The organism is Escherichia sp. E4736, assembly GCF_005781225.1.
Lineage (GTDB): Bacteria > Pseudomonadota > Gammaproteobacteria > Enterobacterales > Enterobacteriaceae > Escherichia.
Genome location: NZ_VATT01000014.1, coordinates 115,344 through 173,014 on the forward strand (window position 1 = coordinate 115,344; position 57,671 = coordinate 173,014).

45 protein-coding genes and 1 riboswitch (2 of these 46 cut by a window edge) are annotated in these 57,671 nt (G+C 50.5%); of the genes, 23 read left to right on the forward strand and 22 right to left on the reverse strand.

Annotation, left to right across the window (positions count from 1 at the left end):
• A protein-coding gene (gene wza, locus FEK46_RS09870; protein WP_000978094.1) for a polysaccharide export protein Wza crosses the window boundary here: on the reverse strand, nt 1-1,078 show its 5' portion. The gene continues 62 nt to the left of window position 1, outside the view; the window shows 1,078 of its 1,140 coding nt (coding positions 1-1,078); the start codon lies at nt 1,076-1,078; its stop codon lies off the left edge, out of view.
• Between the two features lie 658 nt (nt 1,079-1,736).
• On the opposite strand from wza, the gene FEK46_RS09875 reads away from it, so the two are divergent.
• The 3 genes from FEK46_RS09875 to FEK46_RS09885 all read left to right on the forward strand — a co-directional run bounded on the left by FEK46_RS09875 (nt 1,737) and on the right by FEK46_RS09885 (nt 4,013).
• On the forward strand, nt 1,737-3,320 hold the full coding sequence (locus FEK46_RS09875) for a TerC family protein (RefSeq protein WP_135407276.1): 1,584 nt from the start codon (nt 1,737-1,739) through the stop codon (nt 3,318-3,320).
• Nucleotides 3,321-3,394: 74 nt separating this feature from the next.
• Nucleotides 3,395-3,733, forward strand: a complete 339-nt coding sequence (locus FEK46_RS09880) for a type II toxin-antitoxin system RelE/ParE family toxin (protein WP_131161415.1) — start codon at nt 3,395-3,397, stop codon at nt 3,731-3,733.
• A complete protein-coding gene (locus FEK46_RS09885) occupies nt 3,723-4,013 on the forward strand; it encodes a helix-turn-helix domain-containing protein (protein ID WP_000687872.1) in 291 nt (96 codons plus the stop codon). Before FEK46_RS09880 ends, FEK46_RS09885 begins: the two co-directional genes overlap by 11 nt.
• Nucleotides 4,014-4,065: 52 nt before the next feature.
• Here the strand turns inward: FEK46_RS09885 and asmA are convergent, their stop codons facing one another.
• The 3 genes from asmA to udk form a co-directional block, all read right to left on the reverse strand.
• Complete coding sequence (gene asmA / locus FEK46_RS09890) at nt 4,066-5,919, reverse strand: outer membrane assembly protein AsmA (protein WP_135559415.1); 1,854 nt, start codon at nt 5,917-5,919, stop codon at nt 4,066-4,068.
• Between the two features lie 21 nt (nt 5,920-5,940).
• Nucleotides 5,941-6,522 carry a dCTP deaminase gene (dcd, locus tag FEK46_RS09895; RefSeq protein WP_001234777.1) on the reverse strand — a complete coding sequence of 194 codons (582 nt, stop codon included), beginning with the start codon at nt 6,520-6,522 and terminating at the stop codon, nt 5,941-5,943.
• A gap of 91 nt (nt 6,523-6,613) precedes the next feature.
• Nucleotides 6,614-7,255 (reverse strand): uridine kinase, encoded by a 642-nt coding sequence (gene udk / locus FEK46_RS09900; protein WP_064529458.1) that lies wholly within the window; start codon nt 7,253-7,255, stop codon nt 6,614-6,616.
• 318 nt (nt 7,256-7,573) lie between these two features.
• On the opposite strand from udk, the gene FEK46_RS09905 reads away from it, so the two are divergent.
• Entirely contained in the window at nt 7,574-10,891 is a 3,318-nt protein-coding gene (locus FEK46_RS09905) for a diguanylate cyclase (protein WP_135559414.1), read from the forward strand.
• 96 nt (nt 10,892-10,987) lie between these two features.
• Here the strand turns inward: FEK46_RS09905 and alkA are convergent, their stop codons facing one another.
• The gene (gene alkA / locus FEK46_RS09910) at nt 10,988-11,836 is read right to left on the reverse strand and encodes a DNA-3-methyladenine glycosylase 2 (RefSeq protein WP_135407207.1); all 849 of its coding nucleotides are present in this window, start codon (nt 11,834-11,836) and stop codon (nt 10,988-10,990) included.
• A 133-nt stretch (nt 11,837-11,969) separates the two neighbouring features.
• Between alkA and yegD the strand changes: the two genes are divergently transcribed.
• Complete coding sequence (yegD, locus tag FEK46_RS09915) at nt 11,970-13,322, forward strand: molecular chaperone (protein ID WP_130221833.1); 1,353 nt, start codon at nt 11,970-11,972, stop codon at nt 13,320-13,322.
• 12 nt (nt 13,323-13,334) lie between these two features.
• Here yegD and yegI read toward each other — a convergent pair whose 3' ends face one another.
• Nucleotides 13,335-15,281, reverse strand: a complete 1,947-nt coding sequence (gene yegI, locus FEK46_RS09920) for a protein kinase YegI (protein WP_135559413.1) — start codon at nt 15,279-15,281, stop codon at nt 13,335-13,337.
• A gap of 200 nt (nt 15,282-15,481) precedes the next feature.
• Between yegI and FEK46_RS09925 the strand changes: the two genes are divergently transcribed.
• Nucleotides 15,482-15,943 carry a DUF2314 domain-containing protein gene (locus FEK46_RS09925; protein WP_130260020.1) on the forward strand — a complete coding sequence of 154 codons (462 nt, stop codon included), beginning with the start codon at nt 15,482-15,484 and terminating at the stop codon, nt 15,941-15,943.
• 64 nt (nt 15,944-16,007) lie between these two features.
• Here FEK46_RS09925 and FEK46_RS09930 read toward each other — a convergent pair whose 3' ends face one another.
• The 4 genes from FEK46_RS09930 to FEK46_RS09945 all read right to left on the reverse strand — a co-directional run bounded on the left by FEK46_RS09930 (nt 16,008) and on the right by FEK46_RS09945 (nt 18,025).
• Complete coding sequence (locus FEK46_RS09930; RefSeq protein ID WP_135559412.1) at nt 16,008-16,769, reverse strand: PP2C family serine/threonine-protein phosphatase; 762 nt, start codon at nt 16,767-16,769, stop codon at nt 16,008-16,010.
• Nucleotides 16,766-17,425: a VWA domain-containing protein gene (locus FEK46_RS09935; RefSeq protein ID WP_135559411.1), complete on the reverse strand. Its 660-nt coding sequence runs from the start codon at nt 17,423-17,425 to the stop codon at nt 16,766-16,768. Before FEK46_RS09935 ends, FEK46_RS09930 begins: the two co-directional genes overlap by 4 nt.
• Nucleotides 17,426-17,640: 215 nt before the next feature.
• Nucleotides 17,641-17,697 carry a type I toxin-antitoxin system Ibs family toxin gene (locus FEK46_RS09940; RefSeq protein ID WP_106907789.1) on the reverse strand — a complete coding sequence of 19 codons (57 nt, stop codon included), beginning with the start codon at nt 17,695-17,697 and terminating at the stop codon, nt 17,641-17,643.
• 271 nt (nt 17,698-17,968) lie between these two features.
• The gene (locus tag FEK46_RS09945; protein WP_100249771.1) at nt 17,969-18,025 is read right to left on the reverse strand and encodes a type I toxin-antitoxin system Ibs family toxin; all 57 of its coding nucleotides are present in this window, start codon (nt 18,023-18,025) and stop codon (nt 17,969-17,971) included.
• 279 nt (nt 18,026-18,304) lie between these two features.
• Here FEK46_RS09945 and mdtA point away from each other — a divergent pair, with 279 nt between their 5' ends.
• The 9 genes from mdtA (at nt 18,305) to yegS (ending at nt 32,725) form a co-directional block, all read left to right on the forward strand.
• A complete protein-coding gene (gene mdtA / locus FEK46_RS09950) occupies nt 18,305-19,552 on the forward strand; it encodes a multidrug efflux RND transporter subunit MdtA (RefSeq protein ID WP_130206958.1) in 1,248 nt (415 codons plus the stop codon).
• The gene (mdtB, locus tag FEK46_RS09955; protein ID WP_135559410.1) at nt 19,552-22,674 is read left to right on the forward strand and encodes a multidrug efflux RND transporter permease subunit MdtB; all 3,123 of its coding nucleotides are present in this window, start codon (nt 19,552-19,554) and stop codon (nt 22,672-22,674) included. The genes mdtA and mdtB overlap by 1 nt, the downstream gene beginning before the upstream one ends.
• Nucleotides 22,675-25,752: a multidrug efflux RND transporter permease subunit MdtC gene (mdtC, locus tag FEK46_RS09960; RefSeq protein WP_135559409.1), complete on the forward strand. Its 3,078-nt coding sequence runs from the start codon at nt 22,675-22,677 to the stop codon at nt 25,750-25,752.
• Nucleotides 25,753-27,168 (forward strand): MFS transporter, encoded by a 1,416-nt coding sequence (locus tag FEK46_RS09965; protein ID WP_135559408.1) that lies wholly within the window; start codon nt 25,753-25,755, stop codon nt 27,166-27,168.
• On the forward strand, nt 27,165-28,568 hold the full coding sequence (gene baeS, locus FEK46_RS09970) for a two-component system sensor histidine kinase BaeS (protein ID WP_135559407.1): 1,404 nt from the start codon (nt 27,165-27,167) through the stop codon (nt 28,566-28,568). Before FEK46_RS09965 ends, baeS begins: the two co-directional genes overlap by 4 nt.
• Nucleotides 28,565-29,287: a two-component system response regulator BaeR gene (gene baeR / locus FEK46_RS09975; RefSeq protein WP_130206968.1), complete on the forward strand. Its 723-nt coding sequence runs from the start codon at nt 28,565-28,567 to the stop codon at nt 29,285-29,287. The genes baeS and baeR overlap by 4 nt, the downstream gene beginning before the upstream one ends.
• Before the next feature lie 243 nt (nt 29,288-29,530).
• Nucleotides 29,531-29,863: a YegP family protein gene (locus FEK46_RS09980; protein WP_130206970.1), complete on the forward strand. Its 333-nt coding sequence runs from the start codon at nt 29,531-29,533 to the stop codon at nt 29,861-29,863.
• Between the two features lie 343 nt (nt 29,864-30,206).
• Nucleotides 30,207-31,568: a tRNA 5-hydroxyuridine modification protein YegQ gene (yegQ, locus tag FEK46_RS09985; RefSeq protein WP_135559406.1), complete on the forward strand. Its 1,362-nt coding sequence runs from the start codon at nt 30,207-30,209 to the stop codon at nt 31,566-31,568.
• Between the two features lie 257 nt (nt 31,569-31,825).
• Nucleotides 31,826-32,725, forward strand: coding sequence for a lipid kinase YegS (gene yegS / locus FEK46_RS09990; protein WP_130260027.1), 900 nt, complete (start codon nt 31,826-31,828; stop codon nt 32,723-32,725).
• A gap of 191 nt (nt 32,726-32,916) precedes the next feature.
• Here the strand turns inward: yegS and fbaB are convergent, their stop codons facing one another.
• Nucleotides 32,917-33,969, reverse strand: coding sequence for a class I fructose-bisphosphate aldolase (gene fbaB / locus FEK46_RS09995; RefSeq protein ID WP_135559405.1), 1,053 nt, complete (start codon nt 33,967-33,969; stop codon nt 32,917-32,919).
• Nucleotides 33,970-34,225: 256 nt separating this feature from the next.
• On the opposite strand from fbaB, the gene FEK46_RS10000 reads away from it, so the two are divergent.
• From FEK46_RS10000 to FEK46_RS10010, 3 genes are read left to right on the forward strand one after another with little or no spacing between them, the layout of a single operon-like run.
• Entirely contained in the window at nt 34,226-35,503 is a 1,278-nt protein-coding gene (locus FEK46_RS10000; RefSeq protein WP_135559404.1) for a nucleoside permease, read from the forward strand.
• Nucleotides 35,500-36,504 (forward strand): ADP-ribosylglycohydrolase family protein, encoded by a 1,005-nt coding sequence (locus tag FEK46_RS10005; protein ID WP_131161427.1) that lies wholly within the window; start codon nt 35,500-35,502, stop codon nt 36,502-36,504. The genes FEK46_RS10000 and FEK46_RS10005 overlap by 4 nt, the downstream gene beginning before the upstream one ends.
• The gene (locus tag FEK46_RS10010; RefSeq protein ID WP_130260031.1) at nt 36,501-37,466 is read left to right on the forward strand and encodes a carbohydrate kinase family protein; all 966 of its coding nucleotides are present in this window, start codon (nt 36,501-36,503) and stop codon (nt 37,464-37,466) included. Before FEK46_RS10005 ends, FEK46_RS10010 begins: the two co-directional genes overlap by 4 nt.
• Here FEK46_RS10010 and FEK46_RS10015 read toward each other — a convergent pair.
• The 5 genes from FEK46_RS10015 to rcnR form a co-directional block, all read right to left on the reverse strand.
• A complete protein-coding gene (locus tag FEK46_RS10015) occupies nt 37,440-38,186 on the reverse strand; it encodes a GntR family transcriptional regulator (RefSeq protein WP_115424782.1) in 747 nt (248 codons plus the stop codon). The two genes, FEK46_RS10010 and FEK46_RS10015, sit on opposite strands and share 27 nt — an antisense overlap.
• Before the next feature lie 51 nt (nt 38,187-38,237).
• The gene (locus FEK46_RS10020) at nt 38,238-39,056 is read right to left on the reverse strand and encodes a glycoside hydrolase family 25 protein (protein WP_130206982.1); all 819 of its coding nucleotides are present in this window, start codon (nt 39,054-39,056) and stop codon (nt 38,238-38,240) included.
• 65 nt (nt 39,057-39,121) lie between these two features.
• Nucleotides 39,122-39,922, reverse strand: coding sequence for a bifunctional hydroxymethylpyrimidine kinase/phosphomethylpyrimidine kinase (thiD, locus tag FEK46_RS10025; protein WP_130206984.1), 801 nt, complete (start codon nt 39,920-39,922; stop codon nt 39,122-39,124).
• Complete coding sequence (thiM, locus tag FEK46_RS10030; RefSeq protein ID WP_135559403.1) at nt 39,919-40,707, reverse strand: hydroxyethylthiazole kinase; 789 nt, start codon at nt 40,705-40,707, stop codon at nt 39,919-39,921. The genes thiD and thiM overlap by 4 nt, the downstream gene beginning before the upstream one ends.
• 34 nt (nt 40,708-40,741) lie before the next feature.
• Nucleotides 40,742-40,838, reverse strand: a riboswitch (TPP riboswitch).
• A gap of 91 nt (nt 40,839-40,929) precedes the next feature.
• Nucleotides 40,930-41,202 carry a Ni(II)/Co(II)-binding transcriptional repressor RcnR gene (gene rcnR / locus FEK46_RS10035; RefSeq protein WP_000019944.1) on the reverse strand — a complete coding sequence of 91 codons (273 nt, stop codon included), beginning with the start codon at nt 41,200-41,202 and terminating at the stop codon, nt 40,930-40,932.
• A gap of 120 nt (nt 41,203-41,322) precedes the next feature.
• Between rcnR and FEK46_RS10040 the strand changes: the two genes are divergently transcribed.
• Nucleotides 41,323-42,144: a nickel/cobalt efflux protein RcnA gene (locus FEK46_RS10040; protein ID WP_135559402.1), complete on the forward strand. Its 822-nt coding sequence runs from the start codon at nt 41,323-41,325 to the stop codon at nt 42,142-42,144.
• Nucleotides 42,145-42,361: 217 nt separating this feature from the next.
• Complete coding sequence (gene rcnB, locus FEK46_RS10045) at nt 42,362-42,700, forward strand: Ni(II)/Co(II) efflux transporter accessory subunit RcnB (protein ID WP_131161432.1); 339 nt, start codon at nt 42,362-42,364, stop codon at nt 42,698-42,700.
• A gap of 81 nt (nt 42,701-42,781) precedes the next feature.
• Here rcnB and FEK46_RS10050 read toward each other — a convergent pair whose 3' ends face one another.
• From FEK46_RS10050 to apbC, 6 genes are all read right to left on the reverse strand, one after another.
• A complete protein-coding gene (locus FEK46_RS10050) occupies nt 42,782-43,816 on the reverse strand; it encodes a putative fimbrial-like adhesin protein (RefSeq protein ID WP_135407320.1) in 1,035 nt (344 codons plus the stop codon).
• 15 nt (nt 43,817-43,831) lie between these two features.
• Complete coding sequence (locus tag FEK46_RS10055; protein ID WP_135559401.1) at nt 43,832-46,312, reverse strand: fimbrial biogenesis outer membrane usher protein; 2,481 nt, start codon at nt 46,310-46,312, stop codon at nt 43,832-43,834.
• A 15-nt stretch (nt 46,313-46,327) separates the two neighbouring features.
• Nucleotides 46,328-47,002 (reverse strand): fimbria/pilus periplasmic chaperone, encoded by a 675-nt coding sequence (locus FEK46_RS10060; protein ID WP_130260038.1) that lies wholly within the window; start codon nt 47,000-47,002, stop codon nt 46,328-46,330.
• Between the two features lie 87 nt (nt 47,003-47,089).
• Nucleotides 47,090-47,632 (reverse strand): fimbrial protein, encoded by a 543-nt coding sequence (locus FEK46_RS10065; protein ID WP_130206998.1) that lies wholly within the window; start codon nt 47,630-47,632, stop codon nt 47,090-47,092.
• Between the two features lie 291 nt (nt 47,633-47,923).
• Nucleotides 47,924-48,205 carry a DUF2574 family protein gene (locus FEK46_RS10070; protein WP_135559400.1) on the reverse strand — a complete coding sequence of 94 codons (282 nt, stop codon included), beginning with the start codon at nt 48,203-48,205 and terminating at the stop codon, nt 47,924-47,926.
• A gap of 259 nt (nt 48,206-48,464) precedes the next feature.
• Nucleotides 48,465-49,574 (reverse strand): iron-sulfur cluster carrier protein ApbC, encoded by a 1,110-nt coding sequence (apbC, locus tag FEK46_RS10075; RefSeq protein WP_130207002.1) that lies wholly within the window; start codon nt 49,572-49,574, stop codon nt 48,465-48,467.
• Nucleotides 49,575-49,741: 167 nt separating this feature from the next.
• Between apbC and metG the strand changes: the two genes are divergently transcribed.
• The 3 genes from metG to FEK46_RS10090 form a co-directional block, all read left to right on the forward strand.
• Nucleotides 49,742-51,775, forward strand: coding sequence for a methionine--tRNA ligase (gene metG, locus FEK46_RS10080; RefSeq protein WP_135407324.1), 2,034 nt, complete (start codon nt 49,742-49,744; stop codon nt 51,773-51,775).
• Nucleotides 51,776-51,915: 140 nt separating this feature from the next.
• Nucleotides 51,916-55,713 (forward strand): WGR and DUF4132 domain-containing protein, encoded by a 3,798-nt coding sequence (locus tag FEK46_RS10085; protein ID WP_135559399.1) that lies wholly within the window; start codon nt 51,916-51,918, stop codon nt 55,711-55,713.
• Nucleotides 55,714-55,725: 12 nt separating this feature from the next.
• Nucleotides 55,726-57,671 carry the 5' portion of a WGR and DUF4132 domain-containing protein gene (locus tag FEK46_RS10090; RefSeq protein ID WP_135559398.1) on the forward strand. It continues 1,816 nt past the right edge of the window, so only the first 1,946 of its 3,762 coding nucleotides appear in the window; it begins with the start codon at nt 55,726-55,728; its stop codon lies beyond the right edge, outside the window.

Sequence of the window (57,671 nt, forward strand, 5' to 3'; positions counted from 1 at the left end):
GCAACTGATTGATCAGACGGTTCCAGCGGGAAACCGGGGCGGTGGTGACATACACCACGTCATAAGGTTGCAGGCGGAATTCTGTCGCCATCACCAGCGACGTGGCATCGGACATATCCAGCTGGTAGATATTGGCAATCTTGCCGTTACGCCCGCCCTCGCCTTTCAGCGGACGAATGACAAAAATGCCGCTGGCGTTGGAGGTGGTCATGTCGATGCCTTCAGCATTGCCCAGGGCTTCAGTCAGGGTCATGCCGCTAAAGTCCATTTTCAGGGTGCTCTGTTTCTTCACTTCACCCATCACAAATACTTTCAGATCATCATTACGCGGCACGTAGAGAATATCGCCGGGGTAAAGCAGTCGGTTCTGATTGAGGTCGCCGTTTTGCATCAGCGCCTGCAAAGAAATGCGTTCTTCACGACCATTGTGTGTTAGCACCACGTTGCGCCAGTCAGCGGTGTCGGTCAGGCCACCAGCGGCGTTGATGGCATCGAGAATGGTCAGTGGTACGTTGGTGATCGCCTGTTGACCGGATTTATTCACCTGACCGGAGATATACGCTTTTTGCGAGCGGAAGGCGGCGATATTAACGTCCACCTGCGGGTCAGCGATGTACGTCGCTAAGCGCCCGGTAATATCACTGCGGATTTCAGCGAGCGTTTTCCCCACTACGTGAACCTTGCCGATATACGGGTAGAACATGGTTCCGTCAGGCTGTACCCAGTTGCCGGTGTCGCTGGAGCTACGATACTGACCGGCTGGCGTGGTGAGTTCCGGGTGATCCCAGACGGTGACATTAAGAACATCGCCCGGCCCGACGCGATACTGGTAATTCGCGATCTCACTTTCCAGCGTCATATTGGGGCGCGCTACATTCGGGCGTGGGCGTAATTGATCAATCAGGCGCGGGGTCAACGGATAAACATTCACCATTTTGTCGAGATCGAAATCAGCGTCCTGCTGTTTGATGACGTCTTTCCCCATCGTCGACATATTGCTGCCCGGAAGTACTGTGCAACCGCTTATCAAGGTTACTGACACCAATAATGGCATCAATTTCATTTTGGATTTCATCATTGTTTATTTATCACTTTGGCAGAGTAATTATCCTGTGCACTATTAATAGCAATGTCGCATGCACATTTACCTTGCAGTTAATTGAATAAGAATTTAACTGGCATCAGTCCTAAAAAAATTGATTTCATCCGCTGGCTATTGACAGAATAATTCAGACTGGTCTTTCAGGCATCCAGACACGCTACCGCCCCTGGCTTTTTAGCTACCAATACACTGATTTAGTTTATATTTTCCAACTCTTTCATCATGCAGTCGTTTATGAAAAAGCGTTATTCGGTGAATTAATTTTCCAGATGTAATGTGGCATTATGATATTTGAATATTGGCGCTCCAATAATGCAGGAGGAAGTGTTACAGCTAACGGAATAGCAGGCAAGGTAACAATTCGGTAATTGGCTATTTTTAAGAATTATATTAAGTGTCATTCGTGGTATTTTTTAGGAGTTTCTTTAGGTTGACAATATTTAATATAGCGTCTCTATATGCGGTATTTCTTAAATAATATTTAATCATTCCCGCTTTTAATTCAGGGATAATGCGATGTTATAATCCTCAAATAATGTGAGATAAATAGTGCCGCAACATTGCATTTTTGCCCTGATTTATCCATGATCGAATTGTGACATTTGTCATACAACGAATAGGTTTTGTACTTACTATGGAATGGATTGCCGATCCGTCTATCTGGGCCGGGTTAATCACGCTGATTGTGATCGAACTGGTCCTCGGCATTGATAACCTGGTCTTTATTGCCATCCTCGCCGAAAAACTACCGCCGAAGCAGCGTGACCGCGCACGGGTTACCGGGCTGCTGCTGGCGATGTTAATGCGCCTGTTACTGCTGGCGTCAATCTCCTGGCTGGTCACCCTGACTCAACCACTGTTCAGCTTCCGCTCGTTTACCTTTAGCGCCCGCGACTTAATCATGCTGTTTGGTGGTTTCTTCCTGTTGTTCAAAGCCACGATGGAGCTGAACGAACGGCTGGAAGGGAAAGACAGCAATAACCCCACACAACGCAAAGGTGCGAAGTTCTGGGGCGTGGTGACGCAAATTGTGGTGCTGGACGCCATCTTCTCACTCGACTCGGTGATTACCGCCGTCGGGATGGTTGATCATTTACTGGTCATGATGGCCGCCGTCGTTATCGCTATCAGCCTGATGTTGATGGCCAGCAAACCGTTAACCCAGTTCGTTAATAGCCATCCGACCATCGTCATACTCTGTTTAAGTTTCCTGTTGATGATTGGCTTTAGCCTGGTGGCGGAAGGTTTCGGATTCGCCATTCCGAAGGGCTATCTGTACGCTGCCATTGGTTTCTCGGTGATGATCGAGGCGCTCAATCAGTTGGCTATCTTTAACCGGCGACGTTTTCTCTCCGCTAACCAGACGCTGCGCCAGCGGACTACCGAAGCGGTAATGCGTCTGCTTAGCGGGCAAAAAGAAGATGCGGAACTGGATGCCGAAACTGCATCAATGCTGGTGGATCATGGCGACCAGCAAATCTTTAATCCGCAGGAACGGCGGATGATTGAGCGGGTACTTAATCTTAACCAGCGTACTGTCAGCAGTATTATGACGTCACGCCACGACATTGAGCATATTGACCTCAACGCGCCGGAAGACGAGATCCGCCAGTTGCTGGAGCGAAATCAGCACACACGCCTTGTGGTCACCGACGGTGACGATGCGGAAGATTTGCTCGGTGTCGTTCACGTTATCGACCTGCTACAACAGTCACTGCGTGGCGAACCGCTCAACCTGCGGGTACTGGTTCGCCAGCCGCTGGTGTTCCCGGAAACCTTACCGTTGTTACCGGCTCTGGAGCAGTTCCGTAATGCCCGCACGCACTTTGCTTTTGTGGTGGATGAGTTTGGTTCAGTGGAAGGGATTGTGACATTAAGTGACGTCACTGAAACCATTGCCGGTAACTTACCGAACGAAGTGGAAGAGATTGACGCCCGCCATGATATTCAGAAAAACGCCGACGGTTCCTGGACGGCGAATGGTCATATGCCGCTGGAAGATCTGGTGCAATATGTGCCGCTGCCGCTGGATGAAAAACGTGAATATCACACTATCGCCGGGCTGCTGATGGAATATTTACAGCGCATTCCAAAACCAGGTGAAGAAGTTCAGGTAGGGGATTATTTGCTTAAAACGTTGCAGGTGGAAAGCCATCGCGTGCAGAAGGTGCAAATTATTCCGCTACGTAAGGATGGCGAGATGGAGTATGAGGTGTGATAAAACATCAAATGCGCAGGTTCAAACTGCGCATTTGATTTATACAAAATTTAGTATAATCTAAGGATGGAGTAATGAGAAAAAAGCTGGCTTTTCTTGATACCAGTCTTGACGATTTACGCGCATTTCCAGAATCGTCTCGACAGGAAATTGGCTATCAACTCGACAGGATCCAACAAGGGTTAAACCCATACGACTGGAAACCTTTTTCAACTATCGGCCCTGGTGTGCGAGAGATTCGTACTCGCGATGCTGATGGGATCTATCGCGTCATGTATGTCGCAAAATTTGAAGAAGCGGTTTACGTATTGCATTGTTTTCAAAAGAAAACACAGACTACCAGTCAATCGGATATTGATTTAGCCAAACGACGCTATAAAGAACTTGCTCAGGAGCGAAAAAATGAAAATTGAAACCTTTGATAGTGTGTGGGATGCGGTGAGTGACACCCCTGAACAAGCGGAAAATATGCGGATCCGTGCCGAGCTTGTAACGATCATTAATAACTGGATTGAACAACAAGGGTTTAGCCAGGCTCAGGCAGCGTCTGCTTTAGGGGTCACTCAACCTCGCATATCTGAACTTGCCAGAGGTAAAATCCAGATCTTTAGTATCGATAAATTGATCACCATGATGGCTCATGCAGGATTGCATATTCAACGTATTGAAGTTCAATATCCACATGCTGCTTAGTGCTATAAATACAGATGGCGACAAATTGACGCCGCCATCTGCATAACTTGTCTTACATCTTCTCCAGCAACTTCTTCACATCTTTGCCATTGCGGGAATCTTTATTGCGCTCGGCCCAGTCGTTAAGACGGCGTTTGGCTTCGTCCTGTAAGTGTTTACGCAGTAACTGATCCACTTGCAGGCTGTAATTGAGTTGCTGCCAGTTGCCATAAACCCGCAGAGGAACCGGCGTTTCTTTGAGGAAATCAATCAGTTTGCTTTCCCCGTTCCAACCGCCAATCACACGAATGTCAAACTGGGTGTCGCAGGTTTGATCTGCCAGATTCAACGTGCCAGCCCCTGAAAGCGCCAGCACTGGCGATTGACCTTGCATGTCGTTTAACGTCACGACACCATCCTTCAACGTCAGATCGGTGGTAAAGCTATCAAGCCGCGTCACGTTATCGAAGTTTTCAGCGGCCTTCACATCACCGCCATTACGTTCTACCGCTTGTTGGATCATCTGCTGGAAGTTCATGCCTTCCATGCGCGTATCGGCCATTTCGACATGCGCCGTCCCCAGCCAGGTGTGGCGGAATGCGTTGGCATCAATATCAGCACCAGAGAAATCCCCCGCCAGCGACATTTTCCCCGTTAGTGAGATGGGGTAGTTGAAGGCATTCAGGATGGTGCCAATCTCGACATTTTCCAGCCGGGGATGGAAAACTATACGCGGATGTGAGGCAGTTGCATCCAGCGTACCCGGTAACGACACGACACCGTCGTTAAGTTTGCCCTGCAACTGGATAATCTCCAGCAGCCCCGCCTTGTTGGTCATTTGCGCAGTAACATCGGCAAAATCCATTCCACGCCAACGCACATTATTGGCCTGCAACAAAATATCTGCCGCAAAGCCTTTCAGCCCCTGATACGCAGGTTCATCAATGCGTGAGGAAATGACCGGACGTGGCAGCGTCGGTTGGCTTTGCCCCTGTTGAGCAACACCATTTTGCTTAGTCATCACCTCATTCATCGGCAGCAAGTTATCCAGATTTAACTGGGCAAATTGCAGTCTGAGCAGCCATTCTGGCTTCTCAAGCAGCGCTACCTGCGCCTGACCGGTCAGATTACTGTCGTTAGCGGTTAAATTGATTTGTTCAAAGGAGAGACGTTTTTGCGCTTCCTGCCACTGAGTCCTGAACTGACCATGGCCCTGAATCCCCTGCTTCGGGAGATCAGCGCCCTGCAGTTGCCAGTCAATCTGTTGAATATCTGCCGTTAAATCATGCGGGTAATCAGAAGCATCAACAGTCCCCTTGAGCGCTAACGTGAGATCGCGTTGGTCGCGATTTACCCGACCAGAGAATTCAAACGAACCGCGATGTTGTGGGTCCTGCTCCATTTGCAGGCGGATATCACGTACCGTAACCTGTTCGTCATTTTCATGCTGGAACACCAACACACTGTCACTGACTCGCAGACTGGCGATATCGAACGACCAGCCACGATCTTCCGCATCATCAGGTAATGTAGTGTCTTTCGGGGCTATTGGGGCGTCTTCACTGCGCACTGCTTCTGTTTCCGGCGTCAGTTGAATGACTGCCCCTTTGAGCATGACTTGCTTAACGCTGAGTTGATGACTCAATAAAGGCCACAAGGCCACATCAAGGCGCATATTATCGGCACGTACCAGCGGTTGGCTGGCCCCGTTGGCCGTTAATATCATGCGACCAGAGAGGATACTAAGCTGCGGCCAGACGTGCCAACGCAGTGGCCCGTCAAGCTGCAATTGATAACCGCTACGTGCAGCAACCTGCTTGACCATATAGTCACGGAAATCATTCGGATTCACCAGCAACACTAACGCAGATAACCCAGCCACCAGCACGACTAGGAGTATCATCAGCGTCGTCAGAAATCGTCTCATGGTATCCTCAATGGGCCTGAATTAGTCTTTATCGATACGGCTAGCGACTGCGCCCTGCTGGTTGCGATATTTCGCATCTTCACGGCGGTTATACGGACGCGCTGCCGGACCTGAAAGCGGCTCAAAGCTCAGCGCGCCAATCAGCATACCCGGACGCAGGGCCAGCGGCAGCTTACCGGAATTGTAGAACTCCAGCACAATACAGCCAGACCAGCCCGGATCGATACGGTGTGCAGTGACATGCACCATAAGTCCCAGACGCGCCAGTGAGGAACGGCCATCCAGCCAGCCCACCAGATCGGCTGGCAGCGTCACTGACTCCAGCGTTACCGCCAGTGCCAACTCCCCCGGATGAAGATAGAAAGCTTCGCTTTCATCAAGCACAATTTCATCGCTCATCACACGGTCAAGCGCGGCACTCACTTCGTCTTTGGGACCGCTCAGATCGATAAACGCTGCCGTGTGGCCACGGAAGGTACGAAATTTATTGCCCAGGCGTACATCCACCGTCGCGCCATTAATACGCTCCACGGGTGGACGTGGGTTGATCGACAAACGGCCTTCATCAAGCCAGGCTTCAATATCTCGGTCACACAGACGCATGGCATTTTCTCCTTTCGCGCATCACTCCCTTAACGCCAGTTACGTCAAGGGCATACCAGGTTATCACTGAACGGTACACAATTTACCAAGCTTATTCAAAGAACTGACTTATTTTCGCTTTCAATATATCGATCGCGATGCGGTTTTTACCGCCGCGCGGCACAATGATATCTGCATACTGTTTAGACGGTTCAATGAATTGCAGGAACATCGGGCGCACGGTTTTTTGATATTGCGCCATTACAGAATCCATCGAACGACCACGCTCATTAACATCGCGCTTAATGCGACGCATCAGGCAGATATCCAGTGGGGTATCCACAAAAATCGAGAAGTTCAGCTCGTCGCGCAGACGCGCATCCGTCAGCAGCAAAATGCCTTCGAGAATAATGACTTTCTTCGGTTCAACCTTCACCGTTTCTTTCATACGCGTATGTTCAACGTAGCTGTAAACCGGCAGGTCGATAGCCGAGCCACGTTTCAGCGCCTGCAAATGTTGCAGCAGCAGGCTGTGATCCATCGCGCTGGGATGGTCATAATTAGTTTTAACCCGTTCTTCCATCGACAGATGGCTTTGATCTTTGTAGTAACAGTCTTCCGGAATAACGCCGATGTGTTCATCACCGACTTGTTCACGTAATTCACGATAAAGGGTACTGGCAATGAGACTCTTGCCGGAAGCCGATGCGCCTGCAATACCGATAATGACGCACTGATGAGACTGATCAGTCATAAATTTAGCGACCTGAATAACCTGGATGTTAGGAAGGGGGCGCCGAAGCGCCAAACGCGGCAATTATAGGGATTTCATCCGCGTGATACCAGTCGAATAGCGTTGCCTTGCTCTCAGAGTTAATTGTTGACGATCAATTCCCTGATGCAAATTTAATTGCTCAGTTATGACGCAAGGTGAAAAATGTTATGCATAGTTGCGCAAATTATCCGCCATTACGTCACTTTATGAGCAATTTGCATATAAAATGTAAAACTTTTGTACTAGCATAAACACAGATACTAATACTGACGGCCTGGCCATGCGGATAGAGCGGTAATGAGTAAACCATCACAGCGTGTTTTAATTACCTTGCCTCATCCTCTGCTTCACCTCGTCAGTTTAGGTTTAGTCTCGTTTATCTTTACCCTTTTCTCGCTTGAGCTTTCGCAATTTGGCACTCAGCTTGCGCCGCTATGGTTCCCTACTTCCATTATGATGGTGGCGTTTTACCGCCATGCCGGACGCATGTGGCCTGGTATCGCGTTAGCCTGCTCACTGGGCAACATAGCCGCATCCGTGCTGCTCTTTTCCACCAGTTCGCTCAATATGACCTGGACGGCTATCAACATTATTGAAGCCGTCGTGGGCGCAATGCTGCTGCGAAAATTATTACCGTGGTATAACCCGCTACAAAATCTGGCTGACTGGCTTCGTCTTGCATTTGGCAGCGCCATCGTTCCACCTCTGTTGGGGGGCGTTCTGGTTGTCCTGCTGACGCCCGGAGACGATCCTCTCAGGGCATTTTTGATATGGGTACTTTCAGAATCCATCGGCGCCCTGGCGCTGGTACCGCTGGGCCTGTTGTTTAAACCGCATTATCTATTACGCCATCGTAACCCACGACTGTTGTTTGAAACGCTGCTGACGTTAGCGATCACATTGACATTAAGCTGGCTTTCGATGCTGTACCTGCCGTGGCCTTTTACTTTCATTATTGTGCTGCTGATGTGGAGCGCCGTGCGCCTGCCACGAATGGAAGCCTTTTTGATCTTCCTCACGACAGTGATGATGGTGTCGTTAATGATGGCTGCCGATCCCACCCTGCTTGCCACGCCGCGAGCGTACCTGATGAGCCATATGCCGTGGCTGCCATTTTTGCTGATCCTGCTACCCGCCAACATCATGACAATGGTGATGTACGCCTTCCGCGCGGAACGTAAGCATATTTCCGAAAGCGAAACACGCTTTCGGAACGCCATGGAATATTCTGCTATCGGCATGGCGTTAGTGGGTACTGAGGGACAATGGCTGCAAAGCAACAAAGCCCTGTGCCAGTTTCTCGGCTACAGCCAGGAAGAACTGCGTGCTCTCAGCTTTCAGCAGCTGACCTGGCCGGAAGACCTCAATAAAGATCTGCAACACGTTGAGAAGTTGATTAGCGGTGAAATCAATACCTACTCGATGGAGAAACGCTACTACAACCGCCACGGCGACGTAGTTTGGGCGCTGCTTGCCGTCTCACTGGTACGCCACACCGATGGCACGCCACTCTACTTCATTGCGCAGATAGAAGACATTAACGAGCTAAAACGCACCGAGCAGGTGAATAAGCAACTGATGGAACGCATCACGCTGGCTAACGAAGCGGGCGGGATTGGTATCTGGGAATGGGAGTTGAAGCCGGATATTTTCAGTTGGGATAAGCGGATGTTTGAACTTTACGAAATTTCCCCGCATATCAAACCAAACTGGCAGGTTTGGTATGACTGCGTGCTGCCGGAAGATCGAGAACACACCGAGAAAGTCATCCGCGATTCGCTGCAGGCTCGTTTGCCTTTTAAACTGGAATTTCGCATTACGGTAAAAGACGGTATTCGTCATATCCGCGCACTCGCCAATCGGGTTCTGAATAAGGAAGGTGAAGTCGAACGCCTGCTTGGCATCAATATGGATATGACTGAAGTAAAACAACTCAACGAGGCGCTGTTCCAGGAAAAAGAACGTCTGCATATCACCCTGGACTCTATCGGTGAAGCTGTGGTCTGTATTGATATGGCGATGAAAATCACCTTTATGAATCCAGTCGCGGAGAAAATGAGCGGCTGGAAGCAAGAAGAGGCGTTGGGCGTTCCGCTGCTGACGGTATTGCATCTTACAACTGGTGACACCGGGCCGTTAATTGAGAACATTTACAGTGCCGACACCTCACGTTCTGCTATTGAACAGGACGTGGTTCTCCACTGCCGTAGCGGTGGCAGCTATGACGTTCATTACAGTATTACGCCGTTAAGCACCCTGGATGGTAGTAGCATTGGTTCGGTGCTGGTGATTCAGGACGTCACCGAAGCACGCAAAATGCTACGTCAGCTTAGCTATAGCGCCTCTCACGATGCCCTGACGCATCTGGCGAACCGTGCAAGTTTTGAGAAACAACTGCGAATACTGCTGCAAACCGTTCACAGTACGCATCAGCAACATGCACTGGTATTTATCGATCTTGATCGCTTTAAAGCAGTAAATGACAGCGCCGGGCATGCGGCCGGCGATGCTTTGCTGCGCGAACTGTCTTCGTTGATGCTGAGTATGCTGCGCTCCAGCGATCTACTGGCACGACTCGGTGGTGATGAATTTGGTCTGTTACTGCCAGACTGTAATGTCGAAAGTGCTCGTTTTATCGCGACGCGCATTATCAATGCGATTAATGATTATCACTTTATGTGGGAAGGTCGGTTACATCGGGTAGGAGCAAGCGCCGGGATGACGTTAATAAACGACAGTAATCACCAGGCAGCAGAAGTTATGTCCCAGGCCGATATCGCCTGTTATGCTTCGAAAAATGGTGGTCGTGGTCAGGTCACAGTTTATGAACCACAGCAGGCAACTGCACATAATGAACGGACAGTGATGTCGCTCGATGAACAGTGGCGGATGACTAAAGAGAATCCGCTTATGATGATTGCCCACGGCATCGCTTCACCACGAATCACGGAAACGCGGAATTTGTGGTTGATTTCGCTTAAGCTCTGGAGCAGCAAAGGCGAGTTGATTGATGAACAGGCATTCCGCCGTAGCTTCAGCGATCCGGCACTCAGCCACGCGCTTGACCGCCGGGTATTACGTGAATTTTTCCAACAAACAGCAAAAGCGGTTGCCAATAAAGGTTTAAGCATCGCCCTCCCCCTTTCCGTTGCGGGGCTAGGCAGCGTCACTCTGGTAGACGAATTGCTTGAGCAACTGGAACAAAGTTCATTACCACCACGGTTGTTCCATTTGGTAATTCCGGCAGAAGCAATTTTCGACCACGGACTGGCTGTGCAAAAACTGCGGCTGGCCGGCTGCCGGATCGTACTCAGCCAGGTAGGGCGCGACCTACAAATATTCAATATGCTCAAAGCAAATATGACGGATTATCTACTGCTTGACGCCGAGTTATGCGCCAGCGTACAGGGCAATTTAATGGATGAGATGCTGATTTCGATTATTCAGGGGCATGCCCAGCGGTTGGGTGTGAAAACCATCGCTGGGCCAGTAGCGTTGCCATTGGTATTGGATACGCTTTCTGACATTGGTGTTGATCTGATTTATGGCGATGTCATTGCCGAGAGCCAGCCTCTGGATTTGCTGGTTAATAGCAGTTATTTCGCGATTAATTGAGGGAGCGTTTCCCCATCGCCTGATGCAACGCTAACGCGTTTTATCAGGCCTACAATTCGTCCGTTCCGTAGGCCGCGCCGCATCCGGCGACCAGCGTCATACTTCTTCTGGTTGCCAGCCTTCCGTATACCAGATATGCAACAGCGCATAAGAACGCCAGGGCTTCCAGCGTTCGGCATAACGGCGGATTTGTGCCGGTGTCATTCCTGGAAATCGCTGTTTAATCAAATAATCATCCGGCAGAAAAACATCTTTCGCTTGCCAGCCACGCAATGCGAAATAATTCGCCGTCCATCGCCCAACGCCAGGATATGTTTGCAGCGTTTTCATCGCTTGTTCTACGTCGTCCGGAATTGTCATCGGTAAGGTGCCATCCAGTGCTGCATTGGCTAAATGAATCAGTGCCTCTGCCCGTTTCAACGGCATACCCAACGCTTTTAATGCCTGCGGGTCGGCGGCTGCCAGCCGCTGAGGCGTGGGGAAGCAGACATAATCCGGAAAATCATCCAGCCGTTCGCCATAAAGCTGTGCCACTTTGGCGGTCAATTTTGCCGCCATCGCCACGCTCACCAGTTGGCCTAAAATCGCCCGCACGCCCTGCTCAAAAGCATCAACACAGCCGGGTAAACGCAATCCGGGCCGGGCCGCGCCTAACTCGCCCAACGCCTCGTTCACAATCTGCGGGTTACATTGCAGATCAAACAGGCGGCTCATTTTCGCCAGGCACTCAGCGGCAACGGGTTCTAAACCTGCACTTAAATTTATGTGCAGAGTATGGCGGGCTATATCCGGAATAGCAGTCACCACGCCGCGATATTCGCCCACCGCCAGACTACGGGCATAATAATCGTCAGCGATCGTTTCCACACCGCTCACCGCACGGGCGGCGAGAAATCCCAACATCCACGACCAGTCATACGGCGGCTGCCAGTTCAGGGTATACATCGCATCTCCTTATTCATCCGCTTTCAGCATAAACGTTATTCAGACGCTGCGCTTTGCTTTCATATTCCGGTTGTCGCGACGGCAACATTTCGCTAAAGTCACGCCCCTTCTTCACCGGCATGGGGATTATTTCGTGTTTATTGGTTTTGATTACGGTACAGCAAACTGTTCAGTGGCGGTCATGCGCGACGGTAAACCGCAATTACTGAAAATGGAAAACGACAGCACGTTGCTGCCTTCAATGCTTTGCGCGCCAACGCGTGAAGCGGTAAGCGAATGGCTGTACCGCCATCATGATGTTCCGGCAGACGACGATGAAACGCAGGCGCTGTTACGTCGGGCGATTCGTTATAACCGCGAAGAAGATATCGATGTTACGGCGAAAAGCGTGCAGTTCGGTCTTTCCTCTCTGGCACAGTACATTGATGATCCGGAAGAAGTGTGGTTTGTAAAATCACCAAAATCGTTCCTCGGTGCCAGCGGCTTAAAACCGCAGCAGGTAGCGCTGTTTGAGGATCTGGTCTGCGCAATGATGTTGCACATTCGCCAGCAGGCGCAGGCGCAGCTGCCAGAAGCGATTACTCAGGCGGTGATTGGTCGCCCGATCAACTTCCAGGGTCTGGGCGGCGATGAAGCAAACACCCAGGCGCAAGGGATTCTGGAACGCGCAGCGAAGCGTGCCGGGTTTAAGGATGTGGTATTCCAGTACGAGCCGGTCGCGGCTGGGCTGGATTACGAAGCCACCTTACAGGAAGAAAAACGGGTGCTGGTGGTGGATATCGGCGGAGGTACGACTGACTGTTCATTGCTGCTGATGGGGCCGCAGTGGCGTTCACGTCTCGATCGTGAAGCCAGCCTGCTGGGTCACAGTGGTTGTCGTATTGGCGGTAACGATCTGGATATCGCACTGGCGTTTAAAAACCTGATGCCGTTACTGGGCATGGGTGGCGAAACCGAAAAAGGCATCGCCCTGCCGATTCTGCCGTGGTGGAATGCGGTTGCCATCAACGACGTACCTGCGCAAAGTGATTTCTACAGTAGTGCCAACGGTCGCCTGCTTAACGATCTGGTACGCGATGCCCGCGAACCGGAAAAAGTGGCCCTGTTACAGAAAGTCTGGCGTCAGCGTTTAAGCTATCGCCTGGTGCGCAGCGCGGAAGAGAGCAAAATTGCGCTTTCCAGCGCAGCGGAAACCCTCGCATCGCTGCCGTTTATCAGCGACGAACTGGCTACGCTGATTAGCCAGCAGGGTCTGGAAAGCGCCCTCAGCCAACCACTGGCGCGGATTCTGGAACAGGTGCAACTGGCGCTGGATAACGCCCAGGAAAAACCGGATGTCATCTATCTGACCGGCGGTAGCGCCCGTTCCCCGCTGATTAAAAAAGCGCTGGCAGAACAGTTGCCGGGCATTCCAATTGCCGGCGGCGATGACTTTGGCTCCGTCACCGCCGGGCTGGCACGCTGGGCGGAAGTGGTGTTTCGTTAATTGAAAAATGGCTCAGCAACGGCTTAAATCAGCCTGCGCCTGAGCCAGTTTTTCTGCCGCCTGACGTAACGGTTCCATCAACGGCATGGTCCGTGCAGAGGCATGGAGATGGAATCGCTGCAACTCTACCGCGCCCTCTGTCAATGCGGCTTCCAGCCGATGTCGTTTGGCGGCCATTTTTGCCATTACCGCTTGTCTGTCTGCTGGCATTACCGCTTCATTCGGCCTGAACACAAAACGGCGTTCGCAACTCGCTTTCCAGTCGATAACTGCCTGGGTCAGATGGTCGCCAAATCCTTTCACTTGCTTAACGCCGCGCCGGGTAACATCTGCCGCTGTTTCAATACCAAAGGACCGTAACGCCGCTTTACGCGCAGGGCCAACGCCGGGAATAGAGGCAACATCAATAAAAAATCCCTCCAGAAACTTCTGCTTCTGCCGTTCCCTTGCGGTGTCCTGAAGTGCTGCCAGATCGCACTTTTCTTCTTCCGGTAACCCCAGAATTTCGTCCTTCATTTTTTCGAGCATCGTCCGTTTGGCGATAAAACCTTCCAGTCCGCCCAACTGTTGGATCTGGCTGACTAAATGGTCATAATCCATTTTCGCACGATTAAAAGCCTCACGGCGTTGCTGGATTTCTGCTTTGTACGCTTTGCTTGTCAGACTGCCAATAATCCAGATAGCCGCCAGCACCGGAACCAAAATAATATAACGCGGTTCTGCCTGAAGGCCGCAAAGCAGTAGAGATAACGCTGACAGTGCGATCTCAATCAGAATGATGTATTCGCGCCGTAACAGGCCTAAAGGAAGCGGCCTGCCCCCAGGTTGGAAATGAGCGGGTAATGGTAACTTTAGCGGTGGCGGTGCTACTGACGACGTTACCATCGCCCAGACTTTCGCCAGCACAAAATCACCGCCGGTGGTAATGACCTCTTTGCCGAGATCAATAAAATAGATAACGCCTTGATTATCCAGCGTACACCACGGGCAGTCGGTCAAATGAGCGGGGTAAACATGCATTGCCGAAACGGGACATTTCTTTAACTGTTGGCGTAGGGAATCAAGTGCCGCTACCCACGCTTTAGCCGTCGGACGCCCGGTTGCTACGCCACTTTCCGTGAATGCCTGCTGAAACATGGCTTCAACATCACCCGGTAACATCGATAGCGGAATAGATCGTGGCGGCGGTTTTAAACCACGTCGCTGATTATCTGACGCGTAGGCATAACGGAAATGGGCAATATCCGTCTCCAGCACATTACCCGCTTCAGAGATAAGCGGTACACCAGAATAAGGATGCCGCCCACCAAACAAGACGTGAAAAATCAGCAACGCAAGGCCAAAATTATCGTGATTCGCGGTGCGTTCAAAGCCGACAAATGATGGCAAGGTTTGTAGCTCTGGCGGCGTAAAATGCGACACGCCGACTTCGCATAAATGCAGTGTGCCATTGGCGTTAATCTGAAAGGAGTCGCTATCGATCAACACCACTTTGCTGTCACGGCCTACCATAAAGCTGTTCTGGTTTACGTCACCCACGACGTGCCCGTGCTCGTGAACCGTAGCAAAAGATGAAGCAATATTGCGGGCAACATAGAGTAGAAAATCCCACGCACAATGAGGGTAACTCTGGCGGCGATGTGCCGGGCTATAGATCATATGAATCGGTTCTTTACCAGAAACTTTTGGCATCATAAAACCGATAACTTTTCCGCCTCGTCCACCATGAAGCGTTGCCTGCGGCCAGGCGACATAATTCAGCAACTGTGCGTCAGCTGTCGCAGCCATAAAGGCAAGTTTGTCCTGTTTTAAGGCGGGTGGCGGTGTGTGATAAATCTTGGCGACGCTATCGACAAACTCCTCGATATCATAAACCGCGCCTTCACCACCTTTGCCCAGTTCACGGCCAAGAGTGGTCAATTCACCTGTCGATGTAAATACTTTTATATTTGTCTTCATAATATTTCGCAGGTAGCTATATTATATTTTAATGATTAACGATAACTAACCATTAAAGATATTTCTATGTAAGTGAGTTCGGTTCAAGAATAAAAAGGATAATGCACTTTTATCAGGATACAATTCAATTCCAACCTGATAATGATTAAGTCCCATAGGTTTTTGCTAACTTTTACTACACAGAGATTCTGGAGAAAAAAATGAAAAAGATATTACTTATGTTGAGCCTGCTATTTTTTACTACCGCAGGCTATTGTGAAGTTTCGGATACGTTAGTGACGGGAGGTTATGATAAACAAGCGATGTCTGACGCGATTAAACATGCGCGGAAAGAAACCGATCAATTCATCGAGGTTATGAATAAAAAAGATGCAGATTCTTACGCGGTTAAAGCACCGATAACCGATCACGGAAGAACCGAGCATTTCTGGCTAACAGAGATCTCTTATGCTGACGGTATGTTTACTGGAATAATAAACAATGACCCCGGTATTGTTACAAACGTAGAATATGGCCAGGAGTGGAAAATAAAGAAAGAAGATATTTCAGACTGGATGTATACCCGTGGGGATAAAATTTACGGTGGTTATACCATTGATCCTTTATTGGTCACCTATCCAAAAGAAGAAGCCGACGAGCTAAGAGCAAAATTAGTTCGCTAATCAGCCGTTATATTGATTGCTTAAACTGGCGGTTGATCTGTTGACTTCAACCGCCATGCGATGTTCATTCTGTCCACAGCGCCAGTGCCAACGTTTTATCATCATCGGTACGTTCGTTTACCGCCGGGCTGGACAAAAACTGCTTTAACAACTCAGGTAATAAATTGAGTTGTTCCTGCGTTGCTGACGCCAGTCCATTGAAAAACGGGGTAAAGAAAGGCACATGGGGAGAATTATCCAGCATATTTAACGCCAGTCGCTGGATACCATCCGTAAATGCTGCAACTTTATGCGCATGCTCAGTGCTGGTGAAAGTTTCCAGTCTGGAAACGGCATCTTCATCGGTAATGAAGTGCGTCATATTGGCATATTCACCTACCATCGGCGTGAGAGGCAGTTGCAGACCATGCCCAAAATCTACCACCACGCCGCCATCGCCAATCTGCATAATCAAGGTGCCATTAGCCGATGAAATCAATCCCAAAAACGTGCAGGCAAAATCGCGAACCGCTAATTCTTTGGCTTCCGCCTCGGCAAAAAGTCGCTGACGAATGGTCAGCACAATATCCGTTGCGAGGACATCATTAAGCCCCAATTCCCCGCCCTGCACTTTTTGCGACATATAAGCCATCGCTTCATTGACGGCGAGCATCGCGCCTTCGCCCCCCTGCGAGACGCTGCCTGCACCATCAGCAAGAAACATCACCAGTAATGGTTGCTGGTCGTTTAACCAGGCAGCCTGCATCTGGCAGGCATCCTGACAAGGCAAATCAGCGCTGATGTGCGACGTTCCGACGGCTGATGCATAGACCAGACGCCAACTCACACTGACGTCCAGCCTTTTGGTGCTTCCAGTACAACTTCCGTTCCCGGCGTGGAGCGGGAAACCGAACGTAACGAACTGGATAACCAGCTAAACAGTTCACGGAATTGTAATCCCTGCAATGGCAAAGGCTGACGGACGCTGATTTGTGCCAGGGTCTTCATATCCGCCCCCTGAACACCGATGGTAAAGAAGGCAAACTTTTTATCTTCTTCCCCCTGAAACACTTTGTTGGCGGCAGCCTGCCACTCATCGGTTGGTGCGCCATCGGTGATCAGGAAAATCCACGGACGATAATACGAAATGCCATTTGCGCGGTACTCACGTTTCCGCTCTTCAACCATATCCAGGGCTTTGGTAATGGCGGCGCCCATTGGCGTATCGCCCTGAGCAAACAGGATAGGTGGGAAAAAATTAGCGGCGCTGGTAAAGGGTTGTTCCACATGCACCGGGCCGAACGTCACAATGCCGAGTTCCACTCTTTTTAAAGCCAGCGGATCAGCAAGCAGTTCATCACGAAAGGTAACCAATCCGGCGTTAAGTTCATTAATGGGTCTGCCGCTCATTGAGCCAGAAACATCCAGCAGCAAAATGCAGGGGCAACGTGGTTCCGGGTTACTGGCACAATCGCTGGTGGCAAACGTGATTTGTTCGCTCATAAGAAATCCTTTCTTAGAGAATTATTGAGGTCCAGTATCATATCGACTGCAATAATGAAATAAGAGCAAACGAAGACATTTTCAGAATTAGGCCCGGTGGCGCAGATAATTTTGCTATTCGCCTCGCAAGAACGGAGAGCCGTCGATTGACACTAAGGGCGGAGTGACATATTTTCAGGAGTGAGGGTAAGCGGGGTTTCCCCCGCTTTGATGACTTAGTAAGCCGGTAAGCTAATCACTAAGAGCACCACGATGATGATCCACTTCATCATGACCCTTTCCTTATTTAGGGCCCCTTCCTCGGGAGGGGCTTTCCCGTTTCAGCGTCCCGCTGAAATCGTCGGCTTACCTCCTTTCGCCCTGTACCCAGTCTATCGATGACTTACGGATAAAATAGTTTCCCATGTGATTATTGCGTAACGTCTCGCAAAGAATATTTGCAGGCAGGATCGCAGACTGCAAAGTCTGTGGATTGACAATCTGACCGTGAGGGCATACTTTCAGGAGTGAGGGTAGAGCGGGGTTTCCCCCGCCCTGGTAGTCTTAGTAAGCTGGGTAGCTAACGACTAAGAGCACCACGATGATGAGTATCTTCATCATGACCCTTTCCTTATTTAAGGCCCCTTCCTCGGGAGGGGCTTTCCCGTTTCAGCATCCCGCTGAAATCTTCGGGTTACCTCCTTATTGCCATGTACGCAGTCTATCGCTAACCTGCGTATAAAATAGTTTCCTGTGTCATTACTGGATGCATGCTCGCAAAGCGCACCGTCATTCAGACGATTCCCGAAACTGTTTCATAATTCCTCCATTTTTCTCCCTTATTGGCTGGCTACACTAGTATCATTCCGCGAAACGTTTCAGGAAGAGAAACTCTTAACGATGAAAGGCAGTTATAAATCCCGTTGGGTAATCGTAATCGTGGTGGTTATCGCCGCCATCGCCGCATTCTGGTTCTGGCAAGGCCGCAATGAATCCCAGAGCGCAGCACCAGGTGCGACGAAACAAGCGCAACATCCACCTGCGAGTGGTCGCCGTGGTATGCGTTCCGGCCCATTAGCCCCGGTTCAGGCGGCGACCGCCGTAGAACAGGCAGTTCCGCGTTACCTTACCGGGCTTGGCACTATTACCGCTGCTAACACCGTTACGGTGCGCAGTCGCGTAGATGGTCAACTGATGGCGTTACATTTCCAGGAAGGCCAGCAGGTCAAAGCAGGCGATTTGCTGGCAGAAATTGACCCCAGCCAGTTCAAAGTTGCATTAGCACAAGCCCAGGGCCAACTGGCAAAAGATAAAGCCACGCTTGCCAACGCCCGCCGTGACCTGGCACGTTATCAACAACTGGCAAAAACTAATCTCGTCTCCCGCCAGGAGCTGGATGCTCAACAGGCGCTGGTCAGTGAAACCGAAGGCACCATTAAGGCTGATGAAGCGAGCGTCGCCAGCGCACAACTCCAACTCGACTGGAGCCGCATCACCGCGCCAGTCGATGGTCGCGTTGGCCTGAAGCAGGTTGATGTTGGTAACCAAATCTCCAGTGGCGACACCACCGGGATTGTGGTGATCACCCAGACGCATCCTATCGATTTAGTCTTTACCCTGCCGGAAAGCGATATCGCTACCGTTGTGCAGGCACAAAAAGCCGGAAAACCACTGGTGGTTGAAGCCTGGGATCGCACTAACTCGAAGAAATTAAGTGAAGGCACGCTGTTAAGTCTCGATAACCAAATCGATGCCACTACCGGTACGATTAAAGTGAAAGCACGCTTTAATAATCAGGATGATGCGCTGTTTCCCAATCAGTTTGTTAACGCGCGCATGTTAGTCGACACCGAACAAAACGCCGTGGTGATCCCCACCGCCGCCCTGCAAATGGGCAACGAAGGCCATTTTGTCTGGGTACTGAATAGCGAAAATAAAGTCAGCAAACATCTGGTGACACCGGGCATTCAGGACAGTCAGAAAGTGGTGATCCGCGCAGGTATTTCTGCAGGCGATCGCGTAGTGACGGACGGCATTGATCGCCTGACCGAAGGAGCGAAAGTGGAAGTGGTGGAAGCCCAGAGCGCCACCGCACCGGAAGAGAAAGCCACCAGCCGCGAATACGCGAAAAAAGGAGCACGCTCCTGATGCAGGTGTTACCCCCGAGCAGCACAGGCGGCCCGTCGCGCCTGTTTATTATGCGTCCTGTCGCCACCACGCTGCTGATGGTGGCGATCTTACTCGCCGGGATTATCGGTTATCGCGCCCTGCCCGTTTCGGCACTGCCGGAAGTGGATTATCCGACTATTCAGGTGGTCACCCTCTACCCTGGCGCCAGCCCGGATGTCATGACCTCCGCCGTTACCGCGCCGCTCGAACGCCAGTTTGGGCAGATGTCCGGCCTGAAACAGATGTCGTCGCAAAGTTCCGGCGGTGCGTCAGTTATCACTTTGCAGTTCCAGCTAACATTACCGCTGGATGTCGCCGAGCAGGAAGTGCAGGCCGCGATTAACGCTGCGACCAACCTGTTGCCGAGCGATCTGCCTAACCCGCCGGTTTACAGCAAAGTGAATCCGGCAGATCCGCCGATCATGACGCTTGCCGTCACCTCAACCGCCATGCCGATGACGCAAGTGGAAGATATGGTGGAAACCCGCGTCGCGCAGAAAATCTCACAGATTTCCGGCGTCGGACTGGTGACGCTTTCCGGCGGTCAGCGTCCGGCCGTTCGCGTCAAACTTAACGCCCAGGCGATTGCCGCACTCGGTCTGACCAGCGAAACCGTGCGCACCGCCATTACCGGCGCTAACGTTAACTCAGCTAAAGGTAGCCTTGATGGCCCTTCCCGTGCGGTCACGCTGTCAGCGAACGACCAGATGCAATCCGCCGAAGAGTATCGCCAGCTAATCATCGCCTACCAGAACGGCGCGCCGATTCGTCTGGGCGATGTCGCAACTGTAGAGCAAGGTGCAGAAAACAGCTGGCTCGGCGCGTGGGCGAACAAAGAACAGGCCATCGTGATGAATGTTCAGCGCCAGCCCGGTGCTAACATTATCTCCACCGCCGACAGCATCCGGCAGATGCTGCCACAGCTCACCGAGAGTTTGCCGAAATCGGTGAAGGTGACGGTACTTTCTGACCGTACCACCAATATCCGCGCATCGGTCGACGATACCCAGTTTGAGCTGATGATGGCTATCGCGCTGGTAGTAATGATTATCTACCTGTTTTTGCGCAATATTCCGGCGACCATCATTCCAGGCGTCGCAGTGCCGCTGTCGTTAATCGGCACCTTCGCGGTCATGGTGTTTCTCGATTTTTCAATCAATAACCTGACGTTGATGGCGTTAACTATCGCCACCGGATTCGTTGTCGATGACGCCATCGTGGTGATCGAAAACATTTCCCGCTATATCGAAAAAGGTGAAAAACCGTTGGCGGCGGCGCTCAAGGGCGCGGGTGAAATCGGCTTTACCATTATCTCGCTGACCTTCTCACTGATTGCGGTGTTGATCCCACTGCTGTTTATGGGCGATATCGTCGGGCGACTGTTCCGCGAATTTGCCATTACTCTGGCAGTCGCGATTTTGATCTCAGCCGTGGTGTCGCTGACCCTGACACCGATGATGTGCGCGCGGATGCTCAGCCAGGAGTCGCTGCGTAAACAGAACCGCTTCTCCCGTGCCTCGGAAAAAATGTTCGACAGGATAATCGCCGCCTATGGACGTGGACTGGCGAAAGTGCTGAATCATCCATGGCTGACCTTAAGCGTGGCGCTCAGCACGCTGCTGCTTAGCGTTCTATTGTGGGTGTTCATTCCGAAAGGCTTCTTCCCGGTACAGGACAACGGCATTATTCAGGGCACTTTGCAGGCGCCACAATCCAGCTCCTTTGCCAATATGGCCCAGCGGCAACGCCAGGTCGCGGACGTGATTTTGCAGGACCCGGCAGTGCAAAGCCTGACCTCATTTGTTGGTGTTGATGGCACTAACCCGTCGCTGAACAGTGCGCGTTTACAGATCAACCTCAAACCGTTGGATGAACGTGATGATCGGGTGCAAAAAGTCATCGCCCGTCTGCAAACGGCGGTAGATAAAGTGCCGGGCGTCGATCTCTTCCTGCAACCAACGCAGGACCTGACCATCGATACACAGGTCAGCCGCACCCAGTACCAGTTTACCTTGCAGGCCACGTCACTGGATGCGCTCAGTACCTGGGTGCCGCAGCTCATGGAAAAACTCCAGCAGCTGCCACAGCTTTCTGATGTCTCCAGCGACTGGCAGGACAAAGGGCTGGTGGCGTATGTCAATGTTGATCGCGACAGCGCCAGCCGTCTGGGGATCAGCATGGCGGACGTCGATAACGCCTTGTATAACGCGTTTGGTCAGCGACTGATTTCCACTATTTATACTCAGGCTAACCAGTATCGCGTGGTGCTGGAGCACAACACCGAAAATACTCCTGGGCTTGCGGCGCTGGATACTATTCGCCTGACCAGCAGCGACGGTGGCGTAGTGCCGCTAAGCTCAATTGCCAAAATTGAGCAGCGTTTTGCCCCGCTCTCCATCAACCATCTGGATCAGTTCCCGGTAACGACCATCTCCTTTAACGTGCCGGATAACTATTCGTTGGGCGATGCGGTGCAGACGATTATGGACACCGAAAAGACGCTGAATCTGCCAGTGGATATCACCACGCAGTTCCAGGGCAGCACCCTCGCCTTCCAGTCGGCGCTGGGCAGCACTGTCTGGCTGATTGTCGCAGCGGTGGTGGCGATGTATATCGTGCTCGGCATTCTGTACGAGAGCTTTATTCACCCCATCACTATTCTCTCGACGCTACCCACCGCAGGGGTCGGCGCACTGCTGGCGTTAATGATTGCCGGTAGCGAACTGGATGTGATTGCGATTATCGGCATTATTTTGCTGATCGGTATCGTGAAGAAGAACGCCATCATGATGATCGACTTCGCGCTGGCTGCCGAGCGCGAGCAAGGCATGTCGCCGCGCGATGCTATTTACCAGGCTTGTCTGTTGCGTTTTCGTCCGATCCTGATGACCACCCTGGCGGCTCTGCTTGGCGCGCTGCCGCTGATGTTGAGTACCGGGGTCGGTGCGGAACTACGTCGTCCGTTAGGCATCGGTATGGTCGGCGGTCTGGTTGTCAGCCAGGTGCTGACGCTGTTTACCACGCCGGTGATTTATCTGCTGTTCGACCGCCTGGCATTGTGGACCAAAAGCCGCTTTGCCCATCATGAAGAGGAGGCGTAAGTGAAGTTTTTTGCCCTCTTCATTTACCGCCCAGTGGCGACGATTTTACTGTCGGTTGCCATTACCCTGTGCGGCATTCTGGGCTTCCGTATGCTGCCGGTCGCCCCGCTGCCGCAGGTTGATTTTCCGGTGATTATGGTCAGCGCCTCGCTGCCCGGTGCATCACCAGAAACAATGGCGTCTTCCGTTGCCACGCCGCTGGAGCGCTCACTTGGGCGCATTGCCGGAGTCAGTGAAATGACCTCCAGTAGTTCGCTCGGCAGCACGCGCATTATTTTGCAGTTTGATTTTGACCGGGATATCAACGGCGCAGCGCGCGATGTGCAGGCGGCGATTAACGCCGCGCAAAGTCTGCTACCCAGCGGGATGCCAAGCCGTCCGACCTATCGCAAAGCGAACCCGTCGGATGCGCCAATTATGATCCTGACGCTGACGTCCGATACTTATTCGCAGGGTGAACTGTACGATTTCGCCTCGACGCAGCTGGCTCCGACAATCTCGCAAATCGACGGTGTCGGTGATGTCGATGTCGGTGGCAGCTCGCTGCCTGCGGTACGCGTCGGGCTGAACCCGCAGGCGCTGTTTAATCAGGGCGTTTCGCTGGACGATGTACGCTCCGCCATCAGCAATGCCAACGTGCGTAAACCGCAGGGGGCGCTGGAAGATGATACTCATCGCTGGCAGATCCAGACCAACGATGAACTGAAAACCGCCGCCGAATATCAGCCGTTGATTATTCATTACAACAACGGCGGCGCGGTTCGTCTGGGCGATGTGGCGACGGTGACGGATTCAGTGCAGGATGTGCGCAACGCCGGGATGACCAACGCCAAACCGGCTATTTTGCTGATGATCCGCAAACTGCCAGAAGCCAATATTATCCAGACGGTAGACAGCATCCGGGCGAAATTACCGGAGTTGCAGGAAACCATTCCGGCGGCAATTGATCTGCAAATTGCCCAGGATCGCTCCCCCACCATTCGCGCCTCGCTGGAAGAAGTCGAGCAAACGCTGATTATCTCGGTGGCGCTGGTGATTCTGGTGGTGTTTTTATTCCTGCGCTCGGGTCGCGCCACTATTATTCCCGCCGTTGCGGTGCCGGTTTCGCTGATTGGTACGTTTGCGGCGATGTACCTGTGCGGATTCAGCCTCAATAACCTTTCGTTAATGGCGCTCACCATTGCTACTGGTTTCGTGGTGGATGACGCCATCGTGGTGCTGGAAAACATTGCCCGTCATCTGGAAGCGGGGATGAAACCGCTACAGGCCGCGCTACAAGGTACTCGCGAAGTCGGTTTTACGGTGCTGTCGATGAGTCTGTCACTGGTGGCGGTGTTCCTGCCGCTGCTGTTGATGGGCGGATTGCCGGGCCGCCTGTTACGCGAGTTTGCCGTTACACTTTCTGTCGCCATTGGTATTTCGTTGCTGGTTTCCCTGACGCTAACGCCGATGATGTGCGGCTGGATGCTGAAAGCGAGCAAGCCGCGTGAGCAAAAGCGACTGCGCGGTTTTGGTCGCATGTTGGTAGCCCTGCAACAAGGCTACGGCAAGTCGCTGAAATGGGTGCTCAATCATACCCGTCTGGTGGGCGTGGTGCTGCTTGGCACCATTGCGCTGAATATCTGGCTATATATCTCGATTCCGAAAACCTTCTTCCCTGAGCAGGACACCGGCGTACTGATGGGCGGGATTCAGGCTGACCAAAGTATTTCGTTTCAGGCGATGCGCGGCAAATTGCAGGACTTCATGAAAATTATTCGTGACGATCCGGCAGTGGATAATGTCACTGGCTTTACCGGCGGTTCGCGAGTGAACAGCGGGATGATGTTTATCACTCTCAAGCCACGCGACGAACGCAGCGAAACGGCGCAGCAAATTATCGACCGTCTGCGCGTGAAGCTGGCAAAAGAGCCAGGAGCGAATCTGTTCCTGATGGCGGTACAGGATATTCGCGTTGGCGGACGTCAGTCGAACGCCAGTTACCAGTACACGTTGCTGTCCGACGACCTGGCGGCACTGCGCGAATGGGAGCCGAAAATTCGCAAAAAACTGGCAACGTTGCCGGAACTGGCGGACGTGAACTCCGACCAGCAGGACAACGGCGCGGAGATGAATCTGGTTTACGATCGCGACACCATGGCACGGCTGGGAATCGACGTGCAGGCCGCCAACAGCCTGTTAAATAACGCCTTCGGTCAGCGACAAATCTCGACCATTTACCAGCCGATGAACCAGTATAAAGTAGTGATGGAGGTGGATCCGCGCTATACCCAGGACATCAGTGCGCTGGAAAAAATGTTCGTTATCAATAACGAAGGCAAAGCGATCCCGCTGTCGTATTTCGCTAAATGGCAACCGGCGAACGCGCCATTGTCGGTGAATCATCAGGGATTATCGGCAGCCTCGACCATCTCGTTCAACCTGCCGACCGGGAAATCGCTCTCGGACGCCAGTGCGGCGATCGACCGAGCAATGACCCAGCTTGGTGTGCCTTCGACGGTGCGCGGCAGTTTTGCCGGAACAGCGCAGGTGTTCCAGGAGACGATGAACTCGCAAGTGATCCTGATTATCGCAGCGATCGCCACGGTGTATATCGTACTGGGGATGCTGTATGAGAGTTACGTACATCCTCTGACGATTCTCTCCACATTGCCTTCGGCGGGCGTCGGGGCGCTGCTGGCGCTGGAGCTGTTCAATGCCCCGTTCAGCCTAATCGCCCTGATAGGGATCATGCTATTAATCGGCATCGTGAAGAAAAACGCCATTATGATGGTCGATTTTGCGCTTGAAGCCCAACGCCACGGTAACCTGACGCCGCAGGAAGCTATTTTCCAGGCCTGTCTGCTGCGTTTTCGCCCGATTATGATGACCACCCTGGCAGCACTGTTTGGCGCGCTGCCGCTGGTATTGTCGGGCGGTGACGGCTCGGAGCTACGGCAACCCCTGGGGATCACCATTGTCGGCGGTCTGGTAATGAGTCAGCTCCTGACGCTGTATACCACGCCGGTGGTATATCTCTTTTTCGACCGTCTGCGGCTGCGTTTTTCGCGTAAACCTAAACAAACGGTAACCGAGTAAATGACAGATCTTCCCGACAGCACCCGCTGGCAATTGTGGATTGTGGCTTTCGGCTTCTTTATGCAGTCGCTGGACACCACCATCGTTAACACCGCCCTTCCCTCAATGGCGCAAAGCCTCGGGGAAAGCCCGCTGCATATGCACATGGTCATTGTCTCTTATGTGCTGACCGTGGCGGTGATGCTACCCGCCAGCGGCTGGCTGGCGGATAAAATCGGCGTGCGCAATATTTTCTTTACCGCCATCGTGTTGTTTACCCTCGGTTCACTGTTTTGCGCGCTTTCCGGCACGCTGAACGAACTGTTGCTGGCACGCGCGTTACAGGGCGTTGGCGGTGCGATGATGGTGCCGGTCGGCAGGTTGACGGTGATGAAAATCGTACCGCGCGAGCAATATATGGCGGCGATGACCTTTGTCACGCTGCCCGGTCAGGTCGGCCCGCTGCTTGGCCCGGCGCTCGGTGGTCTGCTGGTGGAGTACGCCTCCTGGCACTGGATCTTTTTGATCAACATTCCAGTAGGAATTATCGGTGCGATCGCCACATTGATGTTAATGCCGAACTACACCATGCAGACGCGGCGCTTCGATCTCTCCGGCTTTCTGTTGCTGGCGGTTGGCATGGCGGTATTAACGCTGGCGCTGGACGGCAGTAAAGGTACAGGACTGTCGCCGCTAACCATCGCCGGACTGGTGGCGGTTGGCGTGGTGGCACTGGTGCTTTATCTACTACACGCCAGAAATAACCACCGCGCTCTTTTCAGTCTGAAACTGTTCCGCACTCGTACCTTTTCGCTGGGCCTGGCGGGGAGCTTTGCCGGACGTATCGGTAGCGGCATGTTGCCCTTTATGACGCCGGTTTTCCTGCAAATTGGCCTTGGTTTCTCACCGTTTCATGCCGGATTGATGATGATCCCGATGGTACTCGGCAGCATGGGGATGAAGCGAATTGTGGTGCAGGTGGTGAATCGCTTTGGTTATCGTCGGGTACTGGTAGCGACCACGCTGGGTCTGTCGCTGGTCACCCTGTTGTTTATGACTACCGCTCTGTTGGGCTGGTACCACGTTTTGCCGTTCGTCCTGTTTTTACAAGGGATGGTCAACTCGACCCGTTTCTCCTCCATGAACACCCTGACGCTGAAAGATCTCCCGGACAATCTGGCGAGCAGCGGCAACAGTCTGCTGTCGATGATTATGCAATTGTCGATGAGTATCGGCGTCACCATCGCCGGGCTGTTGCTGGGACTTTTTGGTTCGCAGCATGTCAGCGTCGACAGCGGCACCACACAAACTGTCTTTATGTACACCTGGCTTAGTATGGCGTTTCTTATCGCCCTTCCGGCGTTCATCTTTGCCAGAGTGCCGAACGATACGCATCAAAATGTAGCTATTTCGCGGCGCAAAAGGAGCACTGAATGAAGTTCTGGCGGCCCGGCATTACCGGCAAACTGTTTCTGGCGATCTTCGCCACCTGCATCGTCTTGCTGATCACGATGCACTGGGCGGTACGTATTAGTTTTGAGCGTGGTTTTATTGATTACATCAAGCATGGCAATGAGCAACGGCTGCAAATGCTTGGCGACGCGCTTGGCGAGCAATACGCCCAGCACGGTAACTGGCGTTTTCTGCGTAATAACGATCGCTTCGTATTTCAGATCCTGCGTTCGCTTGAACACGATAGCAACGACGATAAGCCCGGCCCCGGTATGCCACCACACGGCTGGCGTACCCAGTTCTGGGTGGTCGATCAAAATAACAAAGTGCTGGTTGGCCCACGCGCACCCATTCCACCGGACGGTCCACGGCGGCCCATTCTGGTCAATGGTGTGGAAGTCGGCGCGGTGATCGCTTCCCCCGTTGAACGCCTGACGCGCAATACCGATATCAATTTTGATAAGCAACAGCGGCAAACCAGCTGGCTGATTGTGGCTTTATCTACTTTATTGGCGGCGCTGGCGACATTTCCACTGGCACGCGGTTTGCTGGCACCGGTAAAACGGTTAGTTGACGGCACGCACAAACTGGCGGCGGGCGATTTCACCACTCGCGTGACGCCCACCAGCGAAGATGAACTGGGGAAACTGGCACAAGACTTCAACCAGCTTGCCAGCACGCTGGAGAAAAACCAGCAAATGCGCCGCGATTTTATGGCCGATATTTCTCACGAACTGCGTACGCCATTAGCGGTGCTGCGCGGTGAACTGGAAGCCATTCAGGATGGCGTGCGTAAATTCACGCCGGAGACGGTGGCGTCTTTACAGGCGGAGGTCGGCACACTGACCAAACTGGTTGACGATCTCCATCAGTTGTCGATGTCTGATGAGGGCGCTCTCGCCTACCAAAAAGCACCGGTAGATTTGATCCCACTGCTGGAAGTGGCGGGCGGCGCATTTCGCGAACGATTCGCCAGCCGTGGCCTGAAACTGCAATTTTCCCTGCCAGACAGCATTACCGTATTTGGCGATCGCGACCGTTTAATGCAGTTGTTCAATAATTTACTGGAAAACAGCCTGCGCTACACCGACAGCGGCGGCAGCCTGCAAATCTCCGCAGAACAGCACGATAAAACGGTGTGCCTGACCTTTGCCGACAGCGCGCCGGGCGTCAGTGATGATCAGCTGCAAAAACTGTTTGAGCGTTTTTATCGCACCGAAGGTTCCCGCAACCGTGCCAGCGGCGGTTCCGGGCTGGGGCTGGCGATTTGCCTGAACATTGTTGAAGCGCATAATGGTCGCATTGTTGCCGCCCATTCGCCTTTTGGCGGGGTAAGCATTACAGTAGAGTTACCGCTGGAACGGGATTTACAGAGAGAAGTATGACCGAGTTACCTATCGACGAAAACACGCCGCGTATTTTGATCGTGGAAGATGAACCCAAGCTGGGGCAGTTGCTCATTGATTATCTGCGTGCCGCGAGCTACGCGCCAATACTTATCAGCCACGGCGATCAGGTACTGCCGTACGTGCGCCAGACGCCGCCGGATCTGATCCTGTTGGATCTGATGCTCCCAGGCACCGATGGTCTGACGCTGTGCCGGGAAATTCGTCGTTTTTCCGATGTCCCAATTGTGATGGTGACGGCGAAAATCGAAGAGATCGATCGCCTGCTGGGGCTGGAAATTGGTGCTGATGACTATATTTGCAAGCCGTACAGCCCGCGTGAAGTAGTGGCGCGCGTCAAAACCATTTTGCGCCGCTGCAAACCGCAGCGCGAGTTGCAGCAACAGGATGCCGAAAATCCGTTGATTATCGACGAAGGTCGTTTTCAGGCTTCATGGCGTGGCAAAATGCTTGACCTGACGCCTGCGGAATTTCGTCTGCTGAAAACGCTCTCCCATGAACCGGGTAAAGTATTCTCCCGCGAGCAATTGCTCAATCATCTTTACGACGACTACCGCGTGGTAACCGACCGAACTATCGACAGCCACATTAAAAACCTGCGCCGCAAACTGGAATCTCTCGACGCCGAACAGTCATTTATCCGCGCCGTTTACGGCGTCGGTTACCGTTGGGAAGCTGACGCCTGCCGTATTGTTTAGCCTGTTCCTTTTAATGGCAGTCTCAAACTACAACGCGTACCGTTCCGTCGCCCACTAAGTATTATTACCCTCTCTGAAAAAGAGAGGGATAAAGCCGTGCTCGTATTCAGATTTCAGCATATTTATCAGTAATCTCCCCCATGCATTAGAGGGTATTCCCCTGATTGGCAACCACCTGAATATCACCCATACTTAAATCGTTACATACTGTTTTCGATACGCAATTTCAAGCAAGGAGTCAATATGGCTGGTTGGTTTGAACTTAATAAGAGCAGTGATAATCAGTTCCGTTTTGTGTTAAAAGCGGGAAACGGAGAAATCATTCTCACAAGCGAATTGTATGCCTCAAAAGCCTCTGCGGAAAAGGGCATCGCCTCGGTACAAAGCAACAGTCCGCAGGATGAACGCTATGAGAAAAAGACGGCGAGCAACGGCAAGTTTTATTTCAATCTGAAAGCGGCCAATCATCAGATAATTGGCTCCAGCCAGATGTATGCTACCGCTCAATCACGCGAAGTCGGAATTGCCTCTGTAAAAACCAATGGCGTAAGCCAGACGGTGAAAGATAAGACTTAATCATTGTGCCGGGCGCGGATGACGCGCCCGGCTTTATTTCTAATAAACACTGGCTTATTGATGCTAAGGATCAATCCGCGCCATTAAAATAATGAGAGGATAAGTTTCATATTCGGTGAAAGAATTTTTGTTCTTCTTTTTGAACACCACGTTATTTATTTCCTGCAAGTGCCGAAGAAATTATCGTTATTCGCATCCTTACCAAAACCAGGAGACGACCAGACATTTACACTGGAGCCAACCCCACCGATTGCGCTACAATGCCCGCCCTTAAAGTGGGGACACTCCCCTAACCGCTTCATCAGGTGAAGCGGATCTGACCTGTCATCAGAACGAGAGAATTATGTTTAAACCGGAACTCCTTTCCCCGGCGGGAACGCTGAAAAATATGCGTTACGCTTTCGCTTATGGCGCAGATGCTGTTTATGCGGGCCAGCCGCGTTACTCCCTGCGTGTGCGCAACAACGAATTCAACCACGAAAATCTTCAGCTCGGCATCAATGAAGCCCATGCGCTGGGGAAAAAGTTTTATGTCGTGGTCAACATTGCGCCGCACAACGCTAAGCTGAAAACCTTTATCCGTGACCTGAAACCGGTAGTGGAAATGGGGCCGGATGCGCTGATTATGTCCGATCCTGGGCTGATTATGCTGGTGCGTGAGCACTTCCCTGAAATGCCGATCCACCTTTCCGTGCAGGCTAACGCCGTAAACTGGGCGACGGTAAAATTCTGGCAGCAAATGGGCCTGACCCGCGTGATCCTCTCCCGTGAACTATCACTGGAAGAGATTGAAGAGATCCGCAATCAGGTGCCGAATATGGAGCTCGAAATCTTCGTTCACGGCGCACTGTGCATGGCCTACTCCGGTCGCTGCCTGCTCTCTGGCTATATCAACAAACGCGACCCGAACCAGGGCACCTGCACCAACGCCTGCCGCTGGGAGTACAACGTCCAGGAAGGTAAAGAAGATGACGTCGGCAACATCGTACACAAATACGAGCCGATTCCGGTGCAAAACGTTGAACCGACGCTGGGTATCGGCGCGCCAACCGACAAAGTGTTTATGATCGAAGAGGCCCAGCGTCCGGGCGAGTATATGACCGCGTTTGAAGACGAACACGGCACTTACATCATGAACTCGAAAGATCTGCGCGCTATCGCACACGTTGAACGCCTGACCAAAATGGGCGTGCATTCGCTGAAAATCGAAGGCCGCACCAAATCTTTCTACTATTGTGCACGCACCGCGCAGGTTTATCGTAAAGCTATCGATGATGCCGCTGCGGGCAAACCGTTCGACACCAGCCTGCTGGAGACGCTGGAAGGTCTGGCGCATCGCGGCTATACCGAAGGTTTCCTGCGTCGCCATACGCATGATGATTATCAGAACTACGAATACGGTTATTCCGTTTCTGACCGCCAGAAGTTTGTTGGTGAGTTTACCGGTGAGCGTAAAGGCGACCTCGCGGCGGTAGCGGTTAAAAACAAATTCTCCGTTGGCGACAGCCTTGAGCTGATGACTCCACAGGGCAATATCAACTTTACCCTTGAGCATATGGAAAACGCCAAAGGCGAAGCGATGCCGGTTGCGCCGGGCGATGGTTATACTGTGTGGATCCCAGTCCCGCAGGATCTCGAACTGAACTACGCGCTGCTGATGCGTAATTTCTCTGGGGAAACCACGCGTAACCCGCACGGCAAGTGATTAATTTCAAGTATTTTTCCCAGATAGAAAATTCTTAGAAACCGATCACATACAGCTGCATTTATTAAGGTTATCATCCGTTTCGCTGAAAAACATAACCCATAAAATGCTAGCTGTACCAGGAACCACCTCCTTAGCCTGTGTAATCTCCCTTACGCAGGCTTATTTTTTTGCACCACGACTTTCATCCTGTTCTGACTCCACCTTCTCTTTTCTGCTCTACACTTTCTAAAGATCAATAATAAAGGCATACGACGATGGCCGATTTTCCCGCCAGTTTGCTGATTCTTAACGGCAAAAGTGCTGACAATGAAACATTGCGCGAGGCGATTATGCTGTTGCGTGAGGAGGGAATAACGATCTATGTACGGGTCACCTGGGAGAAAGGTGATGCCGCGCGTTTTGTGACTGAAGCGCGCCAACTCGGCGTCGCGACAGTGATAGCAGGCGGTGGTGATGGCACCATTAATGAAGTCTCCACGGCGTTGATTCAGTGTGAAGGCGATGACATTCCTGCTTTGGGGATTTTGCCGCTAGGTACAGCGAATGATTTCGCCACCAGCGTGGGGATCCCTGAGGCGCTGGATAAGGCGTTGAAACTTGCGATTGCCGGTAACGCTATTGCAATTGATATGGCGCAGGTTAACAGGCACACCTGTTTTATCAATATGGCAACGGGCGGGTTTGGTACGCGCATCACCACCGAAACACCGGAAAAATTAAAATCCGCACTAGGGGGCGCCTCTTACATCATTCACGGCTTAATGCGCATGGACACGTTACAACCAGATCGTTGTGAGATCCGTGGTGAAAATTTTCACTGGCAAGGAGATGCCCTGGTTATTGGCATTGGCAACGGGCGTCAGGCCGGTGGCGGACAGCAGTTGTGCCCAAATGCGCTGATTAATGATGGCTTGTTGCAGTTGCGTATTTTCACCGGAGATGAAATTCTTCCGGCCCTCGTATCCACATTAAAATCTGACGAAGATAACCCGAATATTATCGAAGCCGCTTCGGCGTGGTTCGATATACAAGCACCACACGAAATTACGTTTAATCTTGATGGCGAACCGTTGAGTGGACAAAACTTTCATATTGAAATACTTCCGGCGGCGCTGCGTTGTCGATTACCACCGGATTGTCCGTTATTGCGTTAATCAAATTATTCTCTCTTGAATTAGGGAAAATCAGTTATGCCGGATGCGGTGTAAACACCTTATCCGGCCTATGGGGCTGCGCTGTGCGTAGGCATGATAAGACGCTTCAGCGTCGCATCAGGCATAGGTTGCCGGATGCGGCGAGAACGCCTTATCCGTCCTACGGGGCTGTGCTGTTCGTATGAAGCACATCAGGCGATAGTAATTTTGCTATCGAGATAAACGTCCTGCACGGCGTTAATCAGTTTCACGCCGTCGGCCATCGATTTCTTGAACGCTTTACGTCCAAGAATCAGCCCCATTCCGCCTGCGCGTTTGTTGATGACCGCAGTACGCACCGCATCACTAAGGTCGGTTTCACCGCCTGCAGCACCGCCGGAGTTAATCAGCCCTGCACGCCCCATATAGCAGTTAGCTAACTGATAACGCACCAGATCAATCGGGTTTTCACTGGTCAGCTTGCTGTACACGCGATCGTCGGTATAACCGTAATTAATCGCTTTATAGCCGCCGTTATTTTCCGCCATTTTTTGTTTGACGATATCTGCACCGATGGTCGCCGCCAGATGGTTCGCCTGACCAGTCAGGTCGGCGGAAACATGGTAATCAACGCCATCTTTCTTAAAGGCGGAGTTACGCAAATAGGCCCACAGCACTGTCACCATGCCCAGCTCGTGCGCACGTTCAAAGGCCGCAGAAATTTCTTCAATCTGGCGACGTGACTCTTCCGAGCCAAAATAGATAGTCGCACCAACCGCCACCGCGCCCATGTTGAACGCCTGCTCCACGCTGGCATACAGCGTTTGATCGTAGGTGTTCGGGTAACTTAGCGTCTCGTTGTGATTAAGTTTGACGAGGAATGGAATGCGGTGCGCATAACGCCGCGATACCGATGCCAGCACGCCGTAGGTCGACGCCACACAGTTGCAGCCCGCTTCGATCGCCAGTTCCACAATGTTCTTCGGATCAAAGTAGAGCGGGTTAGCGGCAAATGAAGCTCCGGCAGAGTGCTCGACGCCCTGGTCAACCGGCAGAATAGAAAGGTATCCTGTGCCGGCCAGACGCCCGGTGTTGTAGAGCGTCTGCATATTACGTAACACCGCTGGCGGACGATTATTGTCAATAATCACGCGGTCTACGTAATCATGTCCGGGGAGATAAAGCTGGTCAGAAGGAATAGTCATACAACGGTGCTGTAAAAGGTTGTCGGCGTCTTTGCCAAGCAACTGCGCAATATCTGTCATTACTATGCTCCCGTAAATTCCGATTGGATATCGGCTATGGATTGTCCTGGCCCACCTTTTGCGGGCAATCATAATCCTGGTCGTTACGGGCTGGTTTTGCCATCTTTTGGATGTTTTTTCAGCGTTTTCTGTTGGCACGATTCATCAGAAAAAGTGTTACAGCGGTCAAGTTTTCACCGCAAAGGTATTTAAAAGGTATTGTTAAGTGGTATTGTCAGCGCGTACCTTACATTACCTGTCATGAAGGAATTAAAAGATGAAAACAACAGCAAAGCTGTCGTTCATGATGTTTGTTGAATGGTTTATCTGGGGCGCGTGGTTTGTGCCATTGTGGCTGTGGCTAAGTAAAAGCGGTTTCAGTGCCGGAGAAATTGGCTGGTCCTATGCATGTACCGCCATTGCGGCGATCCTGTCGCCTATTCTGGTTGGCTCCATCACTGACCGCTTTTTCTCGGCGCAGAAAGTGCTGGCTGTATTGATGTTCGCCGGTGCGGTGCTGATGTATTTTGCCGCGCAACAGACCACCTTTGCCGGGTTCTTCCCGTTACTGCTGGCCTACTCGCTAACTTATATGCCGACCATTGCGCTGACTAACAGCATCGCGTTTGCCAACGTGCCGGATGTGGAGCGTGATTTTCCGCGCATTCGCGTACTGGGGACTATCGGCTGGATTGCCTCTGGCCTGGTCTGCGGATTCTTGCCTCAGATGCTGGGATATGACGATATCTCACCGACCAATATTCCGCTGTTAATTACCGCAGGAAGCTCCGCATTGCTCGGTGCGTTTGCCTTATTCCTGCCAGACACTCCGCCAAAAAGCACCGGCAAAATGGACATTAAAGTCATGCTCGGCCTGGATGCGCTGATCCTGCTGCGCGATAAAAATTTCCTCGTCTTTTTCTTCTGCTCATTCCTGTTTGCGATGCCACTGGCGTTCTATTACATCTTTGCCAACGGTTATCTGACTGAAGTCGGCATGAAAAACGCCACTGGCTGGATGACGCTCGGCCAGTTCTCTGAAATCTTCTTTATGCTGGCATTGCCGTTTTTCACTAAACGCTTTGGTATCAAAAAGGTATTATTGCTTGGTCTGGTCACCGCCGCGATCCGCTATGGCTTCTTTATTTATGGCAGCGCGGATGAATATTTTACCTACGCGTTACTGTTCCTCGGCATTTTGCTGCACGGCGTAAGCTACGATTTTTACTACGTTACCGCCTACATCTATGTCGATAAAAAAGCGCCCGTGCATATGCGTACCGCCGCGCAGGGGCTGATTACGCTCTGCTGCCAGGGCTTCGGCAGTTTGCTCGGTTATCGTCTTGGCGGCGTGATAATGGAGAAGATGTTTGCTTATCAGGAACCGGTAAACGGGCTGACCTTCAACTGGGCCGGGATGTGGACTTTTGGCGCGGTGATGATTGCCATTATCGCCGTGCTGTTCATGATTTTTTTCCGCGAATCCGACAGCGAAATTACGGCTATCAAGGTCGATGATCGCGATATTGCGTTGACACAAGGGGAAGTTAAATGAAAACAGAACGTATTCTCGGTGCTCTTTACGGGCAGGCGTTAGGGGATGCGATGGGGATGCCCTCTGAGCTTTGGCCACGCAGCCGCGTTAAAGCACACTTTGGCTGGATTGACCGTTTTCTGCCTGGACCAAAGGAGAATAACGCGGCCTGTTATTTTAACCGCGCCGAATTCACCGACGATACCTCGATGGCGCTGTGTCTGGCGGATGCGTTGCTGGAACGTGAAGGCGAGATCGACCCGGATCTGATTGGGCGTAATATTCTCAACTGGGCGCTGCGTTTCGACGCCTTTAACAAAAACGTGCTTGGCCCAACCTCGAAGATTGCGCTTAACGCCATTCGCGACGGTAAACCCGTTGCTGAACTGGAAAACAACGGCGTGACTAACGGCGCAGCGATGCGCGTCTCACCATTGGGGTGTTTACTTCCGGCGCGTGATGTTGATTCCTTTATTGATGATGTGGCGCTAGCGTCCAGCCCGACCCATAAATCCGATCTGGCGATTGCGGGGGCGGTGGTTATTGCATGGGCGATTTCTCGTGCCATTGACGGCGAAAGCTGGTCAGCGATTGTTGATTCTCTACCCTCGATTGCGCGACATGCTCAACAAAAACGCATCACTACCTTCAGCGCCTCACTGGCGGCACGTCTGGAGATTGCGCTGAAAATTGTGCGCAATGCCGACGGCACCGAATCCGCCAGCGAACAGCTTTACCAGGTCGTTGGCGCAGGCACCAGCACCATTGAGTCCGTGCCATGCGCCATTGCGCTGGTTGAACTGGCACAAACCGACCCGAACCGTTGCGCCGTCCTGTGCGCTAACCTTGGCGGCGACACAGACACCATCGGTGCTATGGCGACGGCAATTTGCGGCGCGTTGCATGGCGTTAACGCTATCGATCCTGCATTAAAGGCGGAACTGGATGCGGTAAATCAGCTTGATTTCAACCGCTATGCCACAGCGCTGGCGAAATATCGTCAACAACGGGAGGCGGTATGAGCGGCGCTCGATTACACACGCTGCTGCCTGAATTAACCACGCGTCAGCCGGTTATGGTGATTGGCGCGGCGGTCATTGATGTGATCGCCGACGCTTACGCCCTGCCCTGGCGTGGGTGCGATATCGAACTGAAACAGCAGAGCGTTAACGTTGGCGGCTGCGCACTGAATATTGCCGTGGCGTTAAAGCGCCTCGGCATCGAAGCGGGTAACGCCTTGCCGCTCGGTCAGGGGGTGTGGGCGGAGATTATTCGCAACCGGATGGCGAAAGAGGGGTTAATCAGCCTGATCGATAACGCCGAAGGCGATAACGGATGGTGTCTGGCACTGGTTGAGCCGGATGGTGAACGCACGTTTATGTCGTTCAGTGGTGTGGAAAATCAGTGGAATCGCCAATGGCTGGCGCGATTAACAGTTGCGCCTGGCAGCCTGCTCTATTTTTCCGGTTATCAACTGGCCTCGCCCTGCGGCGAATTGTTAGTGGAATGGCTGGAAGGGCTGAAAAACGTGACGCCGTTTATCGATTTTGGCCCACGTATTGGCGATATCCCGGATGCATTACTTGCGCGGATCATGGCCTGTCGACCTTTAGTGTCACTCAATCGTCAAGAGGCTGAGATTGCCGCCGAACGTTTTGCTTTATCCGCAGAGATAACAACGCTTGGCAAGCAATGGCAGGAGAAATTTGTCGCGCCGTTGATCGTCCGTCTCGATAAAGAAGGTGCCTGGTATTTCAGCAACAACGCTTCTGGCTGCGTTCCGGCATATCCAACGCAAGTTGTAGACACCATTGGCGCAGGTGATAGCCATGCAGGTGGCGTACTTGCCGGGCTGGCCTCTGGTCTGCCACTGGCGGATGCCGTATTACTGGGCAATGCAGTGGCGTCGTGGGTTGTCGGGCATCGCGGCGGTGATTGTGCGCCAACGCGCGAGGAACTACTCCTCGCACACAAAAACGTATAGATCGCTGCGACAGTGGCTGATGCTGTACTCAATAGGCCGTTGCTGTTGGTCAAGCGCCACTTGCTTGATCACCAGCACCGGTATTTTGCTATCTAACTGAATATGTGACTGAAACTCGGCATCCGGCATCCGGGCGCTAACGCGGGAACGGGTACGCTTAGGAAAAATATGCTGACTGCGGAAGTAGTCATAAAGAGAAATCCCGATGGCATCAACATCATGAATTAAATGCGCCGGAACCCACGATTCCTCAATGGATACCGCGTCTTCATCGACATAACGAATACGCTTCAATAAAAAGACATCACTGCCCGCTTCGACCGCCAGCTGCTGTGCGACTTCTTCAGGACATTTCACGACACGCTTGTTAACCCATAGCGTATCGGGCTTTTTCCCGCGCAACACCACCTGTTGAGAAAATCCTCGCGCTTCTTTCAACGAGTATTCAAAGATGTTGTTGATCTGCGTGCCGTAGCCACGCGAACGCGTCACCACGCCCTCTTCTTCCAGCGCCTGCATCGCCTTGCGCACCGTAATACGTGAAACGCCGGTTAACTGACTTAAATCACGCTCGCCGGGTAAAATATTGCCATGTTCCAGCACCCCGCTGCGCACGGCATTTTTTACCGTTTCGGCAAACTTAATATAAAGCGGCGTGTTGTCCGCCGCTAAAATACGCTCATTCAGTTGAGCGATAAGCTGGGTATGCGCTTGTTCCATTTGTCTTTTTCCTGCCGGGGAGTCTGGTAGGAGTATATCACTGCTGGTTATTTAAGGCGTTTCTTTAATGCCATCAACGAAAGCCTGCAACTCCTCCGCCTTGCCATTAAACACATTAAAATCCACCGGACCATTAATGCCATCTACCTGTCCACGGTCGGAATGCTGCCAGAAGCGCCAGGCCATGCCGTCATTGTCCGGGCGACGTTGGTAGTAGTGCGCTACCCACCACGGATACTCATTGAAATACCCCGCCAGGTTCGTGTGATAAAACACGGCTCCGGAGTAAATAATCGGCTTTTTTCCCGTGCTTTTTTCGACCATTTTTAGCCACTGACTTACCCGCTTGCGTAATTCTTTTGCCGATAATTTTCCTCGCTCTTCTACGTCCAGCACGGCAGGGAAATCGCCGTGGGCAAAATCCACCGTTTGCAGAAATAATCTTGCCTGAACTGAAGCGGATACCGACGGAGAAAAATAGTGATACGCCCCACGCAGCAGGCCATTTTCACGGCTTCTTTGCCAGTTGCGCGAAAAATACGGGTCAACCAGCTTTTCACCTTCCGTAGCCTTAATAAAAGCAAACTGTAAGCGGATACCGTTGTCGCGCATTTTTGCGACACGCTGCCAGTCGATCCGCTCCTGCCAGCGTGAAACATCAATACCATGAATGGTGTAATTGGCAGGAATGCGAATAGCAAAAGATTTGACCGGGCGATAACCATAAAAGTGGATGTAGTCTTTAATCTGAATTGCTGTCGAATAGAAAAAATTCACCGTCTGACGGGGATGAATCGCAACGATGGAAATTAGCCCCAGAGCGCATATCAAAGCGGTGAATTTTTTTCGACTGGCGATTCTTAGCTGCATTGGTTTCATCCCTGAATTTCAGCGCGAAAAAGCTGAAAAATGCCAAAGCAGCTATACTACGGTGCTCACCACCAGGCGTGAAAGTGGTGAACCGGACCAATCCCGTGGCCAACTTCCAGCGTGTCTGCCTGCGCTAACGCCGCAGAAAGCCAGCTTTTTGCCTCCAGTACGGTGTCAGCCCAGTTTGTATGGCGCGGGCTTAGTGCAGCCAGCGCCGCAGAGAGCGTACAACCGGTGCCGTGGGTGTTTTTGGTCATAATACGCGGTGCGGTAAACCGTTGTTCACCTTCGCGGGTAAACAGCCAGTCCGGGCTTTGCTCGTCATCCAGATGACCGCCTTTCATCAGCACTGCACCGCAGCCCATCGCCAATAATTCACGTCCCTGTTCCAGCATTTCCTGTTCGTTACGCGCGTGTGGCGCATCGAGCAAGGCGGCAGCTTCGGGCAAGTTTGGCGTTATTAATGAAACCAGTGGCAATAATCGACCGCGCAGCGTGGCAACCGCCGAAGGTGAAAGCAGCGGATCGCCACTTTTTGCCAGCATAACGGTGTCGAGTACCACGTTTTGGATCTGATAACGTTGCAGCCGTTCTGCCACCGCTTCAACAATATCGGTTTCCGCCAACATACCAATTTTAGTGGTGTCGATTCGCACATCGCTGAACACCGAATCGAGCTGGGCGGCGACAAAATCAGGCTCAATGCGATACACCGACTGTACGCCACGGGTATTTTGCGCCACCAGTGCAGTAATAACTGAGCAACCATAAGCGCCAAGTGCCGAGAAGGTTTTAAGATCGGCCTGAATCCCCGCACCACCACTCGGATCAGTACCGGCAATCGTCAGAGCGTTAATTCGTTTCATGCCTGCACCTCCTGCGTCAGCTGCCAGAGCGCGTCAAGGAAATGTGGAACAAAACTACCCGGCCCCTCGCTTCTGGCGACTGCGCGTTCTCCCGCTTGTTTCATCCAGTGACAGGTAGATGCGACATTTTCCAGCATATCACCCGGTAATGCACAACTGGCGGCGACGACTGCCGATAATGCACAGCCAGTTCCTACCACTTTGGTCATTAACGGATCGCCGCCGTGAATGCCAACGGTGCGACGACCATCGGTAACATAATCTACTTCGCCAGTGACCACGACGACTGCGCCAGTTTCCCGTGCCAGAGTTTGTGCAGCGGGCAACGCGTTAGCTGCGGCGTCAGTGGTATCCACTCCCCGTCCGCCATTAGCAATGCCAGCTAATGCCATGATTTCCGAAGCATTACCGCGTATCGCTGCCGGTTTAAAAGATAAAAGTTCATGACAAAAATGGCGGCGATAATCGAGCGCACCAACCGCAACCGGATCAAGCGTCCAGGGCGTTTGTGATCGTGTTGCCTGCTCAACGGCGGCACGCATCGCCTGCGCGCGTGGCTGCGTCAGTGTGCCAACGTTAATCAACAAGGCACTGGCGATGGCCGCAAACTGACTGGCCTCTTCGGCTTCGATAACCATCGCTGGCGATGCACCGAGTGCCAGCAAGGTATTGGCAGTAAAGGTTTGCACCACATCATTGGTCATGCAGTGTACAAGGGGGGAATGTTGGTAAAAGAGGTGTAACGCGTGCGCAGATTGCGCGGAACTCAGCAGGTCGACTTGCATAGTTTGCTCCTGCCATAACGTGAAGAAGCAATGACCTGATGGTCTGTGACTTCCCTACGCTGGCATTATCCAGATCAGGTGATACGGGTATTTCTCAGCCTTCACAAGGAAGGGCACCCCGAGTCGTTTGGTTGCGATGATAAATCGCAGAGGAGGATGGTAATGTCCAGCGCACGCGTTGTAAACGAGGAAAAACCGCAGTTTTACAATCGCGTTAATAAATTATTTGATATAAGAATCCAGCACCTTCAGAACGACATCCAGATCTTCTTCACGTTTTAGCTCATCCCCCTGGTGAACGATGTGTTCCGTCAGATGACCTTTAATCACTTCCCGCATCAGACCGTTTACCGCGCCACGGATAGCAGCAATCTGTTGTAAAACTGCAGCGCATTCATGCGGTTCGTCGAGCATTTTCTTGAGCGCCACGACCTGGCCCTGAATCTTACTGGCACGCGCTTTCAGTTTCTGTTTATCACGGATTGTATGAGACATGGCAACACCTGGTTAACAAGAACATGAAAAATCATAGCACTATTAATCTACTGGGGGGTAGTATCAGGTACTGGGGGGGAGTAGAATCAGATTGCCGAATTAATACTAAGAATTATTATCATGACCGAATTTACCACTCTTCTTCAGCAAGGAAACGCCTGGTTCTTCATCCCTAGCGCCATCTTACTTGGTGCGCTTCATGGCCTGGAACCAGGGCACTCAAAAACGATGATGGCGGCGTTTATCATCGCCATTAAAGGCACCATTAAACAGGCGGTGATGCTTGGACTGGCGGCAACCATTTCGCATACGGCAGTAGTCTGGTTGATTGCTTTTGGTGGGATGGTGATCAGCAAACGCTTTACTGCTCAGTCAGCGGAGCCGTGGCTTCAGTTGATTTCCGCGGTGATCATTATTGGCACCGCTTTCTGGATGTTCTGGCGTACCTGGCGCGGCGAACGCAACTGGCTGGAGAATATGCATGAGCACCACCATCATGACCATCATCACGACCACAACCACGAGCATGCTCATCATCACGAACATGACCAGAGCGACGAGTATCAGGATGCTCATGCGCTGGCCCATGCCAGTGACATTAAACGACGCTTTGATGGTAGAGAGGTCACCAACTGGCAAATTTTGCTGTTTGGCTTAACCGGCGGGCTTATCCCCTGCCCTGCGGCAATAACAGTGTTGTTGATTTGTATTCAGTTGAAAGCCCTCACGCTGGGAGCAACGCTGGTCGTCAGTTTCAGCATCGGCCTGGCATTAACGCTGGTCACCGTAGGCGTTGGCGCAGCAATCAGTGTTCAGCAGGTTGCAAAACGCTGGAGCGGATTTAACACTCTCGCTAAACGCGCCCCCTATTTTTCCAGTCTGTTAATTGGTTTAGTCGGGTTGTATATGGGAGTGCATGGTTTTATGGGTATTATGAGATAAAACAAACACCTGGGCTTCGTTATCCCTTTAGCCCAGGATGATTCTTAAATCAGCTTATTCCGCTCACTTCTCGCTCAATGAGGATGCTTTTGCTGCATCCTTTCATTTACACTTTTTACGAAATCATGGGATCACTAACAAAATATCTCTTGTCGGTTATATTGTATGGCAGGAAAGATATGCGACTGATTTTACTGATCCCCAAAGTGGAGAGTATATGACCATAAAAAATAAGATGTTGCTGGGTGCGCTTTTGCTGATAACCAGCGCAGCATGGGCCGCACCAGCCACCGCGGGTTCGACCAATGCCTCGGGAATTTCGAAGTATGAGTTAAGCAGTTTCATTGCTGACTTCAAGCATTTCAAACCAGGTGACACCGTACCAGAAATGTACCGTACCGATGAGTACAACATTAAGCAGTGGCAGTTGCGTAACCTGCCCGCACCTGACGCCGGAACCCACTGGACCTATATGGGCGGTGCATATGTGCTGATCAATGATACCGACGGAAAAATCATTAAAGCCTACGACGGTGAGATTTTTTATCATCGCTAAAAAAAGCCCCCTCGGAGAGAGGGGGAAATGCAGACACCTTATTATTTTTTATTATTAGCCACTTGCTCGTCTTACTTGTTATTAGTCGTATTTCACGTTGATTAATGCGGTTGCCTGCAGTGCGCCAGATTTAACTTTATTTTTATCATAAACATAGTAGCTGGCAGTTACCGGAATTGAGACCGTTGTATCTGTAATTTTTGACTTCGCCGCAATTTCTTTTAAATTTGTGTATCCTTTACTGCTGTCAGTGATATTTAAAAATGTGACTGGCGAACCATTACTTTCAAGAATAAATCCTACACCATTATCTTCCGCACCTTTAAGGATCGTGTTACTACTGCCCAACAAATCAGAACTTGATAAATACATCTGCATTTTCCGTGATGTTTGATTCTGTTGGCCTAATAAATTTTTACAACGCAGAACAATATTCCCTTTGTTACTGTTAATTGATGTTTTATTGCCAGCTTCTGGTAGTTGTGAAACAGGTATACTCTCTAAAGTAATTAATAAATCATCAGGTTTGCAGGTTGTGTTTAACGGGTTGTATGACAATGTCAGATTAAAGGAATAGACACCTGCATTTTGAGCCAAGGCATTTCTGTAGCTATTTACACATGCATCCCATGACTTCCCACCTAATAAACACAGTAAAAATTGTACTGCGGCACTCCCACGCGTTGTTGAAGAAGCACTGGATAATGTCGCGACTCCATTAATCATCACTGAACCGCCGCCCCCCGCAGAAACATTCACTTTTGCATTACTGGTCGCAGGTGTCACCGTTACCGAATAACCACTGGTGAAACTGGTCTGGTTATTTGACAACGTGATGTTGTTTTTGTTGGTCCATTCAAAATGTAAATTTAATTTAATGGTATCGTTATAAAGCCCAACAATAATATCCGACGGACTCATGGGAGTGATAGTATTTGTACTCACGCATGACGAATCATTAAAATTATGCTCATATGTCGCCGTTTGTGTTTGAGTAAGTGCAAAATCCCCCTGAACAACCAAATTGTGCTGCACGGATAGTTCACCATAACATGCCGCATAGCTCACGGGGATAACCATCATCATTAATATAAATAGCATTATACGAATTTTCATAGAACCACCTGACTATTACTGGCAAATATAATTTCTACTTTCATCAATCTCTTTACCGAAGGTGATTGTGCATGAAAGCCCTTGTTGCTTATCAATTGCCACATTAACCGATGGCGGTACGTCATTAGTGCGAATAAATATCTGACTTCCCTGGCCGACAACACCAATATTGTGACCGTGGATATCATTGACTTCATAACCAAACGTTAATGGTTGCCCATCCGCTCTTGACGCTTTTATAAACCAGGGCTTGCGCTGATCGGTATCAAAATTAACCAATACAACCGCGCCGCGATAAGGTGCGGCAATTTTCCGGTTACCGCGCAATTCTGCTTCGCTATCGCTTTGCGACACATCCAGCATCAGGTGATTTTCCCGATAAGGTGTCATTCCGTCGTATACCACCACTCCATTACGGTTTGTTGTGCGATATTTTTGCCCATTGACATAAGCATCTTTAATTCCTGGCGCCTTCATCACAGCAAACGTTTCGGAAAGACGGTTCGCCAGATTAACGCCACCCGACCAGGCGACAATGCCCCCTGAAACACTGGCTCCAGCCTGTCGATAAGTACTCGACTGACTATAGCTGCCATTCACTGTTGCCACCGGCGCGTTCCAGGTTAAATTCGCTCCAGCTGTCGTTTCATTTCCCTGGTGTTGATGGCTCAAGTTGATCCCATAGTTAAACTGATCGCGATTACCAACGGTTCCCGATAATCCGGTATTATTTGAGGAAAAACCCTGATCATCAAAGGTCGTTGAGTTAGACATATATATTTGCCGCCGCGACGTCGTAACGTCATCACCCCAGTCAAAGGGAATCGATATAAAAATATTAAAACGTTTCTCTTCGGCGTGGTTCTCGTCATACGCCTGACTTGCCGCGAGGGTATAGCTTATCCGCCGCCAGTTATTGGAATAACTCAGTTGATAATCTTTACTACTGCCACTGCGCCCCCAGTAATCACGCCATAAAGTACTTAATGACACAGATCCCCAGCCTTCTGGCAATGACTGACTCATATTGGCGGAAAAACTATTTTTGCGACCAAAATCATTCTGGTAATAATCGGCAATGTCATAGACATCGTTTTTATCACGACGATAATTATCTTTATTATTTGCCCACACATAATCGTTAAACGTCCGGTAATCACGCGACGAATAACGCCAGGCCGCCAGACCAAAACGCGTCGACGTTTGGCTCACAAATTTGTTGTAGGCAATTTGATAACTTTGCCCGTCAAACACATCACCATTGTCTTGTTTACTGTGCGATTTAGTTGCATCGACTGAAATTGCGCCAATGCGCGTGTTCCAACCTGTTCCGAGGGTAAACGCATAGTAATTATTAGCAACCATCGTGCCGCCATACAGCGTCAATAAATTATTAAAACCATACTGATAACCTGCCTGGACAAAATTACTTTGCTTGCTCGCACCTTCAATATGACTACGGCCCGCTGCAAAATCATATTTTGATACGCCAGGTTGCAGCATATTAGGTACTGCCGCATAAGGCACCAGATATGTAGTAACTGAACCATCGGCTTCCTTAACACTCACATCAAGATCCGCACCTCCGCCCGCTAACTGCAAATCACTAATCGAAAACGGGCCTGGTGGAACCTCTTTCTGATAAACGACAAAACCGTTCTGTTCAATAGTTACCAACGCGTTACTCTGGGCAATCCCCTGTACCCGTGGGGTAAAATTTTGCCTCGAGTTAGGCAACATCTGCATATCACGAAATAACCGAACCCCGCTGAAGCGAACGGAATCAAATATATCGGCTGACGTGTACATATCACCAATACGCAGCGTACCGAAAATTTGAGAAAATCCACGCTCCAGATACAGTGTGTTGCTTTTCCACTCCCCTGGATTATTATCCGTTTTGCTAAAACTGGCATCAGAATGCAGCTGCCATCCCAGCAAATTTAGCCCACTGTTAAAACGCACATAGGTACTCTTACTATTACCCGAGGCTTTATAGTCACTGTAATACTGACTTACATAATAAGACGTATAAAATGCATTAATTCCCCGTTCCCAGTTTTCTGGCGGAACGTAACCATTTTCCAGTTCTTCGACCCAGGCTTGCGGGACAGCAAGATCCAAACGAAAAATTCCAATATCCCAGGCGTAGCTTCCACCCTGTACAAGTTGCTCAAATGTTAAACATTGTTTGTCGCGTGCGAAATTATCGCTATTTATACCTAACCGCTTGACAATTTCACGCGTCAGGCAAGTTTCATCTGGATTATCTTTTACGATAATCTCATATTTTCCACGCCATTGCTTATTGACATAAATATCAATGTCATACTGGCCGGGTAAAGGCTGATTATCATCAAGACGCAAATTTGTTACTTGCTCACCTTTCATTCCTCCCATCATAAAATGGGTGTCAAAGGTTTCTTCTGTTGCATGTGCTTCAATGCCGAGCAATAACGCGACTATTGCTGATGCAAGCGGGGTCATTCTCAACATAGGAAGCTCCTGCAATTAAATTTTGTCACTAATATAGTTGCCGTGATCATCGATAATGGTCAGTTGCCAACCATCCGTATTATTATTTTTTACACTGACATTCTGACTTTCTAGTGGTGCAATCATGATAGTTTCATAATTCACTTTGACGTTATTAGCCTTAACGTCAGAAATCGTTACCCAATTTGGCGAGTCATTTTTTATGACTACGTTATTACCGCTACGACTCACTCGCAGTTTTTTAAAAGTTGTTTTATTTACTGGAGCTACACCTGCAGGCCGGTAAAACAACTTGATTCTATTTTGCATGGCAAATTTTAACGCATTCTTTCCTTCATCTTCTGGGCTATTCGGTGGAATATCCAGAACGTTTAGATAGAAAATACTCTCCTTATTAACAGGTAATTTATTAGGCATGATTTTAATTTTTATTTGTTGCCCAGAATTGGCCGCTACTTTCACTACTGGTGGCGTTAACATGAAAGGAACCTGGATCTTTTCTGGCGGCAGAGACGTGTCACCATCATCAATCCACGTCTGCACCAGCGAAGAGCGGTTTCCCTGATTCATCAGTTGTACCATGACTTCTTTCTGCTCTGCCGGGTAAATGATACGTGTCCCGAAAATAACCATTCCGGCATGCGCCGGAAATATCATAGAAGAGATGAGTAAAGATAATAATCCTTTCATCTTAATGCCTCTTATATTTATGCTGACCGCCATGAACATGGCGGCCATTTTAATTTGCTGAAAAAATAAGATGATTATTTTAAATGTTTAATCCTGGGCAACACGCATAACCAATGAAGAGTTAACAGTACCAGATGCAACACTACTGTCAGTCAACTTCAGATATTTTGCCTTAAACGGTATGGCATATTGTCCATCAGCAGTTTTATAACTTTCAATATTAAACGGTGCGGAAATATCCAGTACGTCACTACTATCACCCAAATAGAGATAGTATCCAACGGTGTCATTACTACTGGATATCGCCTTATCATTACCAAGAATTTTCTCGTTGGTGATCAATGAAAGTTTTACGCCATCAATAGTCTTCGGACAAGAAATTTTCAGCATACTGCTGGTTACACCAACCGCGTTATCATAAGTTGAATATTTCGCTTTACCATCAAATACAGTGGTTGGTACAGTCGGCATATTAATACTGACTGAATCACCACCAGCGACAAATGTACATGGAGATTCAGCAATATTACCTTTAATGGTTAAAGTTCCGGTATCTACTTCAGCAGCGAAAATACCAGCACTCATAAATACAGAGGATAAGACAGCGGCAGCAATAATTGAATTTTTCATGATGCATTCCTTAATAAGTTTATTTTGTTTTGTTAAGAGTCTGTATCTCTTGGAAACAAATTTCTCACACCAAAAAGGTTGCCGCAATGTAAACATATTGTTTTGTTGATTTAAAACAAATTAACTAATGCAATATAATTACAACAAATAATTCGCTATAACAAACATTTTTGAAACTGATTAATTACCGCAAATTACCGTAAATAACATTTATTAAATAAATAAAAAAGCCAAAATCATTCACGAGAATGATTTTGGCTTTCTAAATATGCTTAAAACGGTGTTGCCAAATTAATCGTAACGATTTAACACGATTTTGCGTTTGTCATTATTACCCACAGCAACCACTTCTGTCGTAACGCCTTTTGCAGTAAAAGAAGCGCGATAGTTGGTTTCAACTCGTTGTACCAACCGCCCACAACGTTGCTGAAGATGATTATTAACAACATCCATACTGCATGTAGGGGAACTAATCCTGCCATTGATGGTTAATGTTGCAGTATCAGAAGAGAACGCGGGTGATGCTAGTCCATAAGCAAGAAAAAAAACTCCTGACAACCAATACTTATTCATTGAACGTTATCCCTGTAGTAAAGGTTATGCCGGGTAGATTGAGTGCATAACAAACTATAGCTGTACATCCGCTACACAGCCACGAGGGATGATAAAGAGACAGTGTTTGCACAATCAATCGCCTTTGTACAGTTTCGGACTAAGATCCACTGAATATTCGCAGCATTAAAAAAGGGGTTATTAAGGCTGCAAAAAAATTCACCGCATCAATTTAACATTGATGCAGTGAATGAAGAATAACCAGAAAGGTTAATACGCGTTATACGGCGCGAAAGGCAATCTCGCCAGGGATGACTTCGCCCTGCCAGTAGAGCTGGGCTGCAACACGGTCTGCCAGCTGGCGGTAGATAGCGGTAAATTCGCTCTCCGGACGGCTGATAACCGTTGGCGTGCCTTTATCGAGATCTTCACGTAAGGAGATGTGTAACGGCATCTGCCCCAGCAGTTGCGTGTGGTATTTCTCTGCCAGTTTCTCTGCGCCGCCAGTGCCGAAAATCGGCTCGTGGTGACCACAGTTACTGCAAATATGCACACTCATGTTCTCGACAATACCGAGCACAGGAACTTCGACCTTTTCAAACATCACGATGCCTTTTTTGGCATCAATCAGCGCGATATCCTGCGGGGTGGTGACCACGACAGCACCGGTTACCGGAATGTTCTGCGCCAGCGTCAGCTGAATGTCACCAGTTCCTGGCGGCATGTCGAGCACCAGATAGTCGAGGTCTGGCCATAAGGTTTCTTGCAACATCTGCATTAGCGCCTTGCTGGCCATTGGACCCCGCCATACCATCGCATTGTCGTCAGTGACCAGATAACCAATTGAATTGGTTGCCAGGCCATGAGACATAATCGGTGCCATGTGAGTACCATCCGGCGAGGTTGGACGCTGATTTTCCGCCCCCAGCATGGTTGGGATTGATGGGCCGTAGATATCGGCATCCAGAATACCAACTTTCGCCCCTTCTGCCGCCAGTGCCAGCGCCAGGTTTACCGCCGTGGAGGATTTACCCACGCCGCCCTTACCGGAACTGACTGCAATAATGTTCTTCACGCCATTAATACCCGGCTGATTCTTCACGCGTTTCAGAGTGGCGATGTTATGCGACAATTTCCAGTCGATAGCTTTCGCCCCAGTGATACGCAGCAATTCGGCGCTACATTGCTCTTTTAACTCTTCAAACGCACTATGCCAGACAAACGGCATAACCAGTTCCACATGCAACGTGTCGTCCATCCAGGCAACATGGTGCAACGCTTTTAGCGTAGTGAGGTTATGCTTGAGGGTTGGGTGCTGAAAATTGGCCAGTGTCCCGGCGACCATTGCGCGCAGGGCTTCTGGTGATTTGGCCTGGGATTGTTCGTTCATCCCGACTCCTTATTTATAAAGATAACTTATCGCTATTAGTTTACCTGAAGTTAACAGCTAAGTACTTACCTAATAATGCATCATAAGATGCTTGCACAGGACTTACGTAACCATGCCCCATTTGGTACTATCTAAGCCCTTTTCACTACAAAGAAGTAATGCCTACTATGACTCAAGTCGCGAAGAAAATTCTGGTAACGTGCGCACTGCCGTACGCCAACGGCTCAATCCACCTCGGCCATATGCTGGAGCACATCCAGGCTGATGTCTGGGTCCGTTACCAGCGAATGCGCGGCCACGAGGTCAACTTCATCTGCGCCGACGATGCCCACGGTACGCCAATCATGCTGAAAGCCCAGCAACTTGGTATCACACCGGAGCAGATGATTGGCGAAATGAGTCAGGAGCATCAGACTGATTTCGCAGGCTTTAACATCAGCTACGACAATTACCACTCTACGCACAGCGAAGAGAACCGTCAGCTGTCGGAGCTTATATACAGCCGCCTGAAAGAGAACGGTTTTATTAAAAACCGCACCATCTCTCAACTGTACGATCCGGAAAAAGGCATGTTCCTGCCGGACCGTTTTGTAAAAGGCACCTGCCCGAAATGTAAATCACCGGATCAATACGGCGATAACTGTGAAGTCTGCGGCGCGACTTACAGCCCGACTGAACTGATCGAGCCGAAATCGGTGGTTTCTGGCGCTACGCCGGTAATGCGTGATTCCGAACACTTCTTCTTTGATCTGCCCTCTTTCAGCGAAATGTTGCAGGCGTGGACTCGCAGCGGCGCGTTGCAGGAGCAGGTGGCAAACAAAATGCAGGAATGGTTTGAATCCGGCCTGCAACAATGGGATATCTCCCGCGATGCGCCTTACTTCGGTTTTGAAATTCCGAACGCACCGGGCAAATACTTCTACGTCTGGCTGGACGCGCCGATTGGCTACATGGGTTCCTTCAAGAATCTGTGCGACAAGCGCGGCGACAGCGTAAGCTTCGATGAATACTGGAAGAAAGATTCCACCGCCGAGCTGTACCACTTCATCGGTAAAGATATTGTTTACTTCCACAGCCTGTTCTGGCCTGCCATGCTGGAAGGTAGCAACTTCCGCAAGCCGACCAACCTGTTTGTTCACGGCTATGTGACAGTGAACGGCGCGAAAATGTCCAAGTCTCGCGGCACCTTTATTAAAGCCAGCACCTGGCTGAATCATTTTGACGCTGACAGCCTGCGTTACTACTACACGGCAAAACTCTCTTCGCGCATTGATGATATCGACCTGAATCTGGAAGATTTTGTTCAGCGTGTGAATGCCGATATCGTGAACAAAGTGGTTAACTTGGCATCCCGTAACGCTGGCTTTATCAACAAGCGTTTTGACGGTGTGCTGGCAAGCGAACTGGCTGACCCGCAGCTGTATAAAACCTTCATTGATGCCGCTGAAGTGATTGGTGAAGCGTGGGAAAGCCGCGAATTTGGTAAAGCAGTGCGCGAAATCATGGCGCTGGCTGACCTGGCTAACCGCTATGTCGATGAACAGGCTCCGTGGGTAGTCGCAAAACAGGAAGGTCGCGATGCTGACCTGCAGGCGATTTGCTCAATGGGCATTAACCTGTTCCGTGTGCTGATGACATATCTGAAGCCGGTTCTGCCGAAACTGACTGAACGTGCAGAAGCATTCCTGAATACGGAACTGACCTGGGATGGTATCCAGCAACCGCTGCTGGGCCATAAAGTGAATCCGTTCAAGGCGCTGTATAACCGCATCGACATGAAACAGGTTGAAGCACTGGTGGAAGCATCCAAAGAGGAAGTAAAAGCCACTGCTGCACCAGTTACTGGCCCGCTGGCAGACGATCCGATTCAGGAAACCATCACCTTTGACGACTTCGCCAAAGTTGACCTGCGCGTGGCGCTGATTGAAAACGCAGAGTTTGTTGAAGGTTCTGACAAACTGCTGCGCCTGACGCTGGATCTCGGCGGCGAAAAACGTAATGTCTTCTCCGGCATTCGTTCTGCTTACCCGGATCCGCAGGCACTGATCGGGCGTCACACCATTATGGTGGCCAACCTGGCACCACGTAAAATGCGCTTTGGTATCTCCGAAGGCATGGTAATGGCTGCTGGTCCTGGCGGGAAAGATATCTTCCTGTTAAGCCCGGATGCTGGTGCTAAACCAGGCCATCAGGTGAAATAATCCCCCTTCAAGGCGCTGCATCGACAGCGCCTTTTCTTTATAAATTCCTAAAGTTGTTTTCTTGCGATTTTGTCTCTCTCTAACCCGCATAAATACTGGTAGCATCTGCATTCAACTGGATAAAATTACAGGGATGCAGAATGAGACACTTTATCTATCAGGACGAAAAATCACATAAATTTTGGGCGGTGGAGCAGCAAGGCAACGAGTTGCATATCAGTTGGGGCAAAGTCGGCACCAACGGGCAAAGCCAGGTAAAAAGTTTTGCTGATGCTGCTGCGGCGGCGAAAGCGGAACAGAAGCTGATCGCAGAGAAAACGAAAAAAAGCTATGTGGAAGGCGATTCGGCAAACGTATATATCCCTCCAGTCACCAAAGCCACTCCTGAAGTTAAAACTCCCCCTGTGAGTCAAAATAAACGCCCATGGCTGGCTGATGATGCAGTCATTCCGGTAACTGACGATATTAATCGATTTGCTTTTCCTCATCGCCGCAGGCCAAGAGAAATTAATTATCCGCGCAATAAAGGAGAGATATGGAAGCGTATTGCAGATAACACCAATGCATATGATTTAAAACAATACTACAGTTCTTATCCGGAAAACTGGAAGCAGGCGTTTGCCGAATTACAGTTGCGAATCCGGGATAATCTACAGACAGGGAGTGCGCAGTCTGACGCAGCATTACTCTGGCACTTTAGGAACTCTTACTCTGCAGATGAACTGGTCGATGACTTAGTCATTCGCTGTGGTCTGGAAAGTGCCGTTGAAATTGCCCTTCTCGCTCTTCAACTAAAATATAAATCAGTAAAAGGCGTCGTCACGACCATTATTCCTCCAGCTCACGAAGCAGAATCACTACCGAATTGGCACCAACGACTTTGTCATCATCTTTCACTCGCCTCAGAAGATGAGTGGCAACGCTGTGTAGATAAAGTACTCACCGCCATTCCAACGCTATCCCCGGCACGGCAACCTTTTGCGGCGTTACTGCTCCCTGAACGCCCAGATATTGCCAATGCTATGGCTCTACGCTATGCAGACCAAAACGTTCCGGCGATGACCTGGTTAAGACTGGTGGTAACCGATGATGCCGCTCTGACTACAGCGGAAAAATACGACTTCCCGCCATTACATCGTGATTTTCGCGCTTATCTGGCAATGTTGCTGGCAAATAATGGAATTCGCGGTGCAGGCCGTATACTTACTGAGTTTATGGAAGAGCATTCTGACAATCCCACTTATCTCTTCGAGCGCATCAGCGAGACTGAAAATCTTGTCAAATGGCTATGGAAAACGAATCACCCGGATGCGATTCAAATTCTGATCCTCGGTGTGATTGGCAAGAAAAAGCACCTGGAATACTTAAGCAAAGCTTGTCACAAACATCCCGCTGCGGCTATTGCCGCTTATGCAACTTTGCTGGCAATACATGAAGATGCACAGTGGCGTAACGCACTTGTCAAACTGATTACCGCCACGCCAGAGTTAGTCACTGACGTCATTCCCTGGCTTAATGCTAAGGCGGCAGGCATCTTATCTGAATGTCGTCCTCAGTCAGTAGCTGAAGAATGTGATTACGCCACTGCGGATATGTTGCCGGAGTTATTTGTCGCTCCACCGTGGGTAATAAATAAAAAGAAAAATGTAATACCCGTATTTGATTTAACTGTGCTTCCTGTTCCTGCCGTCACGGATATCACACCAGGAATTACAGAGTTAATCAGTCATACTGACATATCCAGATTCAGTGAAATCGCGCAATATCAGGCATCACAGCAAACCTTATTTACCGATCTGCCACTAATTGAAAAAGAAAGTTGGGAGACATCTTTCATTCCTTTTACACCAGAACAACAAATCCTTTGGCGACTGGGGTTTAAGGAGTGGCACAGAACCGGAGAAGAACAATACGAAAAAAAAATAATGCCACAAAGCGCAGTTGACGCCCTGTTACGTTTCGATTTCCCTGCGCTGAAAGCTGAGTTTGCGAAATACCATAACAAAGGAAGCAGACACTGGCAGTTGTACGCGCTCTGCTTCCTACCCACTCAGCATGCTATTTCTTTTCTCAATCAAATAATTAATGAAGAGCAATTCTCCGGCGAGAGAGAAATTCTGGCGATCTTTGGTAATGCGGCCATTCCTGCGTTTATGAAATGTCTGCGACGTAAGCCACAACAGTTGTGGATATTCACCCTCTTCCTGGGCGTCAGCGAATTAGCATTACCGATGGCGCAGCGATTACAGAAAAAAATGTCTGCTGAAGATGCCCGAAAATGGCTGGCTAATTTCCCACGCCATGCCGCCGCCGGGCTACTGCCTGTGGCACTGGGCAAACAGGGAAAAGATCGTGATTGTGCTCGCCTGGCGCTCCGCCTGCTAGTGAAATTAAACCAGCGAGAAACGATTGAGGAAATCGCCCAGGGGTATAACCAACCTGATGTTTTAGCTACGCTGGCAACATTATTTGATAGCGACCCGCTGGAAGAATATCCCGCAAAAATCGCCCCACTGCCCGGCTTTTATCAGTTCACCTTATGGCGCAGACCACGGCTTAAAAGTAACAACCAGCCTCTATCCGATGACGCTATGCACCACCTCGGCACAATGTTGAGCTTTCCTCGCGACATTACCGCCTACGCTGGGCTGGATATCATTAGAGAAACCTTCACCCGCGAATCACTGGCTGACTTTGGCTGGGATCTGTATACCGCCTGGACAGAAGCTGGCGCACCCGCAAAAGAAAACTGGGCATTTACTGCGCTTGGGATTTTAGGCAATGACGACACCGCGCGTAAATTAACCCCGCTTATCCGCGCCTGGCCTGGGGAATCCCAGCATAAACGGGCGGTGTCCGGGTTGGATGTATTAGCTGATATTGGCAGCGATGTTGCGCTAATGCTGCTTAATGGCATTGCGAAAAAGATTAAATTCGTTGCATTACAGGAACATGCCCGCGAGAAAATCAACATAGTTGCTGAAAACCGTGGGCTAACTATAGCTGAACTGGAAGACCGCCTGGCTCCAGATTTAGGGCTTGATATCAACGGTTCGCTGACACTGGATTTCGGCCCACGTCAATTTACCATTGGCTTTGACGAAACCTTAAAACCTGTAGTGCGCGATGCAAACGGCAAAGTCCTGAAAGATTTACCCAAACCAAACCAGAGCGATGATAAAACGCAGGCAACTGACGCGGTTAACCTCTTCAAACAGTTGAAAAAAGATGTACGCGCCATCGCCGACCAACAAATTACCCACCTGGAGCAAGCTATGTGCCAGCGTAGACGCTGGACTGAAGAGCAGTTCCGCCTGTTTCTGGTGGAGCATCCGCTGGTACGTCACTTAACCCGACGGCTGTTATGGGGGGTATATAGCGATGAAAACGCCCTTATGACATGTTTCCGCGTGGCAGAAGACAGCACTTACAGCGATGCGCAGGATGAGCTATTCACGCTGCCAGCTGGAAACATCGGTATTCCGCATGTGCTGGAAATATCTCCTGAATCCGCCGCTGCATTTGGGCAAATTTATACTGATTACGAACTGCTTCCTCCGTTCCGCCAACTCGATCGTGGTTATTACCACCTTGCTGATAATGAACGTGATACCCATGAATTGACACGCTGGCAAGGGCGGCTTTGCCAGGCTGGTCGCATTGTCGGTCTGGAACGCAGAGGCTGGCAACGTCTGGAAGAAAGCGGCAGCATCTATGCAATGCGCAAATCGCTCCCTTATGGCGCTCTCGAACTTGAAACAGAACCTTTTTCATTAATTTATGGTGAAACGGGGTATAGCGACCTGCTGCCTGTCGAAAGCGTAAAAATCACCGCACTTGATGATCGCTATGGTAAACAATCCTCACTCACTTTCTCCGTGCTCGACGACATCACCGCCAGCGAGCTGATTAACGACATCGAATCACTGTTTGATTAAAAGGACTTTGCAATGAAAACCTATATCTATCAGGACGAAAAATCACACAAATTCTGGGCGGTTGAGCAGCAAGACAACGAGCTGCATATTAGTTGGGGTAAAGTCGGCACCAACGGGCAAAGCCAGGTAAAAAGCTTTGCTGATGCTGCGGCGTCGGAAAAAGCGGAACTGAAGCTGATTACGGAGAAGGTGAAAAAAGGCTACGTAGAAGAAGTATCCGTGATGGCACAGACGTCTGCACCCGGCCAGGTTATTGAATGCCCTGAAATTGCCCCTTTGCCACAAGACAAACCAGCATTTGCTGGTGACCTCCTCCCCTGGCTGGCAGACGACGCCCAAATCATTTTACCGACAGAGGTTGCGCCAACCACACTCAGTCATCGACGCTGGCCTGGCGATCCGGTGCAGCTGGAGGATGAATTAACCCTGCTACGCACCGTCGCCGCGAATACTCACCGACGTTTTAAAAAGGTGATGACCTTCAATTACAGCACCTGTTCACTGGACTGGCAGCAGGCGATTACACAAGCAGTAGACCTTATCGACTCGCCGATTAGCACCACGCTACCACCGATGGTTCTGGCGGTACTGGTTGCGCTGGAACAAGGCTTCAATCGTAACGATCATGAAGAGCTAATGGATCAAATTGTCCAGGAAGGTGGTCTGGAATATGCCACTGAGGTTGTCATTGCATTGCAATCTATCCGCGGTGGTTGGGATTATGATGCCCATCTCATTACGTTTACCCCAGATAACAAGCCACCGGGCTGCCTGTCACGTTTTGCCTCGGTTGAAACGCGCCTGCGTAAACATCTCTCACTAGCAAATGACGATGTATGGCAGCGTTGCGCCGACAAACTGATTACTGCGCTTGGAAACATGCCCGCCTGGAACCAGCCGCTAGTTGCGTTATTGTTGCCTGAAAAACCAGAAGTAGCTCATGAGATAGCCAGACACCTTTGCGCACAAAAAGGGTTATATGCGCTGGAATGGCTAAAACTGACGGCCGCCGACAAGCAGGTATTGGCAGAACTGGGAAAATACTATCCAGGACAGCCTGGGCAGGTATTTGATGATTATTACGGTGGTAAAATCTGGTGCGCTACGATACTCAAGGAGCAAGGTGTCGCTGCGCTGGCCCGTTTTGCTCCTTACGCTGCTGGTGACACATGTGGTGAAGTGTTGATGCATGTCAACCACCCGCAGGCACTTACACTACTTATCCATGCAAGCGAGCAGGGAAAGCGTTGCCACGATCGCATGACAAAGGTTTTCGTTCGCTTTCCACATGCAGCGCTGGCGGCATTAGCAGAACTTCTGGCACAAAAAGATGTAAAGCGCTGGCGCATGATGCTAATGACAATGCTTATCTCGCAACCTGCACTAGCAGACCGGGTCATACCCTGGCTATCTACACCCGCAGTTGAAGTGCTGAAATCATGCCTGCAACAACTGACACAGCCCTCAAACCATGCCTGCGCCGATATGCTGCCTGCCGTATTAGTCTCGCCCCCGTGGCTTTCGAAAAAGAAAAAATCTGTAATGTCGGTATTGGATTTCACGCCATTATCGCTGGACTCATGCTGCACATTGACCGAGGCGGCAGAAAAAGAGATTCATGCAGGGCATCGCTGGTACGCACATCAAATAGACATCGGCCAAAAAGAGGATATTCAGGACTACCTGACACGTCTGGGTTTCAATCGCTGGAATAATGGTCACTATATGAAAGCGCCTGATGCTGTTGTAGAGATTTGGCAGAGGGGAGATTATTCCGCGCTGATCGGCGAATTTAAAACCTTCTGGCGCCCCTATCAACGGGAATGGCAGCTTTACATGTTAGTCGCCCTGCCTATCGAAAAAACAGCGCAGGCGTGGAATGTCCTTAGTAAAGAGCCACACGTCGGTGTCGAGTTTGTCATGACGCACCTGCAACTCGCTGGGTTACAGGGTTTTAT

Excerpts from the sequence above, each read along its gene's own strand:
- FEK46_RS09875 (WP_135407276.1), top strand. The coding sequence starts at position 1,737 with ATGGAATGGATTGCCGATCCGTCTATCTGGGCCGGGTTAATCACGCTG.
- FEK46_RS09880 (WP_131161415.1), top strand. The coding sequence starts at position 3,395 with ATGAGAAAAAAGCTGGCTTTTCTTGATACCAGTCTTGACGATTTACGC.
- FEK46_RS09885 (WP_000687872.1), top strand. The coding sequence starts at position 3,723 with ATGAAAATTGAAACCTTTGATAGTGTGTGGGATGCGGTGAGTGACACC.
- asmA (WP_135559415.1), bottom strand. The coding sequence starts at position 5,919 with ATGAGACGATTTCTGACGACGCTGATGATACTCCTAGTCGTGCTGGTG.
- dcd (WP_001234777.1), bottom strand. The coding sequence starts at position 6,522 with ATGCGTCTGTGTGACCGAGATATTGAAGCCTGGCTTGATGAAGGCCGT.
- udk (WP_064529458.1), bottom strand. The coding sequence starts at position 7,255 with ATGACTGATCAGTCTCATCAGTGCGTCATTATCGGTATTGCAGGCGCA.
- FEK46_RS09905 (WP_135559414.1), top strand. The coding sequence starts at position 7,574 with ATGAGTAAACCATCACAGCGTGTTTTAATTACCTTGCCTCATCCTCTG.
- alkA (WP_135407207.1), bottom strand. The coding sequence starts at position 11,836 with ATGTATACCCTGAACTGGCAGCCGCCGTATGACTGGTCGTGGATGTTG.
- yegI (WP_135559413.1), bottom strand. The coding sequence starts at position 15,281 with ATGAAGACAAATATAAAAGTATTTACATCGACAGGTGAATTGACCACT.
- FEK46_RS09925 (WP_130260020.1), top strand. The coding sequence starts at position 15,482 with ATGAAAAAGATATTACTTATGTTGAGCCTGCTATTTTTTACTACCGCA.
- FEK46_RS09935 (WP_135559411.1), bottom strand. The coding sequence starts at position 17,425 with ATGAGCGAACAAATCACGTTTGCCACCAGCGATTGTGCCAGTAACCCG.
- mdtA (WP_130206958.1), top strand. The coding sequence starts at position 18,305 with ATGAAAGGCAGTTATAAATCCCGTTGGGTAATCGTAATCGTGGTGGTT.
- mdtB (WP_135559410.1), top strand. The coding sequence starts at position 19,552 with ATGCAGGTGTTACCCCCGAGCAGCACAGGCGGCCCGTCGCGCCTGTTT.
- FEK46_RS09965 (WP_135559408.1), top strand. The coding sequence starts at position 25,753 with ATGACAGATCTTCCCGACAGCACCCGCTGGCAATTGTGGATTGTGGCT.
- baeS (WP_135559407.1), top strand. The coding sequence starts at position 27,165 with ATGAAGTTCTGGCGGCCCGGCATTACCGGCAAACTGTTTCTGGCGATC.
- baeR (WP_130206968.1), top strand. The coding sequence starts at position 28,565 with ATGACCGAGTTACCTATCGACGAAAACACGCCGCGTATTTTGATCGTG.
- FEK46_RS09980 (WP_130206970.1), top strand. The coding sequence starts at position 29,531 with ATGGCTGGTTGGTTTGAACTTAATAAGAGCAGTGATAATCAGTTCCGT.
- yegQ (WP_135559406.1), top strand. The coding sequence starts at position 30,207 with ATGTTTAAACCGGAACTCCTTTCCCCGGCGGGAACGCTGAAAAATATG.
- yegS (WP_130260027.1), top strand. The coding sequence starts at position 31,826 with ATGGCCGATTTTCCCGCCAGTTTGCTGATTCTTAACGGCAAAAGTGCT.
- fbaB (WP_135559405.1), bottom strand. The coding sequence starts at position 33,969 with ATGACAGATATTGCGCAGTTGCTTGGCAAAGACGCCGACAACCTTTTA.
- FEK46_RS10000 (WP_135559404.1), top strand. The coding sequence starts at position 34,226 with ATGAAAACAACAGCAAAGCTGTCGTTCATGATGTTTGTTGAATGGTTT.
- FEK46_RS10005 (WP_131161427.1), top strand. The coding sequence starts at position 35,500 with ATGAAAACAGAACGTATTCTCGGTGCTCTTTACGGGCAGGCGTTAGGG.
- FEK46_RS10010 (WP_130260031.1), top strand. The coding sequence starts at position 36,501 with ATGAGCGGCGCTCGATTACACACGCTGCTGCCTGAATTAACCACGCGT.
- FEK46_RS10015 (WP_115424782.1), bottom strand. The coding sequence starts at position 38,186 with ATGGAACAAGCGCATACCCAGCTTATCGCTCAACTGAATGAGCGTATT.
- FEK46_RS10020 (WP_130206982.1), bottom strand. The coding sequence starts at position 39,056 with ATGCAGCTAAGAATCGCCAGTCGAAAAAAATTCACCGCTTTGATATGC.
- thiD (WP_130206984.1), bottom strand. The coding sequence starts at position 39,922 with ATGAAACGAATTAACGCTCTGACGATTGCCGGTACTGATCCGAGTGGT.
- thiM (WP_135559403.1), bottom strand. The coding sequence starts at position 40,707 with ATGCAAGTCGACCTGCTGAGTTCCGCGCAATCTGCGCACGCGTTACAC.
- rcnR (WP_000019944.1), bottom strand. The coding sequence starts at position 41,202 with ATGTCTCATACAATCCGTGATAAACAGAAACTGAAAGCGCGTGCCAGT.
- FEK46_RS10040 (WP_135559402.1), top strand. The coding sequence starts at position 41,323 with ATGACCGAATTTACCACTCTTCTTCAGCAAGGAAACGCCTGGTTCTTC.
- rcnB (WP_131161432.1), top strand. The coding sequence starts at position 42,362 with ATGACCATAAAAAATAAGATGTTGCTGGGTGCGCTTTTGCTGATAACC.
- FEK46_RS10050 (WP_135407320.1), bottom strand. The coding sequence starts at position 43,816 with ATGAAAATTCGTATAATGCTATTTATATTAATGATGATGGTTATCCCC.
- FEK46_RS10055 (WP_135559401.1), bottom strand. The coding sequence starts at position 46,312 with ATGTTGAGAATGACCCCGCTTGCATCAGCAATAGTCGCGTTATTGCTC.
- FEK46_RS10060 (WP_130260038.1), bottom strand. The coding sequence starts at position 47,002 with ATGAAAGGATTATTATCTTTACTCATCTCTTCTATGATATTTCCGGCG.
- FEK46_RS10065 (WP_130206998.1), bottom strand. The coding sequence starts at position 47,632 with ATGAAAAATTCAATTATTGCTGCCGCTGTCTTATCCTCTGTATTTATG.
- FEK46_RS10070 (WP_135559400.1), bottom strand. The coding sequence starts at position 48,205 with ATGAATAAGTATTGGTTGTCAGGAGTTTTTTTTCTTGCTTATGGACTA.
- apbC (WP_130207002.1), bottom strand. The coding sequence starts at position 49,574 with ATGAACGAACAATCCCAGGCCAAATCACCAGAAGCCCTGCGCGCAATG.
- metG (WP_135407324.1), top strand. The coding sequence starts at position 49,742 with ATGACTCAAGTCGCGAAGAAAATTCTGGTAACGTGCGCACTGCCGTAC.
- FEK46_RS10085 (WP_135559399.1), top strand. The coding sequence starts at position 51,916 with ATGAGACACTTTATCTATCAGGACGAAAAATCACATAAATTTTGGGCG.